Consider the following 57,671-nt stretch of genomic DNA (forward strand, 5'->3'; position numbering starts at 1 on the left):
TTTTCCTTCATAATAATCCATAACAATATAAATCGATCCATTTTCCTCAAAATGCTCAACATATTTTACAATATTAGGATGATTTATTTGCTGCATAATGACTGCTTCATTAAGAAAAATTTCTTTTAGGCCTTCAAATTTTTGCTTTGTTGAAGGCAAACGATTAATGATTGTTCTATTATCTAAATCCCGTAAAGCCATTTCTTTTGGAAAGAATTCTTTAACAATGAGTCGCTTTTCACTATTATTATTTTCCGCAAGATAGACGATGGATAATTTACTAGTAGCAAGAACTTCTTTTATTTTGTATGTATTATTCAGAACACTATTTATCGGTAAGCTCAATTCACATTGAGTTGCTTGCATTTTTGCTCTTTCCCCCTTATAAGCTTTGATAACCTATCATGCAAATATAGATCAAATTATCTACGTTTTAACTAAAATACAAATTAATGTAAGTATACCAATTTATATCTTTTTATTAAATAGTTTTTAACGAGCTAATACATTCTTGCCATTTGAAGTGGCATCTGCCCTCTATGCATATTCTATCTCTTTATTTCGGTACATCTATTTGACGTTTTGATTTTTTATCCATTTCCTAGCTAAGAATTTCTTAGTACATTAGTAAGTTGAATTTTATTCACAAAAAAAGCTTAAATCACATTAATAGGTGATTCAAGCAGTTGATTTCAAAAGATAATCTAGCAATTTATTTTTGCGAGATATTTATTTTATGTAGATTATAGTTGTATTTATAAAAAACAGATTCCTCTTTTGGATATACTCTGAACACATTACTTAAGGGTCTTTATGTTTTTTATCGTAAACTTCCCAATTATGTATTTGAAAATAAAAAGCACTTTTCTACAGGTTCATTTATTTACTAAGTTTATAATGTTGTAGAGTTATTTTATATTACCTGTAAGACACCTTTTATTAAATCTATGAGTAACCAAAAAACTCCTACTAATACCCTAACAAATGGACGTTACTATGTTTGAATCTATTGAGTATATTTTCTTCTACTCTCATGAGTAGCTAAATCTGCATAACGTGTCGTAATTGGTAATCGACTATTTTTTTCTACAAAATGTAGAGTTATTTTTATTGAAGTCTCTAAATCGATCCAGTTACCGCATGAAATAAAAATGGGCTTTACATCCTTTCTTGTTCTCAAAACTGCCCCATATACTTCCCCATCAACCTTAATATAAGTAAAATCACCCATTACATTTTTTGGCATTTGAAAATCGGTATTTTTTATCTTCAAGTAACTTTTAGCAACACCTATTGTAGGTTTCTTCAAATAAAAAGAAGCATGTGTTGCGATCCCCATATGTCTATAATGAAGATAACCATTTCCATCAAACATATAAAGATCTGGTTCACATTGCAGCTTTTTCACTGCTTCTATCACCATCGGAAGCTCCCTAAAAGCAAGATATCCTGGAATATATGGAACATCTATTTGACCCCAATATTCTACTTCTTCTATAATTTGTTTGGTAATATAATCGATTACAACAATACAACACACTCCATAATCTTTCTTCCCCTCTGTCCAATATGCAATATCAATTCCAGCTACTAGACGAATAGCTCCTAACTGAAAATTGTTTTCTAATGAAATCTTTGAAATCCATTTTTCTTGTTCACTTTTAAACAATTCTTCTTTTTCCATTTTCCATCATTCATCCATTCTTTCACTTTTTTTACTAGTCTTTTATGTTCTTCTTTCTTTGCCCATTAAAATAGCTAACTAAATCTAATTCTCTCTCGTTTTAAAATTATCGATCGCTTTAGGAAAATTTTCATATTATATTATGAATACCACACATCGTCAGAAAATTTCTCGCCACCTTCACTAGGCTTTATATTGTTGGTGTTTATGAATATTTTTATTTCTGACTTTAACAACACCAGATCCTTACTCTCAATCACAAAGCCCCTATGGTTATTCAAACTAAAATCGACCTCTAAATTTATATCCAACTCCCGACACCAGTCAATAAAATCATACATAATCATTGTAAAACAAATGTTAAATTTATGAACCGAAACCCAAATACCTATTCTTTCATCGCCGAGATCTTGTTGTCGTAATTTTAAATCTCCATCTAAGAACCACTTAGTATGTTGTTGTTGCTTCTCCTCAAACATTAATTTTTATCCTCCTATTCTTTGTATAAACCTGTAAAGTACATCCATTGCTGGACTTATTCTTACGCTACCATATATAACTTTTTCTGACGAACCATACTTTTCAATTCTGGAGCATGCCCTTCTTCTCTTACATATTGTTAAATATTACTTTCTTGCAATGTGTCTACCCTTCATTTCGTCAATTATGTTTTTCATACATTTCTCGTGCAATTCAGTAGACATTCCTTCACTTTGAAGTTTGACAACCCCACTCTCAAGCATGTCAAGTCATCCAGAAATGACTCAACTTTATTATTCGATTTCTTCTGGTTTTCTAAATAAGCAAAGAATATCTAGTGGCTCAAATATGCATCTCCAAACTTAAAAATGAATACCGAGTTTGAAATAAATATTACTAAATTCTCACGATATGCTTCTCCAATTATTACGAGCGGCTTTTTTACTCGTACCTCAAATCCCTCAAAGTCTTCTTTTTCATGTAAATCTTCTAGGCTAAAATGAAAGGTTTCCAAACTTCCATCCGGATGCTTAAATTTATATTCAACCCCACCAAATTGACTTAATGCATCAACCACTGGATTAAATACTTGATACCCCACTAAAAAATTACTGTTCCGCTTAATTCAAACTTATTATTTGGATTCCAACCCGCTTGTAGCAATATATCTCTCGTTTCATCTGGAAAATTTTGCAATAAATATTCTCCCTATTTATAATTCTATTTACGAAAATCACTAAGCTGCCTGAATCTCATCACAATTTTCAACTGCTTAATTCCGAAACTCTCATCATCCTTTTAAGGATTTTTGGGTCATTTTCTCTCTCCGTTGATCCTTGTGCTATCTCTCTTTAAATTTAAATTACGGCATTTCACAAACAGACTATATAAATTTTTCTAAACTATAATACGGATTAGATATATTCTCGCCTACTTCATCTATTGTTTCCTGTATTTCATCTAGGATTGATTTATCTATATCCTCAAACTGTTCCAGAAATTCTTTTATTTTATTAAAGCAAGTTTCTAGACCGAGATTTACTACAATAGAAAGAATAATATCTACTTCATCATAGGAATCTGTATTCCATAATCTAGAGAGAGTTCTATCAATATCATTTCGTATGTCACTTCTTAATAACTCATATGTCATAACTTGCCTGTCTGTTAGTTTACTAAGGATTAATAAAAAACCATCTTTTTCAATTTTATTATTTCTAAATTGATCTAATGCATTTTGAAACATTGATATTAGTGTTTCAGTTGGTATTCTATCAGGTAGATTTTCAATTTCATTTATATCCATATTTTATTTCCCTTCTATTGGAATATGAACCTCATTTAAATATTGCTTTTTTGTCCCTGTTCCGTTTGATTTTTAACTATTAGTATAGTCGTACATTATACATAACCGTTACAATCTAACAAAAGGTGTTTTTATTATGTCTTCTACCATTCGTTTACTTCTCAATGATATTTTAACTAAAAAACAAATGAGCTGTCGGCAACTGGCCAAGCAAACATCACTTCTTCCTTAATACCGTCAATCATTTATATACACAACCTATACAACGTCTGCATATAAGACCCTTTCAGCTTTGTGCTACACATTACAAGTCTCTATTCAAGACCTACTTGTATTGGAGATAAACGATTAACTCACTCGAAGAACAATTGAACCCGTGCATCTGTCGGTATCACCACTATATTTCCAAACCAGTTTGTATATCATACGCAACATCAGAACTCACAAATTCTACTCTGCTTGCCCTATTCCCTATCATCTCTAGTATCTCTTTAAAATATGAGTAATGCTATGGCCTTGTTTCAATCCTTAGGATATGTAAGTGACCTTCTGTTTCTCTAAAGTTTTTAAAATATAGATGAATGTATACATCGTCACTTTTCCGCATGTGTAGTTCATAGCTATATGTTCCGCTATAAATCTTGATTTTCACTTTATATTTCTTCACCCCCAAAATATAAACACGTAAAAATGCTGAATGTGGTACATCCTTATAATCTATAACGAACTTATCTATCGAAACCTCTATTTCAATCGCATTTTCTTCCCCTTGTATGCAAGTACTTGAATAAAATTTAATACTTAGTACACTAATTAAATAATCGTAATCTTTTCAATTTTACGTATTTAAACATAAAAAAGCACTTGTCGCCTGTTATAGACAATCAAGTGCTTTAAGTTTATAAATTTTCTAAGTTTATTAATATATTTGAAAGTTTTATAAGTTATTTTTATATCGACAGTATGACATCTTTTATACTACTTGGCAAGTGTAACGTTTAAACCCTTTAGCTTGTTTAATCTCGTGTGTTTGTTGCTTATGCCATCCATAAAGTGGTCCTTTGTAAGTAAAATGGCATATCGCTTATTCTCGCTCTTATTACATTAGCGCTAAAATAGCACTTCTTGATGGCTCTGCCTTCATGAGTTTTTTATACAATTTCAAAGATATTACAAGTTAAAAGTGTGTGTGCCTGCCTAATCAAGGCTTTTGTAATCGATATAAGACTTATTCAGAAATTTCTATATAATTCATGTATTTAAGTTCTTCATACTTGACCTGCAATTCTTCAATTCCCTCAATTAAAACAGATACATATCCGGTTATGTCTACTTCTATTTCATCCGAATCATCTGGTTCAATATTAATTGGATGTGAACAGACTTCCAAAGTGTAGCCTTCTCTCCCCCCAAATCCCTGTATTACTATCTGAAGCCCTAAAATTGGATAATCAATAAAAACTGCAGGAACATCTTCATAAATATGTTCCTCTAAACCTCCGAAGGGGAGTCCACCAAATAATTTATCAGAGATTATTCTTGCTACTTCATTTATGTCCTTATTTGAATCAATTGGAATTAAGCATTTAAAAAACGGATATTTTTTTTTCATCTCACACTCTCCTATTCATCTTCTATTATTTTGCTTCCTTTACTATACTTCTTACTAATAAATTCTTCTTGTGTATATATTCTAAAAGTAAAATTATCTGGTCGCCCTTTTTTATCTACCTTTCTAATTCCATCTAAAGAACTTTTCAGTGTTTTGTCTATCTCTTTTTGCATCTGTCTTATTTCTTTAATCTGAGTACCAGCTTTCCATGTCGTGCTTGGAGGAAACTGAGATGCTAATTTATCACTAACAATGAATGCATCGATATCGAAATCTGTAGGGTCAAATGGAGCATTTCCCTTATGTGGTCCTTTCTGACCCGTAGCCAATGAACCCCGATATCCAACCTTGGCATCTGGGTCGATTTCCTTAATCTTTTTCGCTGCAGGACTCATTGTATTTTGAACGGTATTCATAATCTCAGTTCGGGTTTGAACTTTACCCGTACCCTTATTCTCATCAGGCTTTTTATTCGAGCCATTTTGTGATGGTTGGGAATTAGACGGCTTCGGACTCGAGGAGGACGTATTTTTTCCAACCGTTCCTGTATCCGAAATCCGTCCAACGTTTACACCTGCCAATTCCATCTGCGGTGCTCCTAGTTGACGCAGCTGCTGTTTGACTTCGTCTACTTTGGCTTGGATCTGGGTTTTGGCGTTCGCTACTTGCTTGTTAACTTTTTCTTTTACATTGCCTAAAAGACCTTTATTCGCTTTTTGAGCACTTTCACTGATACCCTTCGCTGCCTTGGCACCTTTATTGACCCATTTTCCAGCTGTTGCTGCATTGCCCACTACTGGAATCATAGCGCCAAAGGAAAGGGCCGCATTGACCTTGTCACCTCTTGCCGCATAAATAATACCATTTACGCCATCTGCTACTTCTCCTACAACGGGGACCATCCCGACTATATCTAAGCCCGTTTGGAGCGTATTTAACAGATTTTTAGGTTTTACAGCATTTTTCACTGCTTTGGTCGTTGCTTGTGCAGCTTTTTTCATCGCTGGTAGTACTTGTTTTTTGACGACCTGCTTCGTCTGTTTGACAGCGGCCTTTACCTGTTGCTTGGCCTTCGAAACAGCCGCCTTTGTTTTTTTCACAACCTTTTTCGTGGTCAGAACAGCTTTTTTAATTGCCTTTTTCGCCCGTTTAACCAATTTACTCTTGGATAAACTATTTTTTAGCTTCCGTGCCTTGGTAAAGAATTTACCCCACTTCTTCTTTTTCTTCTTGCGTTTTTTCTTTTTCTTCTTTTTATTGGACTTCCGTTGTTTTTTCTTCGTGGAGCTCTTCTTTTTGGAGGATTTCTTAGCGCTCTTTCCTTTCGAACCTCCGCTCTTTCCTTTTTTCTTTCCACTTGGGGAGCCTACTTTCGGGATCATCCCTAGTAAACTTCCTGCTAATCCTAATAGACCCATTAGGCATCACCCCCACCAACAGGGATCATCCCCATGACGTCTAGGGCTGCCTCCAGCTCTGCTTCCTCTTCTTGCGGAGCGACGGAAACAGGGGCTTTAATGGAGCCATCCATCGTCACTACTTGTCCCTGAATATCGGTATTGCCATCAAACACTAGACTGCTTGAGCCGCATGTGAAACGCATCGACTCCGCTGCACTCATGGACACACGTTTTCCGGCAAAGGTGATCGTGTCGTTGGCTTTGACCAGCAAGGATGGCCTATGCACAGTTATGCCGCTGTCCTGCTGTGTGGGATATACTGTCTATTATATATTATGATTTTGACCCTAGAATCTTATTATTTTAACCATAATAAAAACCTTGAAAGGTGATTTAGCCAATCAAGGTTTATTTGGTAATCAAAATAAATCTCTCTTGATACAAAATAGCATTATTTGTTTCTTCGAAAGAAATAATTAGTTTAAATTAAATATTTTTTCGCATCAACTTTTAGTTTCAAAAACTTTGATACCCTAAATTTAATCCATGTGTTTCTCGGTAATCTGTATACTTCTCTTTAAATTTAAGTCTGGGTATCTTTGATCTAAGCAATATAGTAATTCAGTATACTTTTTACTTTGCAAATTAGGCCACTTCTTCAAAAACCTCGCTTAAAAATGAAAGTTCTGTTTTTATACAAATCTGCAAAAATTCAGAGTCAAGTTTTCATCTCCGCTTAATAATATAATTAACTCTTCCCATCTTTGTTCAATTCTTGGATCGAGTTATCATCTAGTAATGCTCGTACACCTAAGATTGCTCTGACTTTGTCTTCAAACATTCTTTATACCTCCCTTTATAATTTGAGGGGGGATATAACATTATACACGACCTCACTATTACCATTAGTTCAATTATTCATGTTATTAACTATTCTTATCACAATTTCTTTGTCCCACTCATCAAGATTAGTCATTAATTCTTCATATTTCAATTTCGATTCAGGCGTGTTTATAGTCCCAAGTGCCGCAATGCTATAATGGCCTATTGTATCAATACCGAAAAGTTTATTTACTTTCGGGTCTCTAAATTCACTAATCTCTATTAACCTCGATATAATTTTCTCATTACATAATTTTCTACTGACAATTTGATCTATAGCACTAACCAATACTTGGTTATGGTGAATATCCAAACATTTAATAATCTCTAGGTCGTTTAGTTTTCCCTCTCTAATTTCCCTTGATAAACTTAAAGGTTTCATTTCTCATCGCCTCCCTTTATTCATTTATAGGACCAAATGCATCTATCAAATACTGTCTTTCTGCCCTATAGTTGTTCCACAGTTGTTCAGCAAGAGCCTTGTTACCAATCCTTTCAGCTTCTTTGATTTCAACCATATACGCTCTTAGCTCCATTATAATTCTATTCTTGAACTCATAAGTAACTTCCAATTTTGGATACCCTTTTGACATATCATCTAAAAAATGTTGATACTCCAAAGGTTTTTTCTGATGAACAGATATTGAAGTTGACAGAGAAGCTATTAATGCTAACATATTTTCATAAATGGAAAATATCTAGAAAAAGCATTAAAAAGCTTCGCCGAAAGAGAAGGATATGGACAAGAGGTAGTATTTTCCTTTTTCCAACTTAACATCCTTCTCTGAACCACCGGATTTATTGGTACTCATCCTAACGAGCGAGTCACTTTCTTTTTTCGCTCCCGTCTTCATACCATTCGCACCTGCCGTGGCAAGTAGAGGTTTATTTCCGTTTAACATATCTCCGAGCTTATCCATGCCAGTCTGTATCTTTTGCTTCATCTGTGCCATCGAGGCAAAAACAGGCCAATCATGGGCTATCTGACCATAATCGACCTGTCCAATATAACGGCATAGCGTTATTTAAGGTATGAAATTTAAGCATTTATGTGCATACAAACGAAATGACAAAAATTTTATATGAATATTCCATGGATTATATTCGTTATTGTTTCATTCGGCATTGTATAGCCCCACTTATTAAATTAATGTAGTTTTAATTTGGTTTAATAGAAGTACAACTTTAGATTCCTCCATAGGATATGTGCCAAGGTACTGATCTGTTAAATTATCTAGAAAATCAATGAAGTCTGTATTTGATACTATTTCATATTTAATCTCATCAACTGCTGGTGGCTCAACTTCAAATTTCACACCATTATCTTCAAAATACCCTTCTTCCCACGATTCATATTCAGATGGAAATGCACAACTGATAAACTCTGAGATACCATATCCTATAGAGTTTGAAAAATCCTCAAGAGCATTTACAAATTTATCTTCATCAAGATAGAGGAAATATAGTTCCATTGCAGTTAATTCATCAAAATTCTTATTTATTTTCATTGTTTATCTCCTTTAGTCTAGTTTTGGATAGAAGTTTGTAATAGTACCATTCGCATCCATATATCCTTCAAATTTCAATCCATTCAGATTAATACCAGTTATCTTTCTTCCGGCAATACTACCAGCATCAATTCCTTGTTGCATTGCGTCTTTACCCCATCGATTATGGTTGCATCCGATATTTTGGATGGATCATACACTGTTTTTGGATTCTTGAAGTGCTTATACTCCCCAGTTAGATTACCCTTATTATCAAGTTTAGGTATCTTGTAATTAATTTGTATGATTCCATCAATTGTAGGATGGGGTGTTACTTTATGGATAAAATCTTTATCATCTAACTTCTCAACATTTCTAAAATAATTGTAGAACTCATCCATATTGTGACCACCTGTAATACCTTTAGAAGCATCACGATTAAAACCTTGTACATTTATTAAGTGGTTATCATAATCTGATTTGAAAACTAGATTACCCGTACCCTTATTCTCATCAGGCTTTTTATTCGAGCCATTTTGTGGTGGTTGGGAATTAGATGGCTTCGGACTTGGAGTTGTTGTGTTTCTTCCAACTGTCCCTGTATCCTCTATGCGTCTGACGTTTACACCTGCTCCAGCTAACTCCATCTCTGGTGATCGCAGCTGACGCAGCTGTTGTTTGACTTCGTCTACTTTGGCTTGGATCTGCGTTTTTACATTTGAGACTTGCTTGTTGACTTTTTCTTTTACATTGCCTAAAAGACCTTTATTCGCTTTTTGAGCACTTTCACTGATACCCTTCGCTGCCTTCGCACCTTTATTGACCCATTTACCAGCTGTTGCCGCATTACCCACTACTGGAATCATAGCGCCAAAGGAAAGGGCAGCATTGACCTTGTCACCTCTTGCCGCATAAATAATACCATTTACGCCATCTGCTACTTCTCCTACAACGGGGACCATCCCGACTATATCTAAGCCCTTTTGGAGCGTATTTAACAGATTTTTAGGTTTTACAGCATTTTTCACTGCTTTGGTCGTTGCTTGTGCAGCTTTTTTCATCGCTGGTAGTACTTGTTTTTTGACGACCTGCTTCGTCTGTTTGACAGCGGCCTTTACCTGTTGCTTGGCTTTCGAAACAGCCGCCTTTGTTTTTTTCACAACCTTTTTCGTGGTCAGGACAGCTTTTTTAATTGCCTTTTTCGCCCGTTTAACCAATTTACTCTTGGATAAACTATTTTTTAACTTCCGTGCCTTGGTAAAGAATTTACCCCACTTCTTCTTTTTCTTCTTGCGTTTTTTCTTTTTCTTCTTTTTATTGGACTTCCGTTGTTTTTTCTTCGTGGCTTTTTAGGATTTCCTAGCGCTCTTTCCTTTTTTCTTGTATGTCCCATAAGGGCAATTGTTTGATCTGAACTCCTGTTTCTACTAGAATTTGAATCCATGGCAAATTTTGAACAGGAACTCCAAGACTATATTCACTATTACAATCACAAACGAATGAAGGCAAAATTAAAAGACCTAAGCCCGGTGGAGTGCCGAACTCATGTCTTAGAAGTTGCTTAACTAAATATGTCTAACTTTTTGGGATCAAATCAGTTATTAGAAGCGACTTTTTCTATCGTAATTATGAATAAAATCGTATACGGTCTTTTATTATTCCTCGTTCACGGTGTTTGGTTAATTCAGGGTATATTAGTAGCTGTTTATTTGTGTTCTTGTTTAACGCCACGAACGTTGTCAGTTTCATCCGCATTTTACTTTTTCCCCTCGCTTTGTAAAATGTCATTTCGGCTTATTTATTACGCTTTATATTGTTGGGTAACCTTTGAATATTGCCGTCATAACATGTCGATTTTAAGCATGGTGGTTTTATTTTATTAACAAATTATTATTAATGAGCTAGAACTATAGAAACCAATATAATTTTCATTTGCAAGAAATCTCTTATTCATCATAATTATAGGACTAGGACTCTCAAAATAGTTTTGTTTTAGATAAGTATCTTTTAAATCGTTTCATTTTAGCCTAGTTAAAACATTTTTAATTCGATTTGCTAATTTCTCTTGCTCATCTTCAGTTAATTGCTCGTTAGATATATCATAAACTTGAAATATTTGCAACTCATTCTTTATATCTTCAATACCATTTACAGATTTTAATCCTTGATTACACAGATTTTCAGCAAGTGTTGTATAGATGATATACTTTTCACTTTTTGTGTTTTTACAATCTCGTTCAAATCGTTGTAATACATCAGTGACTATAGTGTCCGTATTTTTGTTTTCTTCTATAAAATTGCTAATATACTTTTGAACTTCCTCTATTAATTCTTCATAATACCAACAAACCGTTTGATAGTAATCAAGAGGCATTTTTTCTAATTCTTGTAAAACATGTACTCTACGTGAAAACAGGTCATTATACTCTTCCTGAGATAAAGCCTTTTCAAGTTTAATTAAATTAAAATCTAATTCAATCAACACATTTTCAATATAACTCTTGAATGTATACATTGCTTTTAAATGAGTAATTAAAATTTCTGCAAGTTCTATATAAACTATTCCTTTATCTGTTTCACTTTTCTTGGCGACCATATCATACTCATTATATGTTCTTGCTATTGCTTCTTTATTACTCATTTTTTCTTCTTTAAATTCCTTATAAGTTTCATTTATATACTCATTGTATTCTTGATAAGTAAATTCCACTTCTATAAACCTCCATTATTTGTTAGGTAAAATCATTTCATCAGCATTATGAATCACTTCTATGGTAATATCAGGATATTTATCATTAAATTGTTGAATAATAAGATTACAACTATCACATGTATCTTTTTCAGTAAATAATTTTATTTTGCCTTTTGCCTTATAATTATCTCCAACTCTCTCTGCTAAATCATTTAAAATTTTATACTCGGTATCCCCGTCCCTTAAATAATTGTTTCCTCCATTATCATACGCTTTTGTAGCTTCAAATGTTGGTTTATTAGGTTTAAAAGAGAAATCTTCAGCCCCAGGTATTTTTTTTGTAGCATCATGAATTCCACTATGTGCATAGAAATCTTTTTTATTGATTCCTACAATATCTACTTCTGCATAAGCAAAATTACCTTGTTTTTTATACCTATTAGATAATGCTCCTCTTGCTTCTGCTACTTTATCAATAATATGTTGGTCTTTTCTGGGATTAATTTGTTTAGTTGGAAATGTTTTTTCAGTTCCCGATGTACTTTGTCCATTATTTTTAGAATTATTATCCGTACCCTTACTACTACTCGAACTGCTAGTAGACTTACCACTTGTTACTCCAGTCGAATTCTTTCCTATTTTTGTAAGAGAGCCAACACCCTTTGTACCAACAACTGCTGTAGCTGTATTTATGGTTGCTTTTGTTCCCCAGTATGCTCGTGAGTAGTCATTACCATGGATAACATCTTTTTCAAAAGAGTCTTTTACTGAACCCGCAATGGTTTTCACGGTTGCCAGTGGATGGGTAGCAAAATTTTTCAAATTATCTTTCGTTTCTTTTAGTACGCCTATCGGATCAGTTACTAATTTTTTCACATCATTGTAGGTGTTTTTAGCTACATCTACAGTTGCATCGAACTTGCCTTTAGATTTTTGTGCTTGTTGGAGGCTCATGTTAAACCCTGTCCGTAAGATTTTTTCTTTGGTAGACATGTCCTTGTTTATTTTGAGCGGCTCCATTTTATCTAACGACTTATAGACTTTAACAGCTTCTTTTGCGGCTACTTTTACTTCCTTTACCGCTTGCTTTGTCTGGTTATAAACGGCTTTCGTTTTGTTTACTGCTTGTTTATAGGTTTTCTTACCCGCTAGGACAGCTCTTTTTACTACTTTCTTAAATTGCTTCGCTATTTTACTTTTGCTTAGTTTATTATAGAGCTTCCGTGCCTTGGTAAAGAATTTACCCCACTTCGTTTCATAGCTTCTCTGTCAACTTCAATATCTGTTCATCAGAAAAAACCTTTGGTCATCGTGAAAAAAATCAAAGTGAACATTCATGAATTAATCAAACAAAAAGGTATTCACTTAGAGAATTGTCTCGATTAACAGATATACGTCATGCCGCTTTAAGTGAGCTAGCCAACCAAAAAAGAAATATTAATTTCCATTATATCGGAAAAATTACAGAAACATTATAGATTTAAGATATTCGAGAAATCATTGACCTAATAGACATAGAAGATTAAAAAAGTCGCCTCAGTTCTTGGAAGAAGCGACTTTTTTATCGTAATTATTAACATAAGGCAGCATCTTTTTATGATTCTTATTGTTTATCGCCACGAGTATTATCAGTATCGTAGTCTAGTATCTTTAACTATCGGTACCCTCATTCAAATTAAAAATTATCTCGTAGTTGAATAAATCCTTTTTTAAATGACCTTTACAACAATATCAGTTTATAAAACACAACTAGATTGTTATCAGTTATTAAATAATTCATAGTAAATTCATAAAAGTTTATCACTCAATTCACTTGATAAAATGCCTTTTTAGTTAGTTATAAACATAAGCTACGTTTCACTTCTGCTAATAAATTTATCAACTCAGTTTTCTCTGGAGTTTTTTCCACTTCTTTTTTCACATTTTTGTCCAAATAGTCGTAAAATGTTTGAAAATCCAAAAAGGCCATTTGTTCAATTTCAACCGCTGGATAACCTAATTCTATTAATACATGTTTTTCATCTAAAGGTCTTGGTAATTGTGCAATATCATATTCATCTAAATCCGATTGGAAAAAGGAAAATACTACCTCTTGTCCATATCCTTCTCTTTCGGCGAAGCTTTTTAATGCTTTTTCTAGATATTTTCCATTTATGAAATTAAAATATGTTAGCATTAATTTATCAATATCTTCTTTACTTTCCTTCACTTGATATTCTCTACTCATTTCATTTTCACCTTCAAATCACATCATGTTTTAGTTAATCTATAATAGGGAAAAAGTTTGTTATTTCACCGGCTTCATTCAGGTATCCTCTAAATTTTAAACCGTTTGAAGCAGTTCCTTCAACAATTCTCCCATCTACTTTTCCGTTCTGCATTGCTTCTTGTCCCCATTGATAAATTTTATCATCACTAATTTTCGATGGGTCATAAACTGTTTTAGGATTCTTGATATTTTTATATGATACTGGTTCAGCAATATTACCAGCCATATCTTTTTTAGGTATTTTATACTCTACTTCATAAATTCCTTCAATTGATTGGTGCGGCTTTTTAGACACAATTAAATCATTTGGATTAAAACCTTGACTTTTCAATGCTTTATTAAATTCATCCATATTGTGACCACCAACAATACCTTTTTTAGTATTAACATTTTCAACATTTATTAAATGATTTATTAAATGATTTTTTACATTTTCAACAAATTTAAATTTATTAGTTCCACCAATATTTTTACTATTATTACCCGTACCCTTACTACTCGAACTGCTAGTAGACTTACCACTTGTTACTCCAATTACTTTTGTACTAGATGCTCCTTTAACCCCTAACACTGACGTGGCTAAGCCAAAACTATCTAACCAATGTTCTTTTGATAATGGGTCTTTCGAATTCACCGCACCATGGACCATTCCCGTAAAACCAAATGTTGCGTAATTGAAAAAATCAGAAGGTGAATCTAGCATCGTATCTGATCTACCTTTGGGTCCAGACCAAATGCCATCTACTGCCTAGAGGTAGATCAATTTGCAATTTGTTCAAACTCAGAATGTAAAAGAATACCCTTGCTCCTGATCATGATGAATAAGATTTTCACTTAATTTTCCGCTTATATCTCATCCACAATTTTTGTAATTTCATGGTAGACTCTTTTCTTGTTCCATACTTAAATAAATCAGCCCCCTGCTTGGTTTTTAATTTTCTTTTCTACTGTATTTGTTTTCATAAAAAATCTAAAAAATAACAAAGAGCAGGTCTATAGCGGATTAAAATAACCGAACCGCAATCGACCTGCTTGTTGTAACGAAATGTCTTTATTTATATGGAAAATCAATGCATTTTTATGCATATTGAAATGATGAAATCATAATAGGTGTAATAAATGAGTATGAGTTATGCGTAATTAATTGTTTCATTCAGCTTTAGGTATATAATTGTCACCTTTATTTCCTAAACGCTACTCATAAATTGCTTTTAACTATTAGTTGAAAGCTTCATATATTTCGCCACCAATTTTCCAAAAACAGTAACCTTCACGTAATACTGCATTTTCTCTAAAAGTAGTACCAATGACAACCAAATCGTCACTAAGTATATTTTTATATCTTCTTCTAACTAAATCCTCCAGCCTTATGGGGTCACTTTATTTTGCCAATCAAGATTCTATGAGAAATCAGAGTAATTTCCCTCTACATAAAACCATTATCATAAACATAATATCTAAAATTATATTTCCATAGTTTTACAGATATCTTTTCTTAAATAGATTTTATTAAAAAGCCCACTCTTATTAAATATTACAATTATTCCAGTCCGAATGCATTTTTAACTTCTTTTAAAAGTTCATTAATTTCTTCAAGCAGCTCAGGTTGTTTTAATATATAATTTTTGCTTTTAGCAACCAAAAAAATATAAAGCTGCAAAAAGTCTGTATATCCTATAGTATCTTCTGCAACTGCTGGGTATTCCATAATTAAGGAAACTTCATTTTCTTTACAACGAAACTCATCCCATTCTTCAAAATCATTATAAAATAATATATGAATATTCTCCATACCAAAACCTGTCCTATTTTTAAATTCATTTAAAACTCTGATAAACTTGTTCACGCCCATATTCCCAAAAAATGTTTCCATAAACTCTTTTATCTCTTCTTTTGAATCTATTTGTAACATTATAACACCACATCCTAAACATTAATTAATCAAAAGACGGAAAGAAATTAGTTATTTTACCATCATCTATAAAGCCAGTGAATCTCATCCCATTCGGAGCATACCCTACGACTTGTCTACCCACAATTCTATTGGAATCAATGGCTTCTTGCATTGCTTCTTTACCAAATTGAATTATCTGATCATCAGAATAAATCCTTGGATCATACACAGTTTTCGGATCTTTAATGTTCCTAAATTGACCAGAAGGTACTAAATTTCCTTCTGGTCCATATTTCATTGATGGGACTCTGTAATTTATCTCATACAATCCAGGTAATTGAGGGTGTTTTAATGGTTCCCCAACAATTAACTCATCAATATTTACACCAGTCTTCTTCAATGTATCATAAAAATGATTTATATTATGAGCACCACTAACTCCATTTTTTTTAATTCCATCACCCTTGATGATATGAGATTCTCTAAATCTTTCATGAAACTCGACTTTAATAGTTGATACTTTACTAGTAGTATCTCTCGAACCGCTAGTAGACTTACCACTTGATACTCCAGTTGTTTTTGTACTTGACGCTCCTTTAACCCCTAACACTGACGTGGCTACGCCAAAACTATCTAACCAATGTTCTTTCGATAATGGGTCTTTTGGATTCACCGCACCTTGGACCATCCCCGTGAAACCAAATGTTGCATAATTGAAAAAATCAGAAGGTGAATCGAGCATCTTATCTGCTCTACCTTTGGCTCCAGACCAAATACCATCTACTGCACCTAGAGTTAGATAATTTGCAAAATCATATGGAGAATCGAGTGCTTTATCTGCTCTTTTGTCCAGACCACTTTTGAAATCTTTGCCGATTTCTTTGAAGCTATTAAGTGACTTGACAACTGGTTTTTTGATGTCCTTTATCACCGCTTTTGCAGCTGAATTCGTTTTGATGGCTAGTTCCTTCGTTGTTTGTTTTACTTCCTTTACCGCTTGCTTTGTCTGGTTATAAACGGCTTTCGTTTTGTTTACTGCTTGTTTATAGGTTTTCTTACCCACTAGGACAGCACTTTTTACTACTTTCTTAAATTGCTTCGCTATTTTACTTTTGCTTAGTTTATTATAGAGCTTCCGTGCCTTGGTAAAGAATTTACCCCACTTCTTCTTTTTCTCTTGCGTTTTTTCTTTCCACTGTTTACATAATACTCCTTGATGGTCCAGCCTTCATGAGTTATTAATTCAAATTCAAGGATATCTTTAACTGTACACAATTAAAAAAACTATTTATATCCTTGTTTATCGCCAAGTGCTTTGTCATTCTCGTATGTAAATATGAATCGAGTTACTAATTATAGCAGTCTTCTATAGCTTTCATTGCAACCAATCTTGTGTGTATGCTTACCTTCATAGACTGTTGATTCAAATAATAAGCCTTTAAAAACTAAAAGTTTCAGTTAATTGAAGTTTAGTATATTAATACAGCCTAAGATAGATATCTAAGCCCTTTATGGTCTGTCTTTAACCGTCCCCTTAAATTATAAAACCAGACTGATCTAAAAAAATGGTGGCAGTTGTCTTTCCCAGCTACCACCATATTATCATTCATTCAATTTAACGTACTCTTATTGTGTAGTAACATATTTTTTATCAATTTCAGATGGTTCCTACTGTTCTTGATAAATTTACTTTTCATCTTTAACAATAACTTCATACATCTCTCCAACATTTGCATCCATTGGTACCCATGCATAATAATTTTGATTAATATAAATTGAACCAACTTTGTTTTTGCATCATTCCAGTAATTTTTCATGCTTGGATAGTATACATCCCTTTTCTTGAAAAATCTTCAAAAAAACGAAGATAACAAAAACAGGTCTATCATGGAGTTATCTAACCACAATCGACCTGCTTTTTGTAATGGAATACCGTTATTCAGGTGAAAAATTCACGCATTAATATGCGTACAAATGAAAAAATGAAAGGACGAAATCTTCATAAGTGTATTACATGAGTTATGTGTAATTAACGGTTTCATTCAGCGCTAGGTAATACTTATCACCTTAATTTTCTAAATGCTCTTCATGTATTACTTTTAACTCTCTCCCTTCACATAAATTGTTGAGAGCTTCATATATTCCGCAACCAATTTTCCAAATATAGTAATCATCTCGTACTGCGTAAACTTCCCCTGCTTTAGACATATACAATACTGCATTATCTCTAAAAGCAGTACCAATTACAACCAAATCCTCACCTATTATAACTTCATATCTTTTATAATGTCTTCTGTCTAAATCCCCCAGCCCTTCCTCCGGATCTATCACAAAATCATCCAATTTTCCATTATATTCGTAGATACACTTTAATTCACCAAATTGCTCTAGTGCCTCTTTTACACAATCGAAAACTATATATCCTTTATCTTCTAAATATTTTACTTGTGAACTAATATCTTTTTTTCGCTCTGGTGTCCACCCTGATTGTTTTAATATTTTTTTTGTTTTTATTGATAGTTTTTCCATTCTAAAAACCTCACTTTTTACCAAAAGGTATATCAACAATAAACTCCTCAAATGTCACTTTACAATTCCCACACATTTCCTTGTATTTACCATTTTTCGTAGAGATGGTGCTCAAGATAATATCTTCAAGCTTTGCTCCTTCCTTAAAAGCTTGATTTACTGCTTGAATTTCTGCACAGTTTTCTACTTCCCATCTCTCAAAACTATCTTTACCTTCTTTTTCCATCGCTCTCTGTTTAGTTTTTTCCACCAACTTTTTAGTATCATCGTGTAAATCCGATGCTGTCGGATTGAATCTAGGATTTCCCGTTCTTAAATCTGTACCAACACCATTATAACCAGTATAAGTTTTTCCAGTTTTCATATCAACAGCAGCAGTTATAACATGTGGAATATGGATATCATTTGTATTTGGATCTATATATTTACCATTAAGAAGTTCTGCTCGTTCTTGCGCAAGCTTCTTCCTTGCCACATCTATAGCTTCGTCTTGTTTTAATACCCTAGTTGTATTTTTATCCGTACCCTTATTCTCATTAGGCTTTTTATTCGAGCCATTTTGCGGTGGTTGGGAATTAGACGGCTTCGGACTCGAGGAGGACGTATTTTTTCCAACCGTTCCTGTATCAGAAATCCGTCCAACATTCACACCTGCCAACTCCATCTGCGGTGCTCCTAGTTGACGCAGCTGTTGTTTGACTTCGTCTACTTTTGCTTGGATCTGGGTTTTGGCGTTCGCTACTTGCTTGTTGACTTTTTCTTTTACATTGCCTAAAAGACCTTTATTCGCTTTTTGAGCATTTTCACTGATACCCTTCGCTGCCTTCGCACCTTTATTGACCCATTTACCAGCTGTTGCCGCATTGCCCACCACTGGAATCATAGCGCCAAAGGAGAGGGCCGCATTGACCTTGTCACCTCTTGCCGCATAAATAATACCATTCACGCCATCTGCTACTTCTCCTACAACCGGGACCATCCCTACTATATCTAAGCCCGTTTGGAGCGTATTTAACAGATTTTTTGGTTGTACAGCCTTTTTCACGGCTTTGGTCGTAGCTTTCGCAGCTTTTTTCATCGCTGGTAGTACTTGTTTCTTCACTACCTGCTTCGTCTGTTTGACAGCGGTCTTTACCTGTTACTTTGCCTTCGACACGCTGCCTTTGTTTTTTCACAACCTTTTTTGTGGTACCTTTCGGCATACTCCAGTAAGTCTTTTCGGGTTGGACTAGTCGCCCTTTTTTCGTGCACTATGATGTGCAACCGCTGTGTGGGCTTTAAACTGCTTCATATTCTTTGTTAACTCTACTGTGCGCTTTAAATTATGGCTTAAGCCCAGAAATATTTACATCAATATTGCAACGTTACTATAATTCTTTTAAGGGTAATTTATCGCGAATGTGAAAACACGAAAAGCACTTGTTGAGTGTTATACATCAAGTGCTTTAAGTAATTTTCCTAACAATATTTTTAGGTTCTAAAAAATCTTGCTTTTATTTTTTAAAAAATAAAAATACCTTTACAAAGTTAATTTTCAAATCCAATTACAATCCATTCATCTACATAACTCCAAAAATTGATATTATATTTTGGCTTTAATTTCGCAGACCAAAAGGTTGCATTATTATCAACACAATTTGTATAATCTATGGCTATATAGCTTCCCATACCGTTAGTGAAAAAGCCAAAAGATGAATCTAGGTTAATTTTTATCGGTTCTTCTAAATCATCAATAATACTCCATTCAATATCTTCATCACCAAGATATGTTACTGATTCTAGTGGAACTAAGCCCATCGACTCACTCGCATAATAATAAAAACCATCGTGAACATTTTCATAAAATTTTTGAATCGAAGAAGGTATTTTATGAATCAAATATCAGATTATTTTTTAACCACAAACTTCTTTGAGTTAAGAAAAAACCTTGAAGGCATATAACCAGTCAAGGTTTAACAACTCAATAACTATCTTCAAAAAGACAATTAAATATTATAACTTCTTCCTCTTTTAACTCTTACAAGCAAATTAAATTAATAAAAGAATTTAATAGTAAATATCAGGAACAACCGCTTATAAAATATTAATCAATTTTTAAACTTAAGATATATTCTACCCTTGCTTTGGTAGAATCGCTAGTTTCTCTAATATCATAATTATTTTTGTTGATTAATTCTTTACAAATACGAATGTCTTGCAGCAATTGTTCCACATCATTCTCATCTACAGTCTCTTCAAATTTAGTATTCACTAGGTAACTATCTAATTTAGAATATACAAAATCAGCAATTTCTTTGTATTTTAAACTCTCTATTGCAATAGAAACAAAATATAAAGTTTTAGTAAATAAACTTATATTCACAATTCTCCAATCTTCTTCCAAAGTTTTTGCTGCCACCTGTGCTACATTTAACCCCTCTTCTTTAATATATTCCTCAAAATCTAATACTATAGAATTTTTTATTGATTCATAACTTGTCATATTCATCTCATCAATCCTTATCTCATATTTTTAGAATAAACATTTAATTCGATATTTGGATACTTTCTCCTGAATTCCATAATTAAATTTGTACAACTTTGACATGCATCTAAATCTGTAAACAAATCTATTCGACCTTTCGTATTAGGATCTTTTATTTGAGAAGCAATATCCTCAAGAATCTTAGCCTCTGTGTCATTGAATCGCGGAAACCCATCATCAACATACGTTTCCAATAATCTGTCTGTTTTGGAATAACTGAAATCTCCAACATTACTACCTAGACTATCAGAAGAATGAATCTGACTGTGTGCTTGGAATTCTTTTTTTATACCTAAAATACTCACATCTGCTACTGCAACATTCGCAGTACTCATTTTTTTCACTTTTCTATCTAATTTATTCTTTTGTGTATTTGATAGATTTTTATATTCATCAGAATTTATTATTTTTTCAATTTCCCTATTAATATCACTTCTAATATTTTGAGTTTTCTCATAATACCTATCAATATCTCTATTTGATACCCTATCTTTAATCGTACCCTTACTACTCAAATTATTAGTAAACTTACCACTTGTTACTCCAGTCGAAGTCTTCCCTACTTTTGTTAGTGTGCCAACACCCTTTGTACCAACAACTGCTGTAGCTGTATTTATGGTTGCTTTTGTTCCCCAGTATGCTCGTGAGTAGTCATTACCATGAATAACATCTTTTTCAAAAGAGTCTTTTACTGAACCCGCCATAGTTTTTACGGTTGCCAGTGGATGGGAAGCAAAATTTTTCAAATTGTCTTTCGTTTCTTTTAGTACGCCTATCGGATCAGTTACTAATTTTTTCACATCATTGTAGGTGTTTTTAGCTACATCTACAGTTGCATCGAACTTGCCTTTAGATTTTTGTGCTTGTTGGAGGCTCATGTTAAACCCTGTCCGTAAGATTTTTTCTTTGGTAGACATGTCCTTGTTTATTTTGAGTGGCTCCATTTTATCTAACGACTTATAGACTTTAACAGCTTCTTTTGCGGCTACTTTTACTTCCTTTACTGCTTGCTTTGTCTGGTTATAAACGGCTTTCGTTTTGTTTACTGCTTGTTTATAGGTTTTCTTACCCGCTAGGACAGCTCATTTTACTACTTTCTTTCTTAAATTGCTTCGCTATTTTACTTTTGCTTAGTTTATTATAGAGCTTCCGTGCCTTGGTAAAGAATTTACCCCACTTCTTCTTTTTCTTCTTGCGTTTTTTCTTTTTCTTCTTTTTATTGGACTTCCGTTGTTTTTTCTTCGTGGAGCTCTTCTTTTTGGAGGATTTCTTAGCGCTTTTTCCTTTCGACCCGCCGCTCTTTCCTTTTTTCTTTCCACTTGGGGAGCCTACTTTCGGGATCATCCCTAGTAAACTTCCTGCTAATCCTAATAGACCCATTAGGCATCACCCCCACCAACAGGGATCATCCCCATGACGTCTAGGGCCAGCTCTGCTTCCTCTTCTTGCGGAGCGACGGAAACAGGGGCTTTAATGGAGCCATCCATCGTCACTACTTGTCCCTGAATATCGGTATTGCCATCAAACACTAGACTGCTTGAGCCGCATGTGAAACGCATGGACTCCGCTGCACTCATGGACACACGTTTTCCGGCAAAGGTGATCGTGTCGTTGGCTTGACCAGCAAGGGTGGTTTACTATGCACAGTGATGCCGCTATCCTGATGGAGCTGCAGAAAGACGGCACCCTCCTTGGCGGTAAATGTGACGGACTGTGGGTCTAGCTTCATTTCCTTCCCTTTCGGTGTACCCCAGTAAGACGTTTTGGGATCAGCTGTTTTCGGGTTGGACTCGCCACCCTTTCGTACACTATGACGAACAACCGCTGCTTCCTCACGATGTGTCGGGAAGGTTAGGTGGACGCTATCTCCTTCCTCTGGCGGGCTGTAAAAGCAGCTATGTCTTTCTGCGGTATAAGGGAACCAGGTATCTTCTTAAATGAGTGTACAAGGCACTTATTTCTTATAATGGATAAATAAAAAAAACCCCCCGATAGAAAATTTATCTATCAAGGCATATTTTTACGCATTAAGAAACTGTGGCAAATTTTTATCTGGTCTTCAAAATTAGAATACTACTCTTCACAACCTCAAAACGAAGCTGTTTACAGTGTCACCAAGTGAAGAATTTTTTAGAAAAATATAAAAATGTCAATAGCCACTTTAATTATGTTAGCTATTGACTCCTTTTAAATTTCTAGTTTATTTTTTAACAGAAATAAATTCAATAGGTATATAATCAGAAAGCCATACTTTTTCATTCCCTAAATAAAACTTAATTCCCTTTTTTCTAGATTCCTCAGTATTGACGATTAATATAATCGGTTCAAAAGCCTTGCGTTTGCCAACCATGTGAGCAGTTTCAATATCTTCCGATAAATGGACATATTGCCTAGACATGGGTAATAAACCTTTTTCGTTAATGAAACTCATAAATTCTGGGGAAGTTCCATGGAATAATCGTTTAGGTGGTACAACTTCCTTTTTAATAATTTTGTTATGAGTAGAGTGTCCATATAGAGCTCTAATTTTATTTCCTAATAATTCATGGCGCTTTTTCTTAGATAACAAAATCATTTGTTGCACATCTTCTAATGTTGTATTAACCCATTTTTTTGATTGATTAAGAACTGACAATAGTTGATCAACCGGTACCCAACCTTCTTCATCTAATTCTAATTCATATTTCCAAGGTACATGACGTAAAGCATAAGAAATTTCTTTGCTTAATTCAATATAATATTCTTGTTCATTCAACCTCTTCACTCCTGTTATAAAAAACCATTTCTTTTATAGCAAACTCCAACCATGCCCAAAAATCTTCAAATTCATGTTTTTGTTCAAACCCCTCAGTAGTAAAATCATGTATTAATTGAACTCTACTTCCCTTTCCTATTTCAAAACACGCAATATCATCATTATAATCCTGTCTAGCGAAAGGCACTAATTTCCTATTAGGATATCTCTCTTTTAAATCAAAATATCTTCTGGTCGCTTGTCCAGATTCCATTAAATACCACAAATCGAAATCAACTAAATTTAATTCTACAATTTTATTATAAGAATTTGGATATTCAAAAATATCTGAAGTTATATGGTATGTTGTCAATTTATATTCACTTCTTCCTATTTCATTTTCTCTAATTGATATGATCCCATTGGATTATCATTTCTAAAACTCGCCTTTTGTTTTTGAACACGTAACTCTAAGGCTTCACCCCAAGTTTCAGGCACACCTTTTTTGGTTGTGAACCTATCGATCATGTTAGAAGGTAAAGGTTCATTACAATCTCTTATGATAGCTTCAACATTAATACCGACTTCTCGAGCTGCTGCCACTCTAGTATTATCAATAGTAGTATAATTCCCGTCTGGCATTTTTACAACATCAATAGGATCACCTTTCCATCCATTGGCTTTCATGCTATTTATTATTGCCTCTGATCCATTTACTGAAGTTTGACTAAATCTAATTTGTGAAGGATCCATACTTTTTACCTTGAAAGAAACATCTTTACTAGGAATCTTATTTTGTTGTGGTCCTGTTTCTTCTACATGATCAATCTTACTAGTAACCTTACTACTCGAACTACTAGTAGACTTACCACTTGATACTCCAGTTGTTTTTGTACTTGACGCTCCTTTAACCCCTAACACTGACGTGGCTACGCCAAAACTATCTAACCAATGTTCTTTCGATAATGGGTCTTTTGGATTCACCGCACCTTGGACCATCCCCGTAAAACCAAATGTTGCATAATTGAAAAAATCAGAAGGTGAATCGAGCATCTTATCTGCTCTACCTTTGGCTCCAGACCAAATACCATCTACTGCACCTAGAGTTAGATAATTTGCAAAATCATATGGAGAATCGAGTGCTTTATCTGCTCTTTTGTCCAGACCACTTTTGAAATCTTTGCCGATTTCTTTGAAGCTATTAAGTGACTTGTCAACTGGTTTTTTGATGTCCTTTATCACCGCTTTTGCAGCTGAATTCGTTTTGATGGCTAGTTCCTTCGTTGTTTGTTTTACTTCCTTTACCGCTTGCTTTGTCTGGTTATAAACAGCTTTCGTTTTGTTTACTGCTTGTTTATAGGTTTTCTTACCCGCTAGGACAGCTCTTTTTACTACTTTCTTAAATTGTTTCGCTATTTTACTTTTGCTTAGTTTATTATAGAGCTTCCGTGCCTTGGTAAAGAATTTACCCCACTTCTTCTTTTTCTTCTTGCGTTTTTTCTTTTTCTTCTTTTTATTGGACTTCCGTTGTTTTTTCTTCGTGGAGCTCTTCTTTTTGGAGGATTTCTTAGCGCTCTTTCCTTTCGACCCGCCGCTCTTTCCTTTTTTCTTTCCACTTGGGGAGCCTACTTTCGGAATCATCCCTAGTAAACTTCCTGCTAATCCTAATAGACCCATTAGGCATCACCCCCACCAACAGGGATCATCCCCATGACGTCTAGGGCTGCCTCCAGGTCTGCTTCCTCTTCTTGCGCAGCGACGGAAACAGGGGCTTTAATGGAGCCATCCATCGTCACTACTTGTCCCTGAATATCGGTATTGCCATCAAACACTAGACTGCTTGAGCCGCATGTAAAACGCATCGACTCCGCTGCACTCATGGACACACGTTTTCCGGCAAAGGTGATCGTGTCGTTGGCTTTGACCAGCAAGGATGGCCTATGCACAGTGATGCCGCTGTCCTGATGGAGCTGTAGAAAGACGGCACCCTCCTTGGCGGTAAATGTCACGGAATGTGGGTCTAGCTTCATTTCCTTCCCTTTCGGCGTACCCCAGTAAGACGTTTTGGAGTCAGATGTTTTCGGGTTGGACTCGCCACTCTTTCGTACACTATGACAAAAACCGCTGTAGCGTTGTTTGTTTAACTTCTTATATAGTTTCTTTTTTGAATGTATCCCTTTTTTATTCACGTATTATATGAAATTAAAAAGGTAGAAAAGCTGTTAGAACAACGTTTCTACCTTTAACTATTTATTTCGACAAAGTATCCTATTAGGACATAGAAGTAAGACAAATTCATAGCTAGTCATACAACTGTATATGCCTTTCATTTAAAGGGTATATTGACATTCTCAAGTAATTCAATTTTTAGTAGCTCTATTTTATTTGATAGAATCTTTAGAGGTTTTAATCTATCCTCAACACTTTAAATGGTTTCATTATCTTCATATTCTTTAGTAATAAAACGTAAAAGCCATCTTATTCCTCCTTCGATGGATGACCCTGGACTCCCAGACTCTACTACTCTATTAAGTAATTCATAGGGTTTCATAATCCAGTTTCATAGTCTTCTATCATATGTGACCAATACCCTTCTACTTCCTTCATTGCTATGGGGTCAATTTGCTCATACACCTTCCTCAACTCAATTGCATAGTTATATGAAGTATATACACCTTCTTTTTTCATTTCCGTTGATATTTCTTGTCTAATCAAATGAAACAAGAAGAACGTTCTTAAATTCTGATTAAGCGTATAAATTAGAGGATGAAGTAAGGAAGAACTAGTAAAAAGCTCATCGCTCCCTTCTTTTAAGTAAAGTCCATATTCATAAGACGTGCAATGACCCACTTTGATAAATTGCACTTTTTCAATCACTACTTTTTGGAAGTTGCTGAATTCATAGAACTCAAAATCACCAAATTCTTTTGGTACTCCAATATCTATCATAAATTCAGCATTTTCAACACTTACCCCAAAATTAACTAATTCATTAAAATCATAGTCTCTTGTTTCTGAGTCATAATATTCTCGTATCTCTCGGATATCAAAATCCATACTTTCACTCCTTTAACTTTTCAAGCTCTTTAGCTAATTCAGCATTTCCACGATCTCTTGAAGCTTTGTCCCCATACTCAACACTATAGCTTACTTCAGCTTCAGGAAGTTCTTTTTTTAGCAGTGCCTTACAATCATGACCACCAAGAATGCAAGGTTCTCTTTCAGTGTACACTCGGTGAACTTTATAAGTCTGTCCATTTAGTTCAGCAGCTTTTTTTTCCTCTACCAAAACTTTTTCGGAATGCACTTTTTTCACTTCAACTTTTCCACTTGGTTTTACTCTGGTTTTTTCTGTACTTTCAAAAACCTTCGAAAAACGAGCACCATCTATCTCAATGTCTGCCACTACAATATTTCTTAAATCGTATATTTGATTATCAATTCGATAATTTTTCGCCATTGAACTTAAATCAGATTCTCCATACTTAACTTGTAATGGTAATTTTGGATTATCTATATTCTTAGTATTACCCGTGCCCTTATTACTATTACTATTACTATTACTATTACTATTACTATTACTATTACTATTATTACTCGAACTGCTAGTAGACTTACCACTTGATACTCCAGTTGTTTTTGTACTTGACGCTCCTTTAACCCCTAATACTGACGTGGCTACGCCAAAACTATCTAACCAATGTTCTTTCGATAACGGGTCTTTCGGATTCACCGCACCTTGGACCATCCCCGTGAAACCAAATGTTGCATAATTGAAAAAATCAGAAGGTGAATCGAGCATCTTATCTGCTCTACCTTTGGCTCCAGACCAAATACCATCTACTGCACCTAGAGTTAGATAATTTGCAAAATCATATGGAGAATCGAGTGCTTTATCTGCTCTTTTGTCCAGACCACTTTTGAAATCTTTGCCGATTTCTTTGAAGCTATTAAGTGACTTGACAACTGGTTTTTTGATGTCCTTTATCACCGCTTTTGCAGCTGAATTCGTTTTGATGGCTAGTTCCTTCGTTGTTTGTTTTACTTCCTTTACCGCTTGCTTTGTCTGGTTATAAACGGCTTTCGTTTTGTTTACTGCTTGTTTATAGGTTTTCTTACCCGCTAGGACAGCTCTTTTTACTACTTTCTTAAATTGCTTCGCTATTTTACTTTTGCTTAGTTTATTATAGAGCTTCCGTGCCTTGGTAAAGAATTTACCCCACTTCTTCTTTTTCTTCTTGCGTTTTTTCTTTTTCTTCTTTTTATTGGACTTCCGTTGTTTTTTCTTCGTAGAGCTCTTCTTTTTGGAGGATTTCTTAGCGCTCTTTCCTTTCGATCCTCCGCTCTTTCCTTTTTTCTTTCCACCTGGGGAGCCTACTTTCGGAATCATCCCTAGTAAGCTTCCTGCTAATCCTAATAGACCCATTAGGCATCACCCCCACCAACAGGGATCATCCCCATGACGTCTAGGGCTGCCTCCAGGTCTGTTTCCTCTTCTTGCGCAGCGACAGATACAGGGGCTTTAATGGAGCCATCCATCGTCACTATCTGTCCCTGAATATCGGTATTGCCATCAAACACTAGACTGCTTGAGCCGCATGTGAAACGCATCGACTCCGCTGCACTCATGGACACACGTTTTCCGGCAAAGGTGATCGTGTCGTTGGCTTTGACCAGCAAGGATGGCTTACTATGCACAGTGATGCCGCTGTCCTGATGAAGCTGTAGAAAGACAGCACCCTCCTTGGCGGTAAATGTCACGGACTGTGGGTCTAGCTTCATTTCCTTCCCTTTCGGCGTACCCCAGTAAGACGTTTTGGGATCAGCTGTTTTCGGGTTGGACTCGCCACCCTTTCGTACACTATGACGAACAACCGCAGCTTCCTCTCGATGTGTCGGGAAGGTTAGGTGGACGCTATCTCCTTCCTCTGGCGGGCTGTAAAAGCCACTATGTCCCTCTGCCGTATAAGGCGTAGCCAGTGGGAACCACGTAGCTTCCTCCTTTTTTTGTGTCTCATCCATACTAAGATGGACTCGAACCTGATCCTTTTTGACCTCTAATACCTTTCCTTCAATTGCGGTGCCTGGTAGGAACGGAATACTGCGCCTATCTTGGCGTATGCCTTTTTCGAACAGCAGATGATACTCATAGGTAAGGATGCCTTGCTTCATGCGGGCGATAGACTTGGCTACTACAAGCTCCTTGCCCAGGAGTAAAACGCGATCACCCAGTTTCAATGTTTTTCTAGATTCTATCACATAGGCAACTGTATCCCGCTCTTCAATTGGCTGCTCGATGTCATTGTACTTACTATGTAAAAACTTAGAGCGATCCTTTAAGATCGTATAATTTGCCACGGAAAGCTTTTCCATTCGCCCTTCAGGTAGGCCAAACCAAAACTTCGGCTTATCAGCATCCACTGCAGCGACTAATACGGCACGAAAATGGGAAGCCATTCGTTGTAAAAATTGCCAATCCGTCTCCTTATATTGTAATATAAATTGCTTAAGAGGAGTAGCTTTCGATACAGTATCAATAACATCTGCACCTGAATAATCTTCTAGCACCTTTTTTATCATCGCCTGATAAGTCATTTTATGATGCTGAAAGGAGCGGTATTTTTTTTTACAATCCAAGGTGAATGTAGATGAAACAGCCTCTAATTCAATTTGATATACTCCCCTTGTCATTCGTATAGCAATTTCTGTTACCTGTCCTTTAAAAAGCGCATGCAGCCGTTGTCCGTTATGTTTTTGATAGACCTCTATTCGATCTGTCGTACTGGCAAGCTGCATACAACTATCTTTCTTTTCCGCAGGGATAAATCCGGTTATTGCTAATCTTGCATGGTCATTCACTGTTTGTGTCAACGTGAGATTATGCAATGTCTGGATTTCATAGGGGGATACGAGTTCAAGCTCACCGTATCCGATTACTTCCTCGTATGTGTTCACATGAATTCCCTTCTTTCCTCAGGGGACAATCGCTCATTCTTGCCCATCATCTTCTACTTTTATCGTTCCACAATACATACACATATTAATCGATTGACTAACTAACGCTGGATGATTTTCAATTAATTGATCATCCTTCCCATTAATCCAGGGCATTGTAATCACAGGAGTACAGGGCATGGGCTTTAAGACACCATTATTGGCAGCTGTAGCTGCCGCAACAGTAGGATTCGCTAATGTCTGGCATAACCCAAATGGTTGAATATTGACATAAGGCTTATAATCCATCGTATTCATCTGCGCCTTATTTTTCGTATAAACACCGTGACTAACTGGCATTTTTAAAATACTCGTTTGATCTCCTTGCGAACAGGATAATTTGGCACCAGCTACGACATAACTCCGTTGGTCGCCACCCTTTGTCTGCATTTCTTCTGACATAGAAAAACAATCCTTTCAATACGTAAGGTGTTACCACTTTTGCTAAACATAAGACTTAACTGCAAAACGTATGCATGACGACTCTTTCTTTAAATTGCTCTAATTTTAATCTCACTATTTTCTCACTAACATTACCTAAAAGGACCTTGCCATCATGTGCTTTAATCCTTTTTCAAGCTCCTCATCTATTTTCCTACAGAAAGAATGTCGTTCCATCTTCCTTCAGTTTGTATTTTTTGTAATCGTATTCCCCGAAAATCTCTGCGTAGAATACTCTCTGCTAATTCAATATTCACCACTATAAACTGTTCTTTAATGCCCTCGATTTGAAAGAATGGATAAGGAGCAGCCAACTGCTCATCTAAGACTAACTTCTTCAACGTACCATCAAGATGAAATTCCGTTTGAGCGGAAAGACAACGCACTTTTGGTGGGATCACCAGCCAATATAAGGTTTGCATTAATTTAGGCATATCCGTGAGAACAACTGCTTTAAATGGCATATTTGGGACATACTTTTCCACTAATTGTTTAACAGCATCAGAAATAAGCATGATTGGCTTTTCTATGAGATCGGTATACACCATCTCGCCTTTTTCTAATACAGGAAATTGCCGTTCAAGTTCCTCTAATTCTTCCATTCTTTCAATTGTTAATAGCTCTTTTTTAATCACTTGGGCGATACCAACAGGTTTCACAGCATTTGTGATACGTTCATCTTGAGATAGAATAAAATAGTTCATCTTTCGTCTCCTTTTTCACACTGTCTACTTCCAAATGACACTAGCTGCCTGGAATGGATCTAGCTTTACATATTCCTGTGCTTCCTTAGAGAAAATAGCCATTTCTAAATTGGCTCCCGCAAAATTAGTATTTCTAACATTTGCCCCCATAAAGCTGGCCCCTCGTAAATTCGCTAGCTCAAAATTGGCGCCTTCTAAATTCGCACCAGTAAAACGAACCGGTAAATAGCCAGGTATTTCCCATTTCTGACGATCTAGCAGACCACTCGCTCCTTGTACCTGTTGAAAATTCGCTCCCTGTAACTGACTATTACTAAAATCCGTCTCATAAATTGTGCTAAAGCTCAAATCCGTGTCCATTAGCTGACTCTCCCGAAAGCTAGTACCAATCAACAGACATTCACGCATATGACAATTGGTTAAATTGGCTTTGTGGAAAAAGGCATAGCGAATATCCAAGCCTTCATATCGCCCACCTGCTAAATTTAAATGGCTAAATACCTCGTATGGATATTCCTCCTCTAGTTGTTCATCTAGCCAAGCCTTTATTTCTTCACTATCCTTCGCTGAAAAATCCTCGCTATAGACAACCTCATTCATATCCATAAACTCGCCTACACGTATCTCGACAGCCACATCTCGATCTAGCGCCAAATACTCTGGACATCGAATAATGTCAGGTAGCGCATATCTAGCGAGACTTATTACATATTGGTGAAAATGTTTGGCGTCCTGAAGTCTAATGCGATCAATATCTGCCTGGGTAATTGCCCCCATAAAAGTTTTGCTATACAAACTTAATTCTTCAATGTATTGCTCTAAAAAATGATGCGCCCAGCCTGCATCATAAGTAGTTAAAAGCGGATGAATATCAAAAAACCATTCTTCATCCGTAGCTTCTACTAAATAGTGAGGGTTGCTCTCTAGTAGCTCTGTACGCAGCATTGAAAACGTAATATGTGCAATCGGTCCTTTCTGTTGAAGCGTTTGCTGTTGTTTTAGTTGCTGACATATTTTTTGAAAAGACATTCTAAAATCATCGGCGAGCTTATCCTTGGAGGCTTGAAAAAAATCCTCGAGCAATAAGAGATATTTCAACCTTCTTTTCTCTACTTCGTTATCATAAAAATGCTGTAAAACTCCCTGTGTCTGCATATAAGTCTCCTTCCTTCTCATTCACACGCAACCATTTTAATTTGCCTTTACTTCCTTCCCAAAAATTTGCACACTGCCATTCATCATTATTTTACTTTCTTTGCATTGTAAAGAAATTTCTTCCTCTGCAGACAAAAGAATATTCTTACTCGCCTTCACTGAAATATCTGCCTCTGAGATAAGTTTAATTTCTTTTTTACTAAATATTTCAATACCATTTGCTTCATTTAGCCGAATAAAAATATCGCCATCCTGTGCGGTAATAACCACTTCAGTTGGACTCATTTTAATTTCTTTACCAAAGGCTGTACGATAATATTTGGTTGAAGGATCATCTAGTTTGTTCGTTGCTGAAGTATCTAAATTTTTTCGTATGGAGCTGCTAGAAATTCCTTCCTCCTCACGATGTGAAGGAAAATAGACATGAACAAAGTCATTGATTTCAGGCATACAATACCAACCACTATGTCCCTCAGCTGTATAGCCCGTAGAATAAAGAAACCAATGTGCTTTTCCTTTATCCTGCTTCTCATCAATCGCTAAATGCACCTTAATATGATCCTTTGCGACTTCTAATACTTTTCCTTCCAGTGATAAACCTGAGATCGCATCGTTAAATAGTTCACTTTTATTCATGCCATTTTTCGTTGACAGCGTATAATAATGTTTCAGCAAGCCATCCTTCATGGTTGTGTATGCTTCACATATATAAAGCGTTTGTTGATGAAAAGTGACATGATCTCCTATTTCCATTACCTTATCTGTTTCCACCTCATAGTATAGAAAGTCATGCTCTCCCATACCTCCATTACCATTCTCTGTATATAGAAGGTAATCTGCTAGTTTTTTTCGGGTAGTATAATGGTAATCTTCTAGCTTGCCTTTAGCTCTACCAGCAGGCACACCAAAATGGAACTTTGGCTTATCAAAGGTAGCAGCAGGCACTAGTCCAGTGTTAAAACGTGAGGCTAGTCTTTTTAAAAATTGCCAATCGGTCTCTCGATATTGCAGGGTAAACTTGTCTAATTTAGCACCCTTTGTTGCTTGATCAATAATGTCAAGACCAGGATAAAAAGGATGTAATAGTTTAAATAAAGACGAATAGGTCATTTCCTTATCCTGATAGGAGCGATTTTTCTTTTTAATGTCTAGCTGATAGGTGCTTGAAGCCGCTTCTACTTCAATATAATAAATGCCACGAACTGAACGAACCTTCACATCTAAAATTACACCTTTAAATAATGGTGAAGGGACACCAAGATGATTAAGCTGATTTACTTCAATTGCCGATCTTGCCTCCGTCATTTCTACATAAGTGTCTCTCGCTACTTCAGGCACAATACCAGTAAAACGTAACATAGCATGTTCATTCATTTTTTTTACGATAGTAAGCTCTTGAATACTAATAAGCTCGAAAGGTAGAATTTGAATATTATGATAAGCTGTCACTACACTACTCATCGTATTCCCCCTCCGTTCCTACTATTTGAAGCAAATCGCAAGGATTCCATCATAGCTCTCGCAATCGGACGCCAAGTTTCAAGGTCCTCCTCCATACAATTGAAGGTTCCAATAAGCGCTACCCCTTCGATAGAGGCAAAGAACATTAAATTAAAAATATCGCCATCAATAGCCGGTGTTATAATCTCTAAAAAGCCGACTGTCTTCTCGTCAATCTTCAGGACATCCGTATCAAGCCAATCAGCTGAAGGTTGAGCTTGTTCAAGGATATCAATCATATTTTCTTGAAAAGCAGCAACTCCCTCTTCCTTTAATCGATGTGGAGTCAGGTTGAAGGCAAGATTAATCGATGAGGATTCATCTGTATAAATAAGATTTGGTCGACGGTCCGATGGGTACTTTAAGGCTGCTAATTCAGTAGACATCTTAGAAAATAGTTTTGGCATACGGATCGTCATTTTGCCATCCAATAACGACTGCTCCAACACCCCTACCTTCTCATCATCAATTATGATGTAGCTTTGATAGATATTTACTTTTTCTAAGTCTTGTTCCTCCTGCTCAGATACTGGCTCAGGCTCCTGTTCCTTTTGTAAGGCTACTTGTCGCTGGGCTAGCTCATGTTGCTCCTGCTCTCTCATTTCATTTCTTAATGCAATAATTTTTTCATCTATAAATTTCATCCCAATCACCTTCCGTTTTTTAACCGTTTTTCACCAACTATATTTCAACCTATCAACTATTATTTGCTTAGTCCCTACACATCCTTCATGACACAGAATTTGAAATCTGATCCTTCCATTGCCTCAACCATCTCATCAAAGGCATACCCGTTGGCAATGCTTCTCTCTACTTCTTCCTCACAAAAATATGAGTTTGAGTGCTATCTTTTCTATGTATAGGATCTTTTATTTCCGCCTTTAAAGTAATTTTAGGGAGATTAAAAATAATCTAAGGAACTATAAAAGTTCCTTAGATAATTAGTAAGTGTTTTATCCTGCTGCAATCTTAGACAGCGTAGCCACCCTCGATTTTTGCCAAATCTGTTTTGTCTTTCTTTTGCTTAATAAATAAGAAGAACTCACCGATACCTTCTGTGTCACCATATCTTTCTGTATAATCCACCACAAAAGCATTTGGGAAATGAATTTTTCTTACTACTTGATCAGCTGCAACAACCTCTAAAGTCACTTTACGGTAACAGTCAGCCTTCTCAGCAGGTACTAATGACCATAAACCCAATTTCATCGTATCATCAGAATTATCACCATCCGTAGCCGTTAAAATTTTACCTTTAACTTTTAAAGTGGCTCCAACATCTGTAGAGCGAGCGTTAGAATCATTCGGTGTATCTGTCTCATATTCGACAGTCATGATGCTTTCTAAGCCTAATTCAATTGCTTCTGAACCTTCTACTTTTAATACAAAACCCATTTTCGTACCTCCTAAAATTTGTTGAATCATGACGTCTAACATTCTAAGGAAATCATATTAGCTACAGCTATCTTTTTCACGATGTCTTACCCGTATCGTGAAATAGCTAATTTTCCAATATTAGCAATTAGTCGCTCGATTCATATTTATGTTAAAAGATTTATACATGATAAACCTTAAACATACGACTGAAAAATTGAATAACTGTATGTTTAAACTTGTTAGGCTTTAACAGCACTTGTCCCTTTTGTAATCATTACCTTTATCATTCAGCCATTTACTTTTTTGACTGCTTGGATTATTGCTAAAGAAACGAACGATATTTTCATGCTTAAAGTCACCTGATTGGAAGCGTAAAATTCTTTCATATACGTACTCACCTGTGTTTTGTAAATAGAATCGAATCCATCCTCTTCCATCGCTAGACTTCTAGCTTTATAAATATAAACAATATATAAACATTTAAGAAAAAAATTTACAATGAAATCAATATGAGGCTAAACTATGTACTAGAAACTCTAATTTCTATTTTTATGCATTTTTTATACGAAAATCACTAATGATAGTATGTATCACAAAAGTAACTATACAACACCAAAAATTAATGTCAATATTTTCTATAGAAGATATTGTCATTAAAAACAATTTAAATTATGTTTAGTAAAAATGTTACATAGTAATAATTATGATATTTTTTCAGTGAATAATGGAATTATCCTATTTTTTTACAAAAAAACAACTAATGGTTCAATTGCTCTTAGGCCCAAAGCTGTTTTTTAAAATAATCTTCTATATAGGAAAAATGAATAAAAAGTATTAAAAATGTAGTTATATTAGTCTTTTAGAATGAATCTACATAAGATAGTTCTTTAAGCATTTGTACTTCTTCTTCATTTACAACTTCACCCTTTTATCCTTTGTAAAGTTGCATCTAAACAAAATAATCGAATACCTTGCTCTCCTTTTATTAGTTTCTGCGCAAAAGTCGTAAAGTAGTAATCAATCACTTTTTTCTTCGGCTTTATATCTCGTCATCCTCCCTAAAAGGTGCAAAAAAACCGCTCACATGAACGTGAACGGTTTTGTAGACTATGCCTTTTGATAACGAAGCACTGGTGTACGAGCAGCGCGTGTTTCGTCTAAACGAGATACGACTGTTGTATGTGGTGCTTCTTGTACAATCGATGGATTTTCTTCTGCTTCTTTCGCAATTTGAATCATTACATCACAGAATGCATCTAACGTTTCTTTAGATTCTGTTTCAGTTGGCTCAATCATTAACGCCTCTTCCACATTTAATGGGAAGTATGTTGTTGGTGGATGGTAGCCAAAGTCTAACAGACGTTTTGCGATATCTAATGTACGAACGCCTTGTTTCTTTTGACGGCGACCAGATAACACAAATTCATGTTTACAGTGACGGTTATATGGAAGATCATAGAATGGCTCTAAACGACGCATCATGTAGTTGGCGTTTAGGACTGCATATTCTGTAACAGCTTTTAAGCCATCTGGACCCATTGTACGAATGTACGTATAAGCACGAACGTTGATACCAAAGTTACCATAGTAAGGTTTTACGCGTCCGATTGATTGTGGACGATCGTAGTCGAAGTGATATGTGCCTTCTTCAGTTCTAACTAATACTGGTTTTGGTAGGAATGGAATTAAGTCTGCTTTTACGCCTACTGGGCCGGAACCCGGACCACCGCCACCGTGTGGACCTGTAAATGTTTTGTGCAGATTTAAATGTACGCAGTCAAAGCCCATGTCGCCAGGACGTGCTTTACTCATTACGGCATTTAAGTTCGCACCATCATAGTACACTTTACCGCCTACAGAGTGAATTAGCTCTGCCATTTCAATAATGTTTTCTTCAAATAAACCAAGTGTATTCGGGTTTGTTAGCATTAAAGCAGCTGTATCAGAACCTACTACTTTACGAAGATCTTCAATATCTACTAGACCATTCTCATCCGATTTAACAGTAATTGTTTCAAAACCTGCTACTGTTGCCGATGCTGGGTTAGTACCATGTGCTGAGTCAGGAACAATGACTTTATTACGGTGTCCCTCACCATTTGCTTCATGGAATGCACGAATCATCATTAATGCTGTCCATTCACCGTGAGCACCTGCTGCTGGTTGTAATGTCACTTCATCCATTCCTGTAATTTCTACTAAAGAAGTTTGTAAATCATAGAGAAGCTCCATTGCACCTTGTGCTGTTGATTCATCCTGTAATGGGTGAACATTGGCAAAGCCTGAAAGACGTGCAACTGTTTCGTTAATTTTCGGATTGTATTTCATCGTACAAGAGCCAAGCGGATAGAAGCCAGAGTCTACTCCGTGGTTTCTCCGAGAAAGTGCCGTGTAATGACGCATAATATCAAGCTCAGACACTTCAGGTAATTCTGCCGCTTCAGCACGAACTAAGTTTGCAGGTAATAAATCTGCTAGGTCTACTTCTGGTACATCAAGTGCCTCTAAGCTATAGCCAACACGACCTTCTTTTGAAATTTCAAAAATGAGTGATTGATTTTCGTTATGCATTAAGAGCCCCCATTTCTGCAACTAGTGCATCAATTTCTTCTTTTGTGCGTAATTCAGTAACTGCTATTAGCACATGATTTTTAAGAGAGTCATAATTTTGACCTAATGGATATCCACCGATAATCCCTTTTGCAATTAAGCCTTTATTGATTTCCTTCACACATTTATTCGTTTTCACAACGATTTCGTTGAAGTGGGCACCTTGGAATGCTACTGTAAAGCCTGCTGCTTCAAAGGCATTTTTCGCATAACGTGTTTTCGCAATATTTTGTGTTGCCATTTCACGAATGCCTTGTTTACCTAGAGCTGTCATGGCTACAGAAGCTGCAAGTGCAAGAAGAGCTTGGTTCGAACAAATATTAGATGTCGCTTTATCACGACGGATATGCTGTTCACGTGCTTGTAATGTTAATACATAACCACGACGACCTTCACCATCTACTGTTTCACCAACAAGACGGCCTGGAACCTTACGCATTAATTTTGTTGTTACGGCAAAGAAACCACAGTGTGGTCCACCGAATGCTTCAGAAATACCGAAAACTTGCGCATCCCCTACACAAATATCCGCACCTAGTTTACCAGGAGGTGTTAAAATGCCTAATGCCAGTGGATTAGAAGATACCACAAACAAGCTTTTTGCTTCATGAGCAATATCCCCGATGACTTGAATATCTTCTACTTGACCAAAGAAGTTTGGATATTGAGCAATAACAGCTGCTGTGTTGTCATCAATCATCTCTTTTAATGCATCCACATCTGTCACGCCATCTTTTTGTGGAATTGTCACGATTTCGATCGATTGACCATAGGCATATGTAGCCACAACATCACGATATTCTGGGTGCACTGTTTCAGACACTAAAATTTTCTTACGACGTGTATGACCAGCTGCCAGCATACCTGCCTCTGCTAATGCTGTACCACCGTCATACATTGAAGAGTTAGCGAGATCCATACCTGTTAGCTCAGCAATCATTGTTTGGAATTCAAAGATTGCTTGTAGCTCACCTTGTGAAATCTCCGGTTGATATGGCGTATAAGCTGTATAGAACTCTGAACGAGAAATAACATGATCCACGATGACTGGTTTATAGTGGTTGTAAACGCCTGCACCTAAAAATGATACATTAGCATTTGTGTCCTTATTTTTTGCGGCAAGTGCCGTTAATTCTTTTAATAAAGCAGACTCTGATTTTGCTTCCTTAATGTCATAAAGGCCTTTAAAACGTACTTTCTCTGGAATATCCTCGAATAATTCATCTACTGAGGATACACCGATTACGTCTAACATTTCTTTTTGATCTTGCTCCGTCATTGGTAAATAACGATGTTTCATAAATGTAGGTCCCTCTTTTCAACTATTATTTTGAACGCTTGTAAAACGGTGTTTCTACTGTGATTACCTTTAAGTGCTTACCACGAATTTCGATTTCTAGCTCAGTTCCGATTGTTGCGAATTGACTGTCAATTAACGCGTGACCAACATTACGTTTAGATGAAGGAAGCTGTGTGCCCGTTGTTACTTCACCAATTTCCTTACCATCCTTCAACACTTTGTAACCATGGCGTGGAATTCCTTTATCGATCATTTCAATTCCTACCAGTTTACGAGGAAGACCATTTTCCTTTTGTGCTACTAATGCTTCGTGACCGATAAAGTCTTCTTTATTTAATTTCACAGCAAAGCCAATACCTGCCTCAAGTGGAGAAATTGTTGCTGATAGCTCTTGACCATATAGTGGGAGCCCCGCTTCAAAACGAAGTGTATCACGACAACCAAGACCTGCAGGGACAACGCCTTTATCCTGACCTGCCTCTAAAATTTTTCCCCATAGTGCTTTAATATCTTCTGGAGCACCATATAATTCAAAGCCATCTTCACCTGTGTAGCCACTACGAGAAACTAATACTTTATGGCCTGCCACTTCAACATCCTCTTGGAAGCGGAAAAATTTAATGGCACTCACATCAGTTGAAGTTAAAGATTGCAGCACTTCTTCTGCTAACGGACCTTGAAGTGCAATTTGTGCATAGGCATCTGATTGGTTATCAATCGTCACATCATATTGATGTTGATTTTCCATCATCCAATCATAGTCCTTTTCGATATTTGCTGCATTAACACATAATAAATAGTGATTGTCCGCTAATTTATAGGTTAATAAATCATCAACAACGCCACCATTTTCATAGCACATAGCTGTGTATTGTGCTTGGCCCGCCACTATTTTTGACACATCATTTGACAAAAGATTTTGTAAAAATTCTAATGCATCTGGACCAGTGACTAAAATTTCACCCATATGTGATACATCAAATAACCCTGCACGATGACGCACTGCATCATGTTCTTCCTTAATAGAAGAGAATTGAACAGGCAATTCCCATCCACCGAAGTCAACCGTTTTCGCACCGTACTTCGCATATTCTTCAAATAGAGGTGTACGTTTTAATTCGTTCGCCATTCTTTTTTGCCCCCTTATTGTTAATTACATTTTTACTAGTAGTAGTTCGTCTGCTTTTTGTAGTAGTACAGTCCATGCGCTTTCTTGCTCGCATATATACTTGTAGACATAAAAAAAGACAGACGAACCCCTTTTCGGGATTCTCTGTCCTTGCACCTGAAAGTTACACCAGACTAGCTCGCAATGCTTTTACCATTGCCAATTAGTCGGCTTTCCCCTTTGGTGGCTGTTATTGTTATACTACAGCTCTCTCCAGAGTTGCGTCTTGTACGAGTCCTTTTACCTGAGAGATTCATAGCCATTACTACTTGCTCCTTCGGTGGCGTCTATACGCGCTCTCCCCGCACAATCATCCGCCCAAGATAGATCTTGGTACTATTTAGTATTCAATGAACATTTAGTTACTTATTTGTCTATATCCTAACATTAAATGCATTGAAAAGGCAATCATTTTTTAAAAGATAATAAAATACGAACATTATTTTAATAAAATTGTATTATCGTTCGTTTTTTAATCTTTTCACTTGAAATACTAAATACTCTAGAATTTGGCGAATCGTTCTGCCTTCTGTCAGTACTTGGATATGTCCTGCATCACGATAAAACTTTCTTCTGTAATGATACAGACTTTCTAATTCTTCCTTTGTTGAGCTCTGTACAATGGGTCTGTTTGGATCATGCTGTATTCGTTTATAAATATCTTCAAAAGACGCATCTAGAAAAAATACTAATCCACTACGTCTCATAATTTTTCGATTTTCAGCATTTATGGCAACGCCACCACCTGTGGAAATAATACATGCCTCATTTCGGAAATTTTTTAAAAATTCTGTTTCTATTTCCCGAAAGCGGGCCTCTCCGTATTTTTCAAAAATCTGTGGAATTGTCATCCCCTGCTGACGCACGATCTCATGATCCATATCATAATATGGCATCTTTAATAAATAGCTTAAACGTCTTCCTAACGCACTCTTTCCACTACCCATAAACCCAACTAAATATATTTTTCGCAATTCGAATCACCTTCTTATAACTACGATTCTACACTGTCTGACAAAATTTGTCCTAATAAATTTATCGTAGCTCGAACATTCAATTTTTCTAGCCCATCATATGTTCGTAACTGCATTTCATAAGACATACAATACGCAAGAACAAAAGTAGTTACAAAAAATAATAATGCAATTGCGATCAAAAAAATAGCCCCTCTGTCATTTTTCAATAATTGGCACATAGAAGCTCCGCTCCTTTTGAACACCACTAGCCATTTCGACAGCTACTGTCAGCATATTTTCTGTATAGTTAAATTGACATCGATTGAGTCCTATTAGCATAGGAACATGTCCACCGTTTACTTGTTCACGAATAATATTCGAATAACAATCAATATGATGCAGTGTATTTGCTGTTTGAAAAGTCATTCTTTTGTAATCTGCACGAACTGAAAATGTAGAAACATCTTGTAGAGCATGATTTAAATCAGAGACAAATAGTTCCCATTTTGTTTGTTCATCCGATAACACCGTTGATTTCATTTCAGCAAACCATAATATGACGAGGACAAAAAGATGAGAAATTAGCACAAAAACAACTAATTGAAACATGGCTTCTAATAATGTATAGCCCTTGTCATCCATGAGCTTCACCATTGACGTTGATACATTTTTGACGTAGCTCACGTGTATTTTGAAATCGAACACAAACGTCCTGTCCATCAAATATCCAATGGTAATCAACTTGTTCAATCGTTCTAGTGCCTTCTGTTTGTTGCTTTGCTTGATATTGTTTTATGCCCTCATAGGCAGTTTCAGCTGCAATCACCTCTAGTTTTTTATTCAGTAGATTTGTCTTCATTGTATAGGTAATGGGTAATAATGATGTGCAAAGTAATGTAAAAATACCCATAGCTAAAATAGTTTCCGCAAATGAATAGCCTGACTCATTCAATCCTAGCTCTCCCTCTCCCTATCGTTATGATTACTTTTTTCTTTCCCCAAGATGTTTTAAAGGCAATGGTGCCGGCTGACATAACGTTCCCATTGTAATTATAAATAAGTGTATGAATCGAACTCTCTGCAGGTAAAAACTCAACCCCTTTAGGAAAAGGACGTTCATATAAAGTCGTATAAAAATCTTTTTGAATGACATAACGATTCGTTGAACTTTCCATTTTCAAGGCGATATATTGGCGTTGGCTCATGCTGTACGTCTGTATATATTGAATATCGAGTTGCATTTGCGTAAAAAATCGTTCTAATTCCTTCATTTCCGCTAATTTGAATGAAAATTTACTAACGATCGCTGTTAAACTCATGATAAGAAATAAGACAATAAGGATCTCGAGAAGCGTAAAACCACCATTTTTATTACCGATCATCAGCTATTAGACCCAGTCTCCAAGCTAGCATTAGCTGGACGCACCTCTCCGTCACTTGTAATCTTAATTTCCTCTTTATTCGGGCATGTCGTTTCATTTTCTTTTAAATAACCTTCTGCAACTAAATCGTCTAATGTAGGATAGGCCATAAAATCTACACGATAGGCCTCTACCTGACCTTGCACCATAGAGATATAAGCTGCACAGCCCTTCTTATCTATTGTGGCAAAATGCTTTGTAACATTTGGAATAGTAATCAGAATAAGGATCGATATGATTAATAAGACAATTAGCATTTCGATTAAAGTGAAACCAGCTTGCCGATTGATACGTTTCATTTTTTTCCTCCTAAACTAATTCAATCATATGATAGATTGGTAATAATAAACTGACATAGGCTGCGACAATACATATAGCAATGAGGATAAAGAAGGTTGGTTGCACAAACGCTAGTATTTTTTGCAAAAGTTGCTCTTGTTTTTCCATTAATAATTCACTGTACAATACTAATTCTTTTCCTAAATAACCGCTTTGCTCGCCGTGCTCTACAAAAACCGGGAAATCCTTCTGGAAAACAGCCATCACGATAACCGCTTGTGTTAAGGACTCACCAAAAATGACTCTTTCTTTAATACGTTGCGAAAGAATTTGAAGAAAAGGTTGTAGTTGTTGATCCTCAAGCAATTGGAGACTTGCTTGTAATGAAAATCCACTTTGCAGCAAACTTCCTAAATAAGCAGCAAATTGTCTTGTCAAAGCTAACCTGATATAAAATTGAATGAAGGGAATTTTTAATAATATTGATAGTTGGTAGGCAATGGACTGTCGTTTGAGATAGAGGTGAAAAATTAATAAGCTACCTGTTATTATGACTATCGTAAGAATGACGATATCTGGAACATGTAATAACATGTTGGATAAAGCAATACTTGATTCGCCTGATTCATTCGTTCGGCTAACAACCATCCTCTCGATATTTGGCAAGAAAATTGTTCGAAACACAAAAAATAACAATAGTAAAAATAAGATAAGTGTTACTGGATAGACAAGAAGCTTCATTAGTTTTTTCTTTGTCTTCTCACTTACCGTTATCTGCTTAGCCACACCCTGTAAAGCTTCTATCATATGGCCATTATTTTCTGCAACTGTGACTGACATTAAATAATGTTTAGCAAGCTGTAATGTTTCAAGTATCCCTGTAACACCTACTCCTTGCCTAAGTTTTTCATCAATTTGCTGCTGAATGTCCTCATGGGCCTTAATATGATGAGGTAGTAGCATTGAAATAGCTTGTGGTAATAAATAACCTTCCTGCAATAGCACACATAAACGATTAAAAAATTGTGCCTGCTCCCTTAATCTCCATTTTGTAGCTCTATTGTAATAAAACATAAATTTATCGATGTATGTTTGTAGCTGCATAACGTCTCTCCACTAGTTCTTTTTGCCCCATTAATGTGAGGTTATATGGAAGCTCATAGTTCCCCTGTTCTTTAATAGCCATAATGGCTCTTGTTAGATGTATATCATGTAAAATTTCAAAGACTGCACGTCGTTCATCATGTATAGCTGACACCTGTAAAAGTTTTTGCGCCACAATTCCGATAACGGTTTGGCGAAGTTCCTCTATTGTCACACCTAAGTCCATTAATCGATAAAGACAGCTAATTGAATCTTTTGCATGAATTGTGGAGACAACTAAATGTCCTGTTAAAGACGCTTGAATAGCAATTTTCGCTGTTTCTTTATCCCGTATTTCACCAATCATAATCACATCAGGTGAGTGGCGTAAAATGGCTTTTAATCCCGTAGCATATGTAACGCCTGCTCGCTCATTTACCTGGATCTGAAGTAGATTTGCTTGGCTATTTTCTACAGGATCTTCTAAGGAAATCACATGTCGATTTAATTCTGTTGAGCAATAGTGAAGTAAGGAATAAAGTGAAGTAGATTTGCCAGAGCCTGTTGCCCCCGTAAAAAACAAAAGACCTTGTTGGCTTTGCACAAGCTCCATTAATTGATGTGCTGCACTTTTGGAAAAACTTAAGGAAGTTAGTGGGAATGCATGATTTTGGAGAAGTAAACGGATAATTAAGCTTTCTTTTAAAAAGACGGAAGGTAATGTAGAAACACGAAAGGCGTATGGATTTTGCTCCATCGCTTTTTGAAAGGAGCCACTTTGAGGTTTTCGTCGCTCACTAATATCTAATTCCGCAAGAAATTTATAGTAGGAGATCATTCTCTCCGCAAGATCGATCGGAAGCTCGCCAGCTTGAAGAAGCTTATCATATTTTCGAAAATAGATCCGATATGTTGTATTGCTTGGAACGAGTAATAAATCGGATGCACCAAAATGATAAGCCTTTAGTAAAAGTTGCTCACATCTTTGTTCAACAACTGTTTCAAAACTCTGCATATATGCACCTCTCTTCTAGTTCATTCGAATATGACCGCTCTATTCGTTATTTCCTAGTATAAAGAGGAAAAGTGCACGAGAAAAGCCCTTTTCTGAAAATAAAAACTTGTTATACATTTTACTATCAATTATGTTTTTTGCTATAAAAGTGTGGATAAAATGCAATTTTCCACTAAAAAGGAACATAAATACATGAAAAAATTAATATTTATGCCAAAATGAATGTATCTTTTTCAATAATACAATATAATAGAATCAACATGATTATTTTCCTAACACTTGGTAGATGAACATAATTTTTATAAAAACTTAAAGAGGTGAAACACATGATCCATCCATTGAAAATTACGAGTACACTTGCTGATGAAACAAGATACTCTATTTATGAGTATATATTGCAAGAGAAAAAAACAGTCACAGTACAACATATAGCTGATCAATTTGGTATCCATCCAAACGTTGCCAGACTTCATTTAACGAAACTTTCGGAAATCAATATTATTTCTGCTGATTATGTAAAAACAGGTAAAGGTGGAAGACCTGGACGAGTTTATAAAGCTTCAGAGAAAGGTGTATCACTAACATTTCCTAGACGTGACGAAGATCGTTTATTAAAATGGACGATTCAATTAATTCAAGATGTCGGACCATCTGCGTTAACGAAGTGTCAAGAAATTAGCTACCAAGACGGCTACCAGCAAATGAAAAATTATATCAGTGCTGAAATGACATTAAATAATTCTCTTTCCTTCGATGAAAAGCTTCAGTTATTAACTGACAATGCCGCATTAATCGGCTATATTCCACAAATTCAACAAACTGAACTTGGAAAAAAAGTGATATTCTCCATTTTTAATTGTCCATTCCAGGAGCAACTGACAGCACATTCTGAAATTGTTTGTTCATTACATGAATCCTATTTAAAAGGACAATTAGATGCTCTATTTTCTAATAATGAACTTGTGCAAGTTGAAAGTATGATACATAATTGTGATTTATGTAAATATGAAATAAACGTGACAGAAATCGATCACTAGTTTAAAAATCCATTTGTTTGTCACAAAGATCGGAGAAGTTCCAGTTTACAGACACCTTTCATATCATTTATAATGAGTAAGAGATTATTGTGTCGTGGGCAAAAGGAGGGGAAATCTTCATGGATAATATGTATAAAGTTATGGCATTCTGGACAGGTATTTTTGCCGTTATGTTCTACCTTGGTGGTATGAACGAGGTATCGCTATTATTCTTAGGTAATACAGGTTTATTCTTATTATTAGGCTTCTTAAACCTTTCAGAACGTATGTACATGTACATTTTCGGAGCATATTTAACTGTATTCTTCGCTGGCTTCACGTACTATACAACATTCATTCACGTACCTGGTGGCGGTCATTAATACAAAAAATCGCGTATCTCACTACAATTGAGATACGCTTTTTTATATGATGCGGCCTTTTTAAAATCCATTTAAAAATGGATTTGTCTCCATTTCTGCACCTACAGTCGTATAATTACCGTGTCCAGGATAGATAATAGTATCCTCTGGTAATGACAGTAATTTATTATGGATTGAATCCAATAATATTTTTGTCGATCCACCCAATAAATCTGTACGTCCGACACCTTGTTCAAATAACGTATCTCCTACAATCGCAAAACCATCTTGCTCAAAAATATAGGAAATACTACCAGGTGAATGTCCTGGTGTAAAAACAGCCTGAAAAACAAAATTACTAATTTCAAATGGCTGTTCTTCTTTGATGATGGTGTCTTGCGCTGGTGCAGCTACTCGATAATCTGGTAATGCAGCATATTTACTAGAGCCATTCTTAGTAGGATCTCCTAGCCAGCTAACTTCCTTTTCGTGAATCCATACTGGGACATCAAACACTTCACGCACAGCATCAACGGCTCCAATATGGTCAAAATGGGCATGCGTTAAAAAGATAGCTAACGGTTTTAAACCATTGCTACGGATTGTTTTAATAAGACGCTCCGCTTCCTCACCTGGATCAAATATAATACATTCTTTTTCTTTATTCGATACGATATAGCAATTCGTTTGGACCGGTCCAAGAGAATAACTTCGTACGTTCATCATAGTTATCACCTCAACTTTCTATTATACAGGCTTTGCCACAATTTGACGATAAATGTTCATAGTTTGCGCTATTTTAGTTCTCGACAAAAATAAGTAGAACGTTTACAATTAAGGAGGAATATTGTTTGCGACATTCATTTTCTGATGTCGAAAGGAGTGTCTATTTTTAATGAACTTATTAATGGTTATTTTTGGTCTAGTAGCGATTTTAGCTGTAGTTGGTACATTCCAAGCAATTAAAGAAAAGAACCTATTAAGCGTTGTTTTCAATTTATTAAGTGCTGTTGTATTTGGATGGTTCGTCATCATGACAATTGTTCACAGCGGTTACCCACCAACATTACACTAAAATTTTAGACAGAAAAAGAGCAGTCTCCACGGAGATTGCTCTTTTTTTCACTACTTATTTAATTTAAGGAATCGTTTCTTACCAATTTGTATCACATCATCATTCATTAGGACGCGCGAAAGGTCATCTAGCGCTAATTTTTCTCCATTCAAAGATACCCCATTTTGCTTGATTAACCGTAAAAACTCACTTTTACTTTGAATATAATCCATTGCCACTAATTGGGGAAGGATATCCTCTACCCTTTCCTTATCAATCTCTAAGAGTAAAACGGGAATGTTTTTCGGTATTTCCTTTCGTTGAAATGCTGCTTCAAAGTAAGTTCTCGCTTCCTTCATTGCTGCAACTCCATGGTATAAAGTCGTTATCACTTCTGCTAATCGCAATTTCAGATCGCGGGGATTCTCTCCCTTTTGAAGTTTATCTTGAATGGCCTGCACTTGTAGTGGGTGCTCATCCGTTGCTAATTCGAAATATTTTACGATTAATGCATCAGGTACTTCCATCACCTTTTTAAACATCATTTCAGGTGCTTCATTGACACCAATATAATTACCTAAACTTTTACTCATTTTTTCAATGCCATCTAATCCCTCCAGTAGTGGCATAAAAATGGCAATTTGTTTTTCTATCCCTCGCTGCTTTTGTAAGTTTCGCCCCATTAATATATTAAACGTTTGGTCTGTTCCCCCTAGCTCAATATCAGCCTCTAGCTCCACCGAATCATATGCTTGCATAAGGGGGTAAAAAAATTCATGCATGCCAATGGGTACGTGCTGCTTGTAACGTTTCTGAAAATCCTCACGCTCTAAAAGTCGAGCAACAGATGTTGTGGCTGCTAGCTGAATGACTTCTTCAAACGACAGCTTTGCTAACCATTCACTATTAAAACGAACCGTTGTCTTGTTCTTATCTAACACTTTAAAAATTTGCTCACAATAGGTTTGGGCATTTTTCTTCACTGTATCGTCATTTAAGGCTGTTCGCCCTTTTGCTTTACCTGTAGGATCGCCAATTCGTCCTGTAAAATCACCGATAACAATAATTGCATGATGACCTAAATCCTGCATTTGCTTAATTTTTCGAAGAACGACTGCGTGACCTAAATGAATATCTGGTGTGGATGGATCAAGTCCTAATTTAATTGTTAAAGGCTGCTGTTTTTTAAATGATCGTTCTAATTTTGCACGTAATTCCTGCTCATCAACGATTTTATCGACACCTTTCTTGATGATCACGAATTGCTCCTCTGGTGTTAAAAACATACAAAACATCTCCTTGTAATATTAAAAATTAATATTGCAAGATCTATAAGAGTTACTTGGGAACCATTAGGAAATAATATCCTCACTTTGTTTAGTTCGCTTCAAACACAAAAAAACGCCTTTAGGATTATTCCTAAAGGACGTTCATGAACGTGTTACCACCTTTTTTCGAGAACTACTCACATAGCTCTCCTCTAAAAGTACAGCCGAAGCGATACCCCTGCAATGATTACGGATGCAACTCCGTCGTAGCCTACTAAATTTTCGGTACGCAGCTCCAAGATGTATTCACTTTAATATCCCTTGCGCCTCTCAACGTCCGGCTACTCTCTGTCAGTTCCATTAAAGTTACTCGTTCTTTTCCATGCCTTTACTCTTATACTCCGAAATGCGAAAAACAAATCTTCGTTATGCAGATATTTACACTTATTATAATCATATATCCCCTTTTGTCAATAATAATGTAAAAAAGAGAGACCTCGTCATGAGATCTCTCTAATATGATTATTTAACTGAATCCTGCTTTAAATTACCTGTTTTTTCATCATAGAAACGAAGCAAGTCACCATTAATAATCGCATCAGAATTTTCTAGCTCCATTGTGGCACGATCAGCATATGATTGACATGGCTCACCTTCTATTTCTTCGCCAGTTGCTTTGTCATAGCAAGCTTCACCAGCATAAACGTATTTATCTGTGATAAAGCGTCCATCACGGAAAATAACAAAGTCCTCATGCTCTGGAGAGAATAAATCTGCCCCCATTTGCATATCTTTTGACGTTTCTACGCCAAGAAGGTGTAAGATTGTTGGACGTAAATCCATTTGTCCTGAAATCTCTGTCATTTCTTTACCATCACCAGATCCTGGGATATGGATGAATAAAGGTACTTCTTGCAGTAATGCATTATCAAATGGTGTGATTTGTTCTTTCCCTAAATATTGTGCCATTGCTTTATTATGGTTTTCAGAAATACCATAATGGTCACCATACATAACGATAATAGAGTTATCATAAACACCTTGATCTTTTAACTGTTGGAAGAAATCTTTTAGAGCTTCATCCATGTAGCGTACTGTTTGGAAGTAACGATTTAAAGTACCAGAGTTCGAATCATATTCAGGAATCATAATATCTTCCGGGTCCAATGTAAATGGATAATGGTTCGTTAGCGTGATCAGTCTTGAATAGAATGGCTGTGGCATATCTTTCATTAAATTAGCTGATTGCTCTAAGAATGGAGTATCTTTCATACCCCAGTTTACAGCTTGCCCTTCTTCAACCGTATATGAATCTATATCGTAAAATTTATTGATTTTTAATGATTGATACATCATGTCACGGTTCCAGAAAGATTTATTATTCGGGTGCATAACATTTGTAAAGTAACCATTTTCTCCAAGGCGTTCTGCCATTGAGTTATACGTATTTCCACCATGCGTGAAAAATACTGCTCCACGGCCTAAACCAAACAAGGAGTTTTCTAAAATAAACTCTGAGTCAGATGTTTTTCCAAGGCCTGTTTGGTGATAGAAATTACTGAAATAATACGTATCTTTATCTTTTGTTAAAGAGTTTAAGAATGGTGTCACTTCATGACCATTCATATCATTATTAATGACAAAGTTTTGTAAGGACTCCATAGACACAACAATTAAGTTGCGACCTTTATATTTCCCAAACATTTCTGGGTTAATGGCTGCCTGATTTGAACGAATATAGTTATTTACTTCAACTAGTTCACTACCATCCGCTAACGCACGTTGCGCAGATGATTTCGATTGAATATAAATGTCATACAAATGGTAATTGTATGTACCAATATTCTTCACTAATAATTCGCGGTCAAAACTACGTGTTAGTAATTGTGGACGCTCTGTTTCTGCTAATCCTAAATTTAAAAATGTCATTGCTACTGCCAATACAAAGAAAGCACGTCGGAACTCAACATTCACTTTAAATGCTTCTTTCATTTTTGGTAAAAATTTATTTGCTAAGATTAAAATAATGACATCAACGAAATATAATACATCCCAAGGTTCAACAATGGCTGCTACGGACGTTCCTAAGTCACTAAAGTTGCTTGTTTGGAATAATACTGGCAGCGTAATAAAGTCATTGTAGAATCGATAGAACGCTACATTTCCGTATAAGACAATGGACAAAATAACGCTGACCGTTATCAGATAACGATTTCTAGCTTTTGCTGATTTAAAAAATAGTGATAAACCATACGTAAATAGCAAAAAGCTTAATGGATTAATAAACAAAATAAATTGTTGCATGGCATTTTCAATTTTCATCTCGAAGCTTGTGTGGTAAACAATGACCGTTTTGATCCATGTTGCTATAATTGCTAGTATCATAAATGAATGTTTAGGCCACTTTATTGATTTCATTCCTAACATCCTCCCTACTTCCTTACAAAAAAATAATAATTTTTTACATTTTGTTACGGAAACAAAATATATCTTAAACTTTTTTTTACAGATAATCAACACATATCTGCCTGAAATTTTTTTCTCCTGCTCTTCTATGCGTCTCCTTGCTGTTCTATGCGCCAGATATCTATATATACGTTTTGAATTGTAAAAAGTTTCGTAAAAACACAAAAACAGCGGAAATCCACTGTTTTAAGAATATTACATACATGTTACATTAACTTTACAATACCCATTTACATGATATTTCAAACATTACTTTTTATTCTCTTCCATACGAAGTCTTGTTGTTTCTTGTCGAATGAGTAGTAATGCCATTTGATAATCTTTTATGTCTAGTACATTTGCTTTATAAAGCTCGCGTATTTCATCCTCCATTAACATCAAATCGCCAATCGGATCCCGCGTATAAATATAAGTACCATAGGTTTTCAAGAGTTCATAAATATCTAACATTTTATCCATTTTCGTTCGCTCCTCGTTGTCCTAGACAATCAATACGTTTTGAGGGTGTCACAATGATGTCTACTGGGCAATCATGTTCTTCGGTAGGAACACGATCAATGATTTGCTCATCAAAGAGCATGGACAGTAGCTTACCCTTTTTATAGTTTAATACATAGCGATCATAATAACCACCGCCATAGCCGATTCGATAGCCATATCGGTCAAAAACTACGCCTGGAACAAGGATAACATCCATTTCATTTGCGTCAACAAACTCACATCTTTCTGGAATAGGCTCACGCAAATGCATATATACAGTTTCAAGTTGGGCAAAAGAGTCAATTGCGTAAAATGACATTTCTCTTGTTTTCGGGTGGCATTTTGGAACAGCAACCTTTTTACCAAGTTGCCATAATTCCTCAATTAGAAGAAATGTGTCGACTTCTGGCTTATTTGAAATGGTCAAACCAATTGTATTTGCTTCTATTATATATGGTTCCTGTAGCACCTTTTTAACTATAGCTAAAGATTGACTATGATATGTATTATCGCTCATTGTCGAGAGTGCTTCTTTCACCTTGTTACGTAAAGTTGTTTTATCCATCCAGGCTACCTCCTATATAGTAAAACTTGAATCAACTTAGAGTCTTTCCATCAAAATGGTTTCCTAAAATGTAGAAAGCCAAAACCACTTGTGGTTTTGGCTTAATGAGCGATTACTTAGTTTCACGGTGAAGAGTGTATTTCTTCTCGCGAGAGCAATATTTTTTAAGTTCAAGACGCTCTGGATTGTTACGCTTGTTCTTTTTAGAAATGTAGTTACGTTCGCCGCAATCTGTGCAAGCTAAAGTAATGTTTACGCGCATCATTAACCCTCCCACTCTATATCAAGAATTTAAATTTGAGCATGATTTATACGACTAACCTATTATAACATAAACTGAAAAAAAATCTACCTTCATTTCATATTAACTTTGCATATGGTAAAATATCTTATAATTACATACTACATTGAGGTGAAACTATTGGATTTATCCATCCTATTAATGAGTATCGGGATTCTTCTGATCATCATATCGTTCTTTTTCAAAAATAGTTCACAAAAAATCGAGAAAGATGTCGAAGAATTATCCATCTCTATATTTCAAGAAACGAATAATTTAAAGCGTCGCATGAAAATTGTCGAGGAAGAACTTTTATTAGAGCCTGAGTTCCAAGTGAAATCAAAATCAGCACCTACCCCTCAGCAAGTACAAAGTCCTAAGGTTCAACAAATGATGCAAGCTGTTCAACAGGCTGCACAAGCTTCAAAGGTTACATCAGCAACAACGCAGACTAAACCCATTCATCAAATTATCGTTAGTCAGGTTCACGAATTAAATAAACAAGGTCTTTCTGTAGCAGAAATTAGTATCCGTTCTAATTTAACAGAAGAGCAAGTTCGCCAAGTGATTGCAAACGGAGGTCGATGATTGATGAACAAATCTGCCATCCGCGCATTCGGTATTGCAATTTTTCTTGTCGGGGCTTTGCTAGCTCTCGCAGGCCGCTATGATGTAAACATTGGTCTTCCTATGAAAGATTCTCCTAATCTGCAACAAGTAGAAGAACTGCGAATGAAGTTAGATAAGGCAAATAAAGAAATTGCCTCATTAAAGGAACAATTAAAGCCAGTACATAAGACTGAAGAAACTTCTTCACCAGATGCTTCTGAACAATCTGCTGATAAAACTAACACTGATGAGAAGATGATGACACTGCAAATATATAGTGGGATCACACCGTATATTGTTGCACAAAAGCTTGAGGATGGTGGCATCATTACAAATAGTGTTGAGATGGAGCTACTACTCGCAAACGCAAAATATGCTCGAAGCTTACAGATAGGCTCCTATGAGGTCAACTCTTCCATGACTCTTGAAGAAATTGCAAAATTAATCACAGGCAAAAAACAATAATATTAAAGCTGTCGCCAAATGAAGCGACAGCTTTTTTCTGTATCATTACGCTATATTTTCTAAAAAGGCTTTCATCATGATACTGCCTTCTTTTGTGCCAATGGATTCTGGGTGAAACTGCAGTCCATAAAGAGGGTATTTTTTATGTTGAATCGCCATAATTTCCCCATCATCACCTGCTGTAGCAATAATGTTGAAATCTTTGTGCAATGTCTGTGCTTCAATAATTAGGGAATGATAACGCATAACCTCAATGTCTCCATTTAGTTGTGCAAATAAGCCCGTATTCTTATACTGAAGCGGTGACAGCTTTCCATGCATAATGTTTTTGGCTTGCACAATATTTGCCCCGAAAGCCTGCCCGATCGATTGATGGCCAAGGCAAATACCTAAAATAGGGAATTTTCCATGTAGCTCCTTAATCACATTCACAGTAATACCCGCTTCAGCCGGCGTTCCTGGTCCTGGGGATAAAATAATAGCTTCGGGTGACATTTCTTGAATTTCTTCTATTGTAATAGCATCATTTCGAACGACTGTGACACTTTTACCAAGCATACTGATTTGTTGAAATAGATTGTAGGTAAAGGAATCATAATTATCAATTAATAAAATCATTTTCTTACCTCCAATAGCGCACGAGCTTTATTAAGTGTTTCCTCGTATTCCGACAATGGATCTGAATCATAGACAATTCCAGCCCCTGCCTGTACATGTGCTTGTTGATCTTTAATAATCATTGTACGAATAGCAAGTGCCAAATCCATATCCCCTGTAGTTGAAATATAGCCTACCGCTCCCGCATAGACACCACGCTTAATCGATTCTAATTCATTTATCAGCTGCATGGCACGAATTTTAGGTGCCCCTGACACCGTCCCAGCAGGTAGAGATGCTCGTAAAACATCTAGAATGTGGAGGTCATCTCGTAGTTCCGCCGTTACCTCTGAAACAATATGCATGACATATTTATAGCGTTCGATAGTCATGTATTTCATAAGCTTTACGGTACCAACTTTGGCAATACGCCCTAGATCATTGCGCCCTAGATCCACTAGCATTCGGTGCTCTGCTATTTCCTTTTCGTCCTCTAACAAAGCTTTTGCAATTACTTTGTCCTGTACTGTTGTCTCACCGCGAGGCTTTGTACCTGCTATTGGGTTCGTTGTAACCATACGATTTTTAACTTTCACAAGACTTTCAGGGGAAGTTCCTAAAATAATATAGGAACCAAAATCCATGTAAAACATATACGGTGATGGATTAGATGTACGTAATTGACGATAAAGTGAGAATGGGGAGCCTGTAAATGGTGCTGAAAAGCGTTGTGATAGCACAATTTGGAAAATATCGCCTCTTAAAATATGCTGCTTAGCTCGATCCACCAAAGAGACAAATTGCTTCTTTGAAAGCATTGGCTTAAAAAGTAGTTCATCCACCTGCAATGCCTCAAAGGTCGTACCTGCACAAAGTTGTTGCTCCATCGTTGCAATAGCGTTCTCCATTTCTGCTAATGAACGTCCCTCCTGAAATAGATCAATTGAAGCTAACGTAATTTCCTGTGTTAGATGATCAAAGACAATGAATGTATCATAGAAAAATACATGGACATCTGGCATCACTAATTCATCCTGTAAATATTCTCCGATTTTTTCCGTATAAAAAGCTGTTTCATAGCCAAAATAACCGATGGCTCCACCAAAAAAGGCAAAGGGATAGCTTTCTTCATGGAAGGGTATGACTTTCTTTAATTTATCGAGTACATTCCCCTTTGATTTGTCATTTTCTTGTCCTTTGGAAAAGTAGAATTCTTCCTTGTTTCCTTTTAATTCAGCTACTGGATTAAGGGCGATAAAAGAATATCTTCCACTTTCCTCATGCTTAGCTGATGATTCGAACAACATTTTATGCTGCCCTGTAAGTGATTGATACACAGAGATAGGGGTCATCATATCCCCCTGTAAAACTTTCATGGCGTACTTTCTAACCTCAACTGTCATACTCTTCTCTCCTTCTCTAAGCTCTGCTCTTCTACACCAATATATCTTGATGTCTCAAGAAAACTCTGTTACATTCGATTGAGACATCATCTTGATTCAACGGTTGCTTAAAATCCGGATGCAAATTAAGTATTGATCTCCCTCATAAAAGGAGGAAATCTATTATACCTGGCATCATCATTTTCGGAACTAATATTACTGAATCAAAATAAAAAAGGCCTCTCCATCACAAAAGGACGGAAAAGCCGTGGTGCCACCTTCATTGGTCTTTTAGCAAGACCCTCTCTAAGCCTTATAACGTAGGCACACGCTAATCCATACTTGTAGTTCAGGATTAGAGCTCCGAAGTCCATTCACTATTCGTTTGTACTAGTTTCCACCAACCACTAGCTCTCTATGACAAATCAATAATAGTTACTATTCTTCATCAAAGCTGATTTCTAGCTAATATTGTAAAGCAAACTATCACACAATTCAATTTATTTTTGCTTTATAAATCGTTATCCTCTGGAGAGGACGCTAACGTAATTGAAAAATCCTCCACTATTTGACGAATGGCGAATAAAATATCCTGCCGTACTTCCATCATAATAGCTGTGTCGTTCGTTGCGATAAAGAAACGTATGAGCACACGATAACAATTATGATGAAATTCATCAATATAAACATGAATCATCTCTTTCTCTGTTTGAGCATGTAAATATATTTCCTTATGCATAGCCGATAAAGCGCCACGGATAGTATCCTCATCATTTTCTGCAGCTATATAGAGAAATTGTTCGCATTTTCTTTTTTCTCGTCTCGATAAATTATAAATTGGTCGATTGACTAAATAAGAATTCGGTACATACACAAGCCCTTTATCTCCTGTTTGGATTAAGGTACTTCTAAGATTGATATCTTCAATTGTCCCTTCGATTTTCTGATCTTCAGTCGCTATCCAATCCCCAATTTGGAATGGATTATCTAATGCTACGGACATGCCCCCAAACACATGAGCTAATGTATCACGAATCCCAAAGGCAATCGCTACTCCTGTTAAACCAATCCCTGTTAAAAAACCATTGAGATTGAAATTCCATAACGAAGCAATCGTAAACATAGCAAAAATCATAATAAGTACTTTACCAATTCGTAGAAAAAACGGTAATAAAACATTCTGATCCTCTTCACTCGTTAGTTCAAATGGCTGCTTCGTATAAAAATGTAATACATCGTAAACACCTTTAAAAGCAAAAAACACCATAAGAGATAGGACAAAGTTTTTTGTTGATTTATGCGTAAACAATGGGACTTCTATTAGATATGATAGACTTAGAACAATGACAGCCGTCATAAACGCAAAGCCAATTGCTTTACTAAACTGGGCTAGCACATTTGCTTGGAAATGTCGCTGACGATTTCTTAGAAATGTTACAACACGGTTAATAATTTTTTTAATGACAAATCGTTGAATAAGCCAACCAACTAGACAAATGATGATCGCAATCAAGACATCCATCCATGTCGGGACTGTAAATTTAGGTAAAAACCAATGTAATGAATCCATGTATTTCTCCTTTAAAGTACCTATGTATCTCCAACAAAAAGGAGCTGACCTGTAGTAATAATGGCTAGCCCCCTTTTGTTATTGTATTGCATCATCCGCAAAAAAAGCCTTACTAGCAAACCAAAATTGCTGTTTATTAAAATTATGTTCCTGCATCGCAATGACTGAAAATTCAGCATGGTATTTTTGCTTCATTTCCTCTAGCATGATTTTCGTTTGCTTCCCTACTAAATGCTTTCCATCAATGGGCGTTCCTTCTGTAAAAATGATAACTTCTGCTTGAGCACCAAGTTGATTTTCCTGCAGCAACGCTTTAACAAACTGCAAAACAGGCAAAATAGCAGCCTCTCCCTTTGCCTTATATTCGATAAAGCTTTTAAAATCAGCTAAATTTAAATGTCCATTTTCAAAGCGGTAATGAACATGTATTTGCTGATCATAAGGGACAATATATAAATCGCGACTTTCACGATGTGCATTCATAAATAATGGCAAAATCATGCTTTTACAAAGCTCTGAGTAAACAGCCATCCCTGTAGTTTGTTCCAAACAAATAATTAACGGACCAGGCTCTTGCTTATACTCATGAAATGGAACATAAAACACATTTCCACTTTTCAACGTTTGCTGCTTGAGCTTTTGACGTCTGAGCTCTGACCATTTGTGTTCATAATACAAACGTTGTTCACGGCCATCAGCTAAGCGTTCAGCTTTCTCAATAGGAGGGATATTTTCTCTTATTTCATGCATAATATCTGCCAATTCAAGTGCAAATGCTGCCATATTTCGTAAAGGCTCACTCTTGAAAAAGTAGTCGATGAAATAACGTTGCTCCCTGTCGTTTAGTTCTTCAAGATGTAGATTTTCATACAAAAAATGTAAATAGTTACATTGCTCTTCTGTCATGTCCAAGTTCAATTTTTCTATGAGTGATTGTATCGGATTTTTCACGTAGCAGCACCTCCAAAGCACCACATTTTTTGGATAATGTCTATAGTATAACCAAAAAATTTTTTTGACAATACAAATACGCTCGTTATATTGACGATACTAAAAAAACT

Annotated in this window: 64 protein-coding genes, 4 pseudogenes, 1 riboswitch and 2 other annotated features (1 of these 71 only partly in view); of the genes and pseudogenes, 7 read left to right on the forward strand and 61 right to left on the reverse strand. The window is 35.9% G+C overall.

The features are described 5' to 3' along the window. The 13 genes from OU989_RS14240 to OU989_RS14300 all read right to left on the reverse strand — a co-directional run. Positions 1–366, reverse strand: the 5' end (the start) of a protein-coding gene (locus tag OU989_RS14240) for a serine/threonine protein kinase (protein WP_274793689.1). It extends 558 nt beyond the left edge of the window; 366 of the gene's 924 nt are visible here — the first part of the coding sequence; it begins with the start codon at positions 364–366; the stop codon falls past the left edge of the window. A 640-nt stretch (positions 367–1,006) separates the two neighbouring features. Continuing rightward, positions 1,007–1,684, reverse strand: a complete 678-nt coding sequence (locus OU989_RS14245) for an endonuclease V (protein WP_269898146.1) — start codon at positions 1,682–1,684, stop codon at positions 1,007–1,009. A 140-nt stretch (positions 1,685–1,824) separates the two neighbouring features. Further along, positions 1,825–2,163 carry a hypothetical protein gene (locus OU989_RS14250; RefSeq protein ID WP_269898145.1) on the reverse strand — a complete coding sequence of 113 codons (339 nt, stop codon included), beginning with the start codon at positions 2,161–2,163 and terminating at the stop codon, positions 1,825–1,827. Between the two features lie 335 nt (positions 2,164–2,498). Continuing rightward, complete coding sequence (locus OU989_RS14255; RefSeq protein ID WP_269898144.1) at positions 2,499–2,765, reverse strand: SUKH-3 domain-containing protein; 267 nt, start codon at positions 2,763–2,765, stop codon at positions 2,499–2,501. A gap of 282 nt (positions 2,766–3,047) precedes the next feature. Then, positions 3,048–3,470, reverse strand: a complete 423-nt coding sequence (locus tag OU989_RS14260) for a hypothetical protein (RefSeq protein ID WP_269898143.1) — start codon at positions 3,468–3,470, stop codon at positions 3,048–3,050. Positions 3,471–4,698: 1,228 nt separating this feature from the next. Next, positions 4,699–5,082, reverse strand: coding sequence for a hypothetical protein (locus OU989_RS14265; RefSeq protein WP_150907169.1), 384 nt, complete (start codon positions 5,080–5,082; stop codon positions 4,699–4,701). 11 nt (positions 5,083–5,093) lie between these two features. Further along, positions 5,094–6,500 carry a hypothetical protein gene (locus OU989_RS14270; protein ID WP_274793690.1) on the reverse strand — a complete coding sequence of 469 codons (1,407 nt, stop codon included), beginning with the start codon at positions 6,498–6,500 and terminating at the stop codon, positions 5,094–5,096. Beyond that, complete coding sequence (locus OU989_RS14275) at positions 6,500–6,703, reverse strand: hypothetical protein (RefSeq protein WP_274793691.1); 204 nt, start codon at positions 6,701–6,703, stop codon at positions 6,500–6,502. Before OU989_RS14275 ends, OU989_RS14270 begins: the two co-directional genes overlap by 1 nt. 689 nt (positions 6,704–7,392) lie before the next feature. Beyond that, on the reverse strand, positions 7,393–7,746 hold the full coding sequence (locus tag OU989_RS14280) for a hypothetical protein (protein ID WP_274793692.1): 354 nt from the start codon (positions 7,744–7,746) through the stop codon (positions 7,393–7,395). Positions 7,747–7,762: 16 nt separating this feature from the next. Beyond that, positions 7,763–8,041, reverse strand: a complete 279-nt coding sequence (locus tag OU989_RS14285) for a hypothetical protein (protein WP_274793693.1) — start codon at positions 8,039–8,041, stop codon at positions 7,763–7,765. Positions 8,042–8,074: 33 nt separating this feature from the next. Further along, on the reverse strand, positions 8,075–8,308 hold the full coding sequence (locus OU989_RS14290; protein ID WP_274793694.1) for a hypothetical protein: 234 nt from the start codon (positions 8,306–8,308) through the stop codon (positions 8,075–8,077). A gap of 198 nt (positions 8,309–8,506) precedes the next feature. After that, positions 8,507–8,872 (reverse strand): ribonuclease toxin immunity protein CdiI, encoded by a 366-nt coding sequence (gene cdiI, locus OU989_RS14295; protein ID WP_274793695.1) that lies wholly within the window; start codon positions 8,870–8,872, stop codon positions 8,507–8,509. 98 nt (positions 8,873–8,970) lie between these two features. Then, a complete protein-coding gene (locus OU989_RS14300; protein ID WP_274793696.1) occupies positions 8,971–10,011 on the reverse strand; it encodes a hypothetical protein in 1,041 nt (346 codons plus the stop codon). A 249-nt stretch (positions 10,012–10,260) separates the two neighbouring features. On the opposite strand from OU989_RS14300, the pseudogene OU989_RS14305 reads away from it, so the two are divergent. Next, a pseudogene (locus OU989_RS14305) lies at positions 10,261–10,416 on the forward strand (IS3 family transposase); the annotation flags it as partial. Positions 10,417–10,868: 452 nt separating this feature from the next. On the opposite strand, the gene OU989_RS14310 reads toward OU989_RS14305, so the two are convergent. Next, the gene (locus OU989_RS14310; protein ID WP_274793697.1) at positions 10,869–11,561 is read right to left on the reverse strand and encodes an Imm3 family immunity protein; all 693 of its coding nucleotides are present in this window, start codon (positions 11,559–11,561) and stop codon (positions 10,869–10,871) included. A gap of 15 nt (positions 11,562–11,576) precedes the next feature. Continuing rightward, a complete protein-coding gene (locus OU989_RS14315; RefSeq protein ID WP_274793698.1) occupies positions 11,577–12,536 on the reverse strand; it encodes a deaminase domain-containing protein in 960 nt (319 codons plus the stop codon). Positions 12,537–12,851: 315 nt separating this feature from the next. Between OU989_RS14315 and OU989_RS14320 the strand changes: the two are divergent. Beyond that, positions 12,852–13,021, forward strand: a pseudogene (locus tag OU989_RS14320) (helix-turn-helix domain-containing protein). 359 nt (positions 13,022–13,380) lie between these two features. Here the strand turns inward: OU989_RS14320 and OU989_RS14325 are convergent. From OU989_RS14325 to comGA, 36 genes and pseudogenes are all read right to left on the reverse strand, one after another. Then, positions 13,381–13,770 (reverse strand): ribonuclease toxin immunity protein CdiI, encoded by a 390-nt coding sequence (locus OU989_RS14325; protein WP_274793699.1) that lies wholly within the window; start codon positions 13,768–13,770, stop codon positions 13,381–13,383. 34 nt (positions 13,771–13,804) lie between these two features. Further along, positions 13,805–14,515 (reverse strand): CdiA family toxin C-terminal domain-containing protein, encoded by a 711-nt coding sequence (locus tag OU989_RS14330; RefSeq protein ID WP_274793700.1) that lies wholly within the window; start codon positions 14,513–14,515, stop codon positions 13,805–13,807. Positions 14,516–15,352: 837 nt separating this feature from the next. Then, positions 15,353–15,724: a ribonuclease toxin immunity protein CdiI gene (gene cdiI / locus OU989_RS14335; protein WP_274793701.1), complete on the reverse strand. Its 372-nt coding sequence runs from the start codon at positions 15,722–15,724 to the stop codon at positions 15,353–15,355. A gap of 25 nt (positions 15,725–15,749) precedes the next feature. Then, entirely contained in the window at positions 15,750–16,769 is a 1,020-nt protein-coding gene (locus tag OU989_RS14340) for a CdiA family toxin C-terminal domain-containing protein (protein ID WP_274793702.1), read from the reverse strand. Positions 16,770–17,773: 1,004 nt separating this feature from the next. After that, positions 17,774–18,235 (reverse strand): SUKH-3 domain-containing protein, encoded by a 462-nt coding sequence (locus tag OU989_RS14345; RefSeq protein WP_012295132.1) that lies wholly within the window; start codon positions 18,233–18,235, stop codon positions 17,774–17,776. 10 nt (positions 18,236–18,245) lie between these two features. Further along, complete coding sequence (locus OU989_RS14350; protein WP_274793703.1) at positions 18,246–19,337, reverse strand: hypothetical protein; 1,092 nt, start codon at positions 19,335–19,337, stop codon at positions 18,246–18,248. 425 nt (positions 19,338–19,762) lie between these two features. Beyond that, positions 19,763–20,104 (reverse strand): annotated as a pseudogene (locus tag OU989_RS14355) (SMI1/KNR4 family protein); the annotation flags it as partial. A gap of 214 nt (positions 20,105–20,318) precedes the next feature. Beyond that, positions 20,319–20,717, reverse strand: coding sequence for a hypothetical protein (locus tag OU989_RS14360; protein ID WP_269898137.1), 399 nt, complete (start codon positions 20,715–20,717; stop codon positions 20,319–20,321). Between the two features lie 17 nt (positions 20,718–20,734). Continuing rightward, positions 20,735–21,676 carry a deaminase domain-containing protein gene (locus OU989_RS14365; RefSeq protein WP_274793704.1) on the reverse strand — a complete coding sequence of 314 codons (942 nt, stop codon included), beginning with the start codon at positions 21,674–21,676 and terminating at the stop codon, positions 20,735–20,737. Positions 21,677–21,824: 148 nt separating this feature from the next. After that, positions 21,825–22,139, reverse strand: a complete 315-nt coding sequence (locus OU989_RS14370; RefSeq protein ID WP_274793705.1) for a hypothetical protein — start codon at positions 22,137–22,139, stop codon at positions 21,825–21,827. Further along, positions 22,139–22,336 (reverse strand): hypothetical protein, encoded by a 198-nt coding sequence (locus OU989_RS14375; RefSeq protein ID WP_274793706.1) that lies wholly within the window; start codon positions 22,334–22,336, stop codon positions 22,139–22,141. The genes OU989_RS14370 and OU989_RS14375 overlap by 1 nt, the downstream gene beginning before the upstream one ends. A gap of 623 nt (positions 22,337–22,959) precedes the next feature. Next, the gene (locus OU989_RS14380; protein WP_274793707.1) at positions 22,960–23,514 is read right to left on the reverse strand and encodes an RNA 2'-phosphotransferase; all 555 of its coding nucleotides are present in this window, start codon (positions 23,512–23,514) and stop codon (positions 22,960–22,962) included. Next, positions 23,507–23,866 (reverse strand): hypothetical protein, encoded by a 360-nt coding sequence (locus OU989_RS14385; protein ID WP_274793708.1) that lies wholly within the window; start codon positions 23,864–23,866, stop codon positions 23,507–23,509. Before OU989_RS14385 ends, OU989_RS14380 begins: the two co-directional genes overlap by 8 nt. Before the next feature lie 17 nt (positions 23,867–23,883). Then, a complete protein-coding gene (locus OU989_RS14390) occupies positions 23,884–25,170 on the reverse strand; it encodes a hypothetical protein (protein ID WP_274793709.1) in 1,287 nt (428 codons plus the stop codon). Then, positions 25,170–25,373 carry a hypothetical protein gene (locus OU989_RS14395; RefSeq protein ID WP_237898250.1) on the reverse strand — a complete coding sequence of 68 codons (204 nt, stop codon included), beginning with the start codon at positions 25,371–25,373 and terminating at the stop codon, positions 25,170–25,172. The genes OU989_RS14390 and OU989_RS14395 overlap by 1 nt, the downstream gene beginning before the upstream one ends. Before the next feature lie 667 nt (positions 25,374–26,040). Next, positions 26,041–26,550, reverse strand: a complete 510-nt coding sequence (locus OU989_RS14400) for a hypothetical protein (protein ID WP_269898139.1) — start codon at positions 26,548–26,550, stop codon at positions 26,041–26,043. Positions 26,551–26,554: 4 nt separating this feature from the next. Then, a complete protein-coding gene (locus OU989_RS14405) occupies positions 26,555–27,883 on the reverse strand; it encodes a nucleic acid/nucleotide deaminase domain-containing protein (protein WP_274793710.1) in 1,329 nt (442 codons plus the stop codon). A 35-nt stretch (positions 27,884–27,918) separates the two neighbouring features. Further along, positions 27,919–29,448 (reverse strand): contractile injection system protein, VgrG/Pvc8 family, encoded by a 1,530-nt coding sequence (locus tag OU989_RS14410; RefSeq protein WP_274793711.1) that lies wholly within the window; start codon positions 29,446–29,448, stop codon positions 27,919–27,921. A gap of 33 nt (positions 29,449–29,481) precedes the next feature. Then, positions 29,482–29,889: a DUF4280 domain-containing protein gene (locus OU989_RS14415; RefSeq protein ID WP_259419288.1), complete on the reverse strand. Its 408-nt coding sequence runs from the start codon at positions 29,887–29,889 to the stop codon at positions 29,482–29,484. Between the two features lie 185 nt (positions 29,890–30,074). After that, a complete protein-coding gene (locus OU989_RS14420) occupies positions 30,075–30,632 on the reverse strand; it encodes a serine protease (protein ID WP_274793712.1) in 558 nt (185 codons plus the stop codon). A gap of 24 nt (positions 30,633–30,656) precedes the next feature. Beyond that, positions 30,657–31,787 (reverse strand): pentapeptide repeat-containing protein, encoded by a 1,131-nt coding sequence (locus tag OU989_RS14425; RefSeq protein WP_274793713.1) that lies wholly within the window; start codon positions 31,785–31,787, stop codon positions 30,657–30,659. Between the two features lie 36 nt (positions 31,788–31,823). After that, complete coding sequence (locus OU989_RS14430) at positions 31,824–33,248, reverse strand: hypothetical protein (protein WP_274793714.1); 1,425 nt, start codon at positions 33,246–33,248, stop codon at positions 31,824–31,826. Further along, complete coding sequence (locus OU989_RS14435; protein WP_274793715.1) at positions 33,245–33,931, reverse strand: hypothetical protein; 687 nt, start codon at positions 33,929–33,931, stop codon at positions 33,245–33,247. The genes OU989_RS14430 and OU989_RS14435 overlap by 4 nt, the downstream gene beginning before the upstream one ends. A gap of 325 nt (positions 33,932–34,256) precedes the next feature. After that, the gene (locus tag OU989_RS14440) at positions 34,257–34,682 is read right to left on the reverse strand and encodes a membrane-associated protease 1 (RefSeq protein WP_274793716.1); all 426 of its coding nucleotides are present in this window, start codon (positions 34,680–34,682) and stop codon (positions 34,257–34,259) included. Positions 34,683–34,937: 255 nt separating this feature from the next. Next, positions 34,938–35,131 (reverse strand): annotated as a pseudogene (locus tag OU989_RS14445) (hypothetical protein); the annotation flags it as partial. Positions 35,132–35,771: 640 nt separating this feature from the next. After that, positions 35,772–37,235: an aminomethyl-transferring glycine dehydrogenase subunit GcvPB gene (gene gcvPB, locus OU989_RS14450; RefSeq protein ID WP_274793717.1), complete on the reverse strand. Its 1,464-nt coding sequence runs from the start codon at positions 37,233–37,235 to the stop codon at positions 35,772–35,774. Next, positions 37,228–38,574: an aminomethyl-transferring glycine dehydrogenase subunit GcvPA gene (gene gcvPA, locus OU989_RS14455; RefSeq protein ID WP_274793718.1), complete on the reverse strand. Its 1,347-nt coding sequence runs from the start codon at positions 38,572–38,574 to the stop codon at positions 37,228–37,230. Before gcvPA ends, gcvPB begins: the two co-directional genes overlap by 8 nt. 25 nt (positions 38,575–38,599) lie before the next feature. Further along, positions 38,600–39,703 (reverse strand): glycine cleavage system aminomethyltransferase GcvT, encoded by a 1,104-nt coding sequence (gcvT, locus tag OU989_RS14460; RefSeq protein ID WP_274793719.1) that lies wholly within the window; start codon positions 39,701–39,703, stop codon positions 38,600–38,602. Positions 39,704–39,964: 261 nt separating this feature from the next. Further along, positions 39,965–40,056, reverse strand: a riboswitch (glycine riboswitch). Between the two features lie 144 nt (positions 40,057–40,200). Further along, positions 40,201–40,716 carry a shikimate kinase gene (locus OU989_RS14465; protein ID WP_274793720.1) on the reverse strand — a complete coding sequence of 172 codons (516 nt, stop codon included), beginning with the start codon at positions 40,714–40,716 and terminating at the stop codon, positions 40,201–40,203. A 20-nt stretch (positions 40,717–40,736) separates the two neighbouring features. Beyond that, positions 40,737–40,898: a hypothetical protein gene (locus OU989_RS14470; RefSeq protein ID WP_274793721.1), complete on the reverse strand. Its 162-nt coding sequence runs from the start codon at positions 40,896–40,898 to the stop codon at positions 40,737–40,739. Between the two features lie 16 nt (positions 40,899–40,914). Beyond that, a complete protein-coding gene (gene comGF, locus OU989_RS14475) occupies positions 40,915–41,340 on the reverse strand; it encodes a competence type IV pilus minor pilin ComGF (RefSeq protein ID WP_274793722.1) in 426 nt (141 codons plus the stop codon). Next, on the reverse strand, positions 41,333–41,650 hold the full coding sequence (locus OU989_RS14480; RefSeq protein WP_274793723.1) for a hypothetical protein: 318 nt from the start codon (positions 41,648–41,650) through the stop codon (positions 41,333–41,335). The genes comGF and OU989_RS14480 overlap by 8 nt, the downstream gene beginning before the upstream one ends. Continuing rightward, positions 41,643–42,080, reverse strand: coding sequence for a competence type IV pilus minor pilin ComGD (comGD, locus tag OU989_RS14485; RefSeq protein ID WP_274793724.1), 438 nt, complete (start codon positions 42,078–42,080; stop codon positions 41,643–41,645). The genes OU989_RS14480 and comGD overlap by 8 nt, the downstream gene beginning before the upstream one ends. Next, positions 42,080–42,418 (reverse strand): competence type IV pilus major pilin ComGC, encoded by a 339-nt coding sequence (gene comGC / locus OU989_RS14490; protein WP_274793725.1) that lies wholly within the window; start codon positions 42,416–42,418, stop codon positions 42,080–42,082. Before comGC ends, comGD begins: the two co-directional genes overlap by 1 nt. A gap of 10 nt (positions 42,419–42,428) precedes the next feature. Beyond that, entirely contained in the window at positions 42,429–43,502 is a 1,074-nt protein-coding gene (comGB, locus tag OU989_RS14495; protein WP_274793726.1) for a competence type IV pilus assembly protein ComGB, read from the reverse strand. Next, a complete protein-coding gene (gene comGA / locus OU989_RS14500) occupies positions 43,477–44,496 on the reverse strand; it encodes a competence type IV pilus ATPase ComGA (RefSeq protein ID WP_274793727.1) in 1,020 nt (339 codons plus the stop codon). The genes comGB and comGA overlap by 26 nt, the downstream gene beginning before the upstream one ends. 326 nt (positions 44,497–44,822) lie before the next feature. Here comGA and OU989_RS14505 point away from each other — a divergent pair, with 326 nt between their 5' ends. Both OU989_RS14505 and OU989_RS14510 read left to right on the forward strand, forming a co-directional pair. Next, positions 44,823–45,533 carry a helix-turn-helix transcriptional regulator gene (locus OU989_RS14505; protein ID WP_274793728.1) on the forward strand — a complete coding sequence of 237 codons (711 nt, stop codon included), beginning with the start codon at positions 44,823–44,825 and terminating at the stop codon, positions 45,531–45,533. Between the two features lie 119 nt (positions 45,534–45,652). Further along, positions 45,653–45,895 (forward strand): DUF2626 family protein, encoded by a 243-nt coding sequence (locus OU989_RS14510; RefSeq protein ID WP_004231035.1) that lies wholly within the window; start codon positions 45,653–45,655, stop codon positions 45,893–45,895. A gap of 60 nt (positions 45,896–45,955) precedes the next feature. Here the strand turns inward: OU989_RS14510 and OU989_RS14515 are convergent, their stop codons facing one another. Continuing rightward, positions 45,956–46,600 (reverse strand): MBL fold metallo-hydrolase, encoded by a 645-nt coding sequence (locus OU989_RS14515; protein ID WP_274793730.1) that lies wholly within the window; start codon positions 46,598–46,600, stop codon positions 45,956–45,958. Positions 46,601–46,769: 169 nt separating this feature from the next. Between OU989_RS14515 and OU989_RS14520 the strand changes: the two genes are divergently transcribed. Next, a complete protein-coding gene (locus tag OU989_RS14520) occupies positions 46,770–46,949 on the forward strand; it encodes a DUF2759 domain-containing protein (protein ID WP_274793731.1) in 180 nt (59 codons plus the stop codon). Positions 46,950–46,999: 50 nt separating this feature from the next. On the opposite strand, the gene tyrS is transcribed toward OU989_RS14520, so the two are convergent. From tyrS to rpmG, 5 genes are all read right to left on the reverse strand, one after another. Continuing rightward, positions 47,000–48,214 (reverse strand): tyrosine--tRNA ligase, encoded by a 1,215-nt coding sequence (tyrS, locus tag OU989_RS14525; protein WP_274793732.1) that lies wholly within the window; start codon positions 48,212–48,214, stop codon positions 47,000–47,002. A 133-nt stretch (positions 48,215–48,347) separates the two neighbouring features. Next, positions 48,348–48,588, reverse strand: a binding site (T-box leader). 130 nt (positions 48,589–48,718) lie between these two features. Beyond that, the gene (locus OU989_RS14530; protein ID WP_274793733.1) at positions 48,719–50,614 is read right to left on the reverse strand and encodes an LTA synthase family protein; all 1,896 of its coding nucleotides are present in this window, start codon (positions 50,612–50,614) and stop codon (positions 48,719–48,721) included. Between the two features lie 297 nt (positions 50,615–50,911). Continuing rightward, positions 50,912–51,121: a YqgQ family protein gene (locus tag OU989_RS14535; protein ID WP_274793734.1), complete on the reverse strand. Its 210-nt coding sequence runs from the start codon at positions 51,119–51,121 to the stop codon at positions 50,912–50,914. Then, complete coding sequence (locus OU989_RS14540; protein ID WP_274793735.1) at positions 51,114–51,707, reverse strand: 5-formyltetrahydrofolate cyclo-ligase; 594 nt, start codon at positions 51,705–51,707, stop codon at positions 51,114–51,116. The genes OU989_RS14535 and OU989_RS14540 overlap by 8 nt, the downstream gene beginning before the upstream one ends. A 112-nt stretch (positions 51,708–51,819) precedes the next feature. Beyond that, positions 51,820–51,969, reverse strand: coding sequence for a 50S ribosomal protein L33 (gene rpmG, locus OU989_RS14545; RefSeq protein ID WP_008408521.1), 150 nt, complete (start codon positions 51,967–51,969; stop codon positions 51,820–51,822). Between the two features lie 150 nt (positions 51,970–52,119). Between rpmG and OU989_RS14550 the strand changes: the two genes are divergently transcribed. After that, a complete protein-coding gene (locus tag OU989_RS14550; RefSeq protein ID WP_274797350.1) occupies positions 52,120–52,575 on the forward strand; it encodes a hypothetical protein in 456 nt (151 codons plus the stop codon). Between the two features lie 3 nt (positions 52,576–52,578). Beyond that, entirely contained in the window at positions 52,579–53,061 is a 483-nt protein-coding gene (locus OU989_RS14555) for a hypothetical protein (protein WP_274797351.1), read from the forward strand. 45 nt (positions 53,062–53,106) lie between these two features. Here OU989_RS14555 and OU989_RS14560 read toward each other — a convergent pair whose 3' ends face one another. From OU989_RS14560 to OU989_RS14575, 4 genes are all read right to left on the reverse strand, one after another. Then, positions 53,107–53,679, reverse strand: coding sequence for an anthranilate synthase component II (locus OU989_RS14560; RefSeq protein ID WP_274793737.1), 573 nt, complete (start codon positions 53,677–53,679; stop codon positions 53,107–53,109). Beyond that, complete coding sequence (gene trpE, locus OU989_RS14565; protein WP_274793738.1) at positions 53,676–55,061, reverse strand: anthranilate synthase component I; 1,386 nt, start codon at positions 55,059–55,061, stop codon at positions 53,676–53,678. Before trpE ends, OU989_RS14560 begins: the two co-directional genes overlap by 4 nt. A 229-nt stretch (positions 55,062–55,290) precedes the next feature. Further along, positions 55,291–55,501, reverse strand: a binding site (T-box leader). Between the two features lie 50 nt (positions 55,502–55,551). Next, the gene (locus OU989_RS14570) at positions 55,552–56,610 is read right to left on the reverse strand and encodes a mechanosensitive ion channel family protein (RefSeq protein ID WP_274793739.1); all 1,059 of its coding nucleotides are present in this window, start codon (positions 56,608–56,610) and stop codon (positions 55,552–55,554) included. Between the two features lie 78 nt (positions 56,611–56,688). Then, complete coding sequence (locus OU989_RS14575; protein WP_274793740.1) at positions 56,689–57,561, reverse strand: hypothetical protein; 873 nt, start codon at positions 57,559–57,561, stop codon at positions 56,689–56,691. Positions 57,562–57,671: the final 110 nt, after the last annotated feature.

Source organism: Lysinibacillus irui (genome assembly GCF_028877475.1).
Lineage (GTDB): Bacteria > Bacillota > Bacilli > Bacillales_A > Planococcaceae > Lysinibacillus > Lysinibacillus irui.

Coding starts and splice junctions, on each gene's coding strand:
- OU989_RS14365 (WP_274793704.1), bottom strand. CDS start 21,676: ATGTCTACCAAAGAAAAAATCTTACGGACAGGGTTTAACATGAGCCTC.
- cdiI (WP_274793695.1), bottom strand. CDS start 8,872: ATGAAAATAAATAAGAATTTTGATGAATTAACTGCAATGGAACTATAT.
- OU989_RS14510 (WP_004231035.1), top strand. CDS start 45,653: ATGGATAATATGTATAAAGTTATGGCATTCTGGACAGGTATTTTTGCC.
- OU989_RS14290 (WP_274793694.1), bottom strand. CDS start 8,308: ATGAAGCAAAAGATACAGACTGGCATGGATAAGCTCGGAGATATGTTA.
- OU989_RS14270 (WP_274793690.1), bottom strand. CDS start 6,500: ATGGGTCTATTAGGATTAGCAGGAAGTTTACTAGGGATGATCCCGAAA.
- gcvT (WP_274793719.1), bottom strand. CDS start 39,703: ATGGCGAACGAATTAAAACGTACACCTCTATTTGAAGAATATGCGAAG.
- OU989_RS14515 (WP_274793730.1), bottom strand. CDS start 46,600: ATGATGAACGTACGAAGTTATTCTCTTGGACCGGTCCAAACGAATTGC.
- OU989_RS14360 (WP_269898137.1), bottom strand. CDS start 20,717: ATGACAAGTTATGAATCAATAAAAAATTCTATAGTATTAGATTTTGAG.
- comGC (WP_274793725.1), bottom strand. CDS start 42,418: ATGAAACGTATCAATCGGCAAGCTGGTTTCACTTTAATCGAAATGCTA.
- OU989_RS14570 (WP_274793739.1), bottom strand. CDS start 56,610: ATGGATTCATTACATTGGTTTTTACCTAAATTTACAGTCCCGACATGG.
- OU989_RS14275 (WP_274793691.1), bottom strand. CDS start 6,703: ATGAGTGCAGCGGAGTCGATGCGTTTCACATGCGGCTCAAGCAGTCTA.
- OU989_RS14245 (WP_269898146.1), bottom strand. CDS start 1,684: ATGGAAAAAGAAGAATTGTTTAAAAGTGAACAAGAAAAATGGATTTCA.
- OU989_RS14370 (WP_274793705.1), bottom strand. CDS start 22,139: ATGGGTCTATTAGGATTAGCAGGAAGTTTACTAGGGATGATCCCGAAA.
- OU989_RS14520 (WP_274793731.1), top strand. CDS start 46,770: ATGAACTTATTAATGGTTATTTTTGGTCTAGTAGCGATTTTAGCTGTA.
- OU989_RS14535 (WP_274793734.1), bottom strand. CDS start 51,121: ATGGATAAAATGTTAGATATTTATGAACTCTTGAAAACCTATGGTACT.
- OU989_RS14415 (WP_259419288.1), bottom strand. CDS start 29,889: ATGTCAGAAGAAATGCAGACAAAGGGTGGCGACCAACGGAGTTATGTC.
- OU989_RS14425 (WP_274793713.1), bottom strand. CDS start 31,787: ATGCAGACACAGGGAGTTTTACAGCATTTTTATGATAACGAAGTAGAG.
- OU989_RS14505 (WP_274793728.1), top strand. CDS start 44,823: ATGATCCATCCATTGAAAATTACGAGTACACTTGCTGATGAAACAAGA.
- tyrS (WP_274793732.1), bottom strand. CDS start 48,214: ATGTTTTTAACACCAGAGGAGCAATTCGTGATCATCAAGAAAGGTGTC.
- gcvPA (WP_274793718.1), bottom strand. CDS start 38,574: ATGAAACATCGTTATTTACCAATGACGGAGCAAGATCAAAAAGAAATG.
- cdiI (WP_274793701.1), bottom strand. CDS start 15,724: ATGTTACAAATAGATTCAAAAGAAGAGATAAAAGAGTTTATGGAAACA.
- OU989_RS14420 (WP_274793712.1), bottom strand. CDS start 30,632: ATGAACTATTTTATTCTATCTCAAGATGAACGTATCACAAATGCTGTG.
- OU989_RS14390 (WP_274793709.1), bottom strand. CDS start 25,170: ATGGGTCTATTAGGATTAGCAGGAAGTTTACTAGGGATGATTCCGAAA.
- OU989_RS14265 (WP_150907169.1), bottom strand. CDS start 5,082: ATGAAAAAAAAATATCCGTTTTTTAAATGCTTAATTCCAATTGATTCA.
- comGF (WP_274793722.1), bottom strand. CDS start 41,340: ATGGATGACAAGGGCTATACATTATTAGAAGCCATGTTTCAATTAGTT.
- OU989_RS14430 (WP_274793714.1), bottom strand. CDS start 33,248: ATGAGTAGTGTAGTGACAGCTTATCATAATATTCAAATTCTACCTTTC.
- OU989_RS14250 (WP_269898145.1), bottom strand. CDS start 2,163: ATGTTTGAGGAGAAGCAACAACAACATACTAAGTGGTTCTTAGATGGA.
- OU989_RS14345 (WP_012295132.1), bottom strand. CDS start 18,235: ATGGAAAAACTATCAATAAAAACAAAAAAAATATTAAAACAATCAGGG.
- OU989_RS14400 (WP_269898139.1), bottom strand. CDS start 26,550: ATGGATTTTGATATCCGAGAGATACGAGAATATTATGACTCAGAAACA.
- rpmG (WP_008408521.1), bottom strand. CDS start 51,969: ATGCGCGTAAACATTACTTTAGCTTGCACAGATTGCGGCGAACGTAAC.
- gcvPB (WP_274793717.1), bottom strand. CDS start 37,235: ATGCATAACGAAAATCAATCACTCATTTTTGAAATTTCAAAAGAAGGT.
- OU989_RS14555 (WP_274797351.1), top strand. CDS start 52,579: ATGAACAAATCTGCCATCCGCGCATTCGGTATTGCAATTTTTCTTGTC.
- OU989_RS14260 (WP_269898143.1), bottom strand. CDS start 3,470: ATGGATATAAATGAAATTGAAAATCTACCTGATAGAATACCAACTGAA.
- OU989_RS14405 (WP_274793710.1), bottom strand. CDS start 27,883: ATGATTCCGAAAGTAGGCTCCCCAGGTGGAAAGAAAAAAGGAAAGAGC.
- OU989_RS14285 (WP_274793693.1), bottom strand. CDS start 8,041: ATGTTAGCATTAATAGCTTCTCTGTCAACTTCAATATCTGTTCATCAG.
- OU989_RS14280 (WP_274793692.1), bottom strand. CDS start 7,746: ATGAAACCTTTAAGTTTATCAAGGGAAATTAGAGAGGGAAAACTAAAC.
- OU989_RS14540 (WP_274793735.1), bottom strand. CDS start 51,707: ATGGATAAAACAACTTTACGTAACAAGGTGAAAGAAGCACTCTCGACA.
- OU989_RS14330 (WP_274793700.1), bottom strand. CDS start 14,515: ATGCTAGATTCACCTTCTGATTTTTTCAATTACGCAACATTTGGTTTT.
- OU989_RS14395 (WP_237898250.1), bottom strand. CDS start 25,373: ATGAGTGCAGCGGAGTCGATGCGTTTTACATGCGGCTCAAGCAGTCTA.
- OU989_RS14530 (WP_274793733.1), bottom strand. CDS start 50,614: ATGAAATCAATAAAGTGGCCTAAACATTCATTTATGATACTAGCAATT.
- OU989_RS14440 (WP_274793716.1), bottom strand. CDS start 34,682: ATGGGTTTTGTATTAAAAGTAGAAGGTTCAGAAGCAATTGAATTAGGC.
- OU989_RS14375 (WP_274793706.1), bottom strand. CDS start 22,336: ATGAGTGCAGCGGAGTCCATGCGTTTCACATGCGGCTCAAGCAGTCTA.
- OU989_RS14560 (WP_274793737.1), bottom strand. CDS start 53,679: ATGATTTTATTAATTGATAATTATGATTCCTTTACCTACAATCTATTT.
- comGA (WP_274793727.1), bottom strand. CDS start 44,496: ATGCAGAGTTTTGAAACAGTTGTTGAACAAAGATGTGAGCAACTTTTA.
- OU989_RS14435 (WP_274793715.1), bottom strand. CDS start 33,931: ATGAAATTTATAGATGAAAAAATTATTGCATTAAGAAATGAAATGAGA.
- trpE (WP_274793738.1), bottom strand. CDS start 55,061: ATGACAGTTGAGGTTAGAAAGTACGCCATGAAAGTTTTACAGGGGGAT.
- OU989_RS14325 (WP_274793699.1), bottom strand. CDS start 13,770: ATGAGTAGAGAATATCAAGTGAAGGAAAGTAAAGAAGATATTGATAAA.
- comGB (WP_274793726.1), bottom strand. CDS start 43,502: ATGCAGCTACAAACATACATCGATAAATTTATGTTTTATTACAATAGA.
- comGD (WP_274793724.1), bottom strand. CDS start 42,080: ATGATCGGTAATAAAAATGGTGGTTTTACGCTTCTCGAGATCCTTATT.
- OU989_RS14315 (WP_274793698.1), bottom strand. CDS start 12,536: ATGTCTACCAAAGAAAAAATCTTACGGACAGGGTTTAACATGAGCCTC.